The 57,671-nt window shown below is 50.2% G+C and carries 38 protein-coding genes and 3 tRNA genes (2 of these 41 cut by a window edge); 11 read left to right on the forward strand and 30 right to left on the reverse strand.

What is annotated here, in order from left to right; translation table 11 throughout:
- On the forward strand, positions 1–1,011 hold the final stretch of the coding sequence (gene gyrA, locus ABV409_RS14220) for a DNA gyrase subunit A (protein WP_353878286.1). It extends 1,521 nt beyond the left edge of the window; the window shows 1,011 of its 2,532 coding nt (coding positions 1,522–2,532); the start codon falls outside the window, past its left edge; the stop codon is at positions 1,009–1,011.
- A gap of 35 nt (positions 1,012–1,046) precedes the next feature.
- Positions 1,047–2,297 carry a tetratricopeptide repeat protein gene (locus ABV409_RS14225; protein WP_353878287.1) on the forward strand — a complete coding sequence of 417 codons (1,251 nt, stop codon included), beginning with the start codon at positions 1,047–1,049 and terminating at the stop codon, positions 2,295–2,297.
- A gap of 51 nt (positions 2,298–2,348) precedes the next feature.
- Here ABV409_RS14225 and ABV409_RS14230 read toward each other — a convergent pair whose 3' ends face one another.
- The gene (locus ABV409_RS14230; RefSeq protein WP_353878288.1) at positions 2,349–3,101 is read right to left on the reverse strand and encodes a C40 family peptidase; all 753 of its coding nucleotides are present in this window, start codon (positions 3,099–3,101) and stop codon (positions 2,349–2,351) included.
- A gap of 9 nt (positions 3,102–3,110) precedes the next feature.
- Positions 3,111–4,289, reverse strand: a complete 1,179-nt coding sequence (locus ABV409_RS14235) for an acetyl-CoA C-acyltransferase (RefSeq protein WP_353878289.1) — start codon at positions 4,287–4,289, stop codon at positions 3,111–3,113.
- 113 nt (positions 4,290–4,402) lie between these two features.
- On the opposite strand from ABV409_RS14235, the gene ABV409_RS14240 reads away from it, so the two are divergent.
- The 5 genes from ABV409_RS14240 (at position 4,403) to ABV409_RS14260 (ending at position 11,212) form a co-directional block, all read left to right on the forward strand.
- The gene (locus ABV409_RS14240; protein WP_353878290.1) at positions 4,403–6,442 is read left to right on the forward strand and encodes an HD family phosphohydrolase; all 2,040 of its coding nucleotides are present in this window, start codon (positions 4,403–4,405) and stop codon (positions 6,440–6,442) included.
- Between the two features lie 121 nt (positions 6,443–6,563).
- Positions 6,564–8,876 (forward strand): TonB-dependent receptor, encoded by a 2,313-nt coding sequence (locus ABV409_RS14245; RefSeq protein WP_353878291.1) that lies wholly within the window; start codon positions 6,564–6,566, stop codon positions 8,874–8,876.
- 160 nt (positions 8,877–9,036) lie between these two features.
- A tRNA-Ser gene (locus ABV409_RS14250) sits at positions 9,037–9,120 on the forward strand.
- Positions 9,121–9,228: 108 nt separating this feature from the next.
- Positions 9,229–9,303, forward strand: a tRNA-Pro gene (locus tag ABV409_RS14255).
- Positions 9,304–9,418: 115 nt separating this feature from the next.
- Positions 9,419–11,212, forward strand: a complete 1,794-nt coding sequence (locus ABV409_RS14260) for an arylsulfatase (protein WP_353878292.1) — start codon at positions 9,419–9,421, stop codon at positions 11,210–11,212.
- A gap of 40 nt (positions 11,213–11,252) precedes the next feature.
- Here the strand turns inward: ABV409_RS14260 and ABV409_RS14265 are convergent, their stop codons facing one another.
- Positions 11,253–12,410 (reverse strand): helix-turn-helix domain-containing protein, encoded by a 1,158-nt coding sequence (locus tag ABV409_RS14265; protein WP_353878293.1) that lies wholly within the window; start codon positions 12,408–12,410, stop codon positions 11,253–11,255.
- A gap of 132 nt (positions 12,411–12,542) precedes the next feature.
- Here ABV409_RS14265 and ABV409_RS14270 point away from each other — a divergent pair, with 132 nt between their 5' ends.
- A complete protein-coding gene (locus ABV409_RS14270; protein ID WP_353878294.1) occupies positions 12,543–13,307 on the forward strand; it encodes a CPBP family intramembrane glutamic endopeptidase in 765 nt (254 codons plus the stop codon).
- Position 13,308: 1 nt separating this feature from the next.
- On the opposite strand, the gene ABV409_RS14275 is transcribed toward ABV409_RS14270, so the two are convergent.
- The 12 genes from ABV409_RS14275 to ABV409_RS14330 form a co-directional block, all read right to left on the reverse strand.
- A complete protein-coding gene (locus tag ABV409_RS14275; protein WP_353878295.1) occupies positions 13,309–14,016 on the reverse strand; it encodes a hypothetical protein in 708 nt (235 codons plus the stop codon).
- Between the two features lie 41 nt (positions 14,017–14,057).
- On the reverse strand, positions 14,058–14,843 hold the full coding sequence (locus tag ABV409_RS14280) for a helix-turn-helix domain-containing protein (protein WP_353878296.1): 786 nt from the start codon (positions 14,841–14,843) through the stop codon (positions 14,058–14,060).
- A gap of 81 nt (positions 14,844–14,924) precedes the next feature.
- Positions 14,925–16,238, reverse strand: a complete 1,314-nt coding sequence (locus ABV409_RS14285) for a DUF8202 domain-containing protein (protein WP_353878297.1) — start codon at positions 16,236–16,238, stop codon at positions 14,925–14,927.
- A gap of 95 nt (positions 16,239–16,333) precedes the next feature.
- The gene (locus ABV409_RS14290) at positions 16,334–16,546 is read right to left on the reverse strand and encodes a hypothetical protein (protein ID WP_353878298.1); all 213 of its coding nucleotides are present in this window, start codon (positions 16,544–16,546) and stop codon (positions 16,334–16,336) included.
- A 292-nt stretch (positions 16,547–16,838) separates the two neighbouring features.
- Entirely contained in the window at positions 16,839–19,043 is a 2,205-nt protein-coding gene (locus tag ABV409_RS14295) for an OmpA family protein (protein ID WP_353878299.1), read from the reverse strand.
- 10 nt (positions 19,044–19,053) lie between these two features.
- On the reverse strand, positions 19,054–19,980 hold the full coding sequence (locus tag ABV409_RS14300; protein ID WP_353878300.1) for a PorP/SprF family type IX secretion system membrane protein: 927 nt from the start codon (positions 19,978–19,980) through the stop codon (positions 19,054–19,056).
- Between the two features lie 10 nt (positions 19,981–19,990).
- On the reverse strand, positions 19,991–21,235 hold the full coding sequence (locus ABV409_RS14305) for a T9SS type B sorting domain-containing protein (protein ID WP_353878301.1): 1,245 nt from the start codon (positions 21,233–21,235) through the stop codon (positions 19,991–19,993).
- Between the two features lie 38 nt (positions 21,236–21,273).
- A complete protein-coding gene (locus tag ABV409_RS14310) occupies positions 21,274–24,039 on the reverse strand; it encodes a beta strand repeat-containing protein (protein ID WP_353878302.1) in 2,766 nt (921 codons plus the stop codon).
- A gap of 251 nt (positions 24,040–24,290) precedes the next feature.
- The gene (locus ABV409_RS14315; protein WP_353878303.1) at positions 24,291–25,049 is read right to left on the reverse strand and encodes a LytR/AlgR family response regulator transcription factor; all 759 of its coding nucleotides are present in this window, start codon (positions 25,047–25,049) and stop codon (positions 24,291–24,293) included.
- Positions 25,015–27,183: an ATP-binding protein gene (locus ABV409_RS14320; RefSeq protein WP_353878304.1), complete on the reverse strand. Its 2,169-nt coding sequence runs from the start codon at positions 27,181–27,183 to the stop codon at positions 25,015–25,017. The genes ABV409_RS14315 and ABV409_RS14320 overlap by 35 nt, the downstream gene beginning before the upstream one ends.
- 342 nt (positions 27,184–27,525) lie before the next feature.
- Positions 27,526–29,589, reverse strand: a complete 2,064-nt coding sequence (locus ABV409_RS14325) for a DUF11 domain-containing protein (protein WP_353878305.1) — start codon at positions 29,587–29,589, stop codon at positions 27,526–27,528.
- 138 nt (positions 29,590–29,727) lie between these two features.
- The gene (locus ABV409_RS14330; RefSeq protein WP_353878306.1) at positions 29,728–42,075 is read right to left on the reverse strand and encodes a T9SS type B sorting domain-containing protein; all 12,348 of its coding nucleotides are present in this window, start codon (positions 42,073–42,075) and stop codon (positions 29,728–29,730) included.
- A gap of 275 nt (positions 42,076–42,350) precedes the next feature.
- Between ABV409_RS14330 and ABV409_RS14335 the strand changes: the two genes are divergently transcribed.
- Positions 42,351–42,424: transfer RNA gene (locus ABV409_RS14335), tRNA-Arg, on the forward strand.
- A gap of 321 nt (positions 42,425–42,745) precedes the next feature.
- Here the strand turns inward: ABV409_RS14335 and ABV409_RS14340 are convergent.
- From ABV409_RS14340 to ABV409_RS14380, 9 genes are all read right to left on the reverse strand, one after another.
- A complete protein-coding gene (locus tag ABV409_RS14340) occupies positions 42,746–43,750 on the reverse strand; it encodes a zinc-dependent alcohol dehydrogenase family protein (protein ID WP_353878307.1) in 1,005 nt (334 codons plus the stop codon).
- Positions 43,751–43,844: 94 nt separating this feature from the next.
- A complete protein-coding gene (locus ABV409_RS14345) occupies positions 43,845–44,453 on the reverse strand; it encodes a Crp/Fnr family transcriptional regulator (protein ID WP_353878308.1) in 609 nt (202 codons plus the stop codon).
- 187 nt (positions 44,454–44,640) lie between these two features.
- Positions 44,641–45,204: a DinB family protein gene (locus tag ABV409_RS14350; RefSeq protein WP_353878309.1), complete on the reverse strand. Its 564-nt coding sequence runs from the start codon at positions 45,202–45,204 to the stop codon at positions 44,641–44,643.
- Positions 45,205–45,356: 152 nt separating this feature from the next.
- Positions 45,357–46,763 (reverse strand): S41 family peptidase, encoded by a 1,407-nt coding sequence (locus ABV409_RS14355; RefSeq protein ID WP_353878310.1) that lies wholly within the window; start codon positions 46,761–46,763, stop codon positions 45,357–45,359.
- 60 nt (positions 46,764–46,823) lie between these two features.
- The gene (locus ABV409_RS14360; protein ID WP_353878311.1) at positions 46,824–47,951 is read right to left on the reverse strand and encodes a helix-turn-helix domain-containing protein; all 1,128 of its coding nucleotides are present in this window, start codon (positions 47,949–47,951) and stop codon (positions 46,824–46,826) included.
- 146 nt (positions 47,952–48,097) lie between these two features.
- Complete coding sequence (locus ABV409_RS14365) at positions 48,098–49,342, reverse strand: serine hydrolase domain-containing protein (RefSeq protein ID WP_353878312.1); 1,245 nt, start codon at positions 49,340–49,342, stop codon at positions 48,098–48,100.
- 84 nt (positions 49,343–49,426) lie between these two features.
- Positions 49,427–50,290 carry an alpha/beta hydrolase gene (locus ABV409_RS14370; protein WP_353878313.1) on the reverse strand — a complete coding sequence of 288 codons (864 nt, stop codon included), beginning with the start codon at positions 50,288–50,290 and terminating at the stop codon, positions 49,427–49,429.
- 148 nt (positions 50,291–50,438) lie between these two features.
- Complete coding sequence (locus ABV409_RS14375) at positions 50,439–50,939, reverse strand: hypothetical protein (RefSeq protein ID WP_353878314.1); 501 nt, start codon at positions 50,937–50,939, stop codon at positions 50,439–50,441.
- 66 nt (positions 50,940–51,005) lie between these two features.
- A complete protein-coding gene (locus ABV409_RS14380; RefSeq protein ID WP_353878315.1) occupies positions 51,006–51,746 on the reverse strand; it encodes a hypothetical protein in 741 nt (246 codons plus the stop codon).
- A gap of 315 nt (positions 51,747–52,061) precedes the next feature.
- Here ABV409_RS14380 and ABV409_RS14385 point away from each other — a divergent pair, with 315 nt between their 5' ends.
- The gene (locus tag ABV409_RS14385; RefSeq protein WP_353878316.1) at positions 52,062–53,291 is read left to right on the forward strand and encodes a serine hydrolase domain-containing protein; all 1,230 of its coding nucleotides are present in this window, start codon (positions 52,062–52,064) and stop codon (positions 53,289–53,291) included.
- A gap of 51 nt (positions 53,292–53,342) precedes the next feature.
- Here ABV409_RS14385 and ABV409_RS14390 read toward each other — a convergent pair whose 3' ends face one another.
- From ABV409_RS14390 to ABV409_RS14410, 5 genes are all read right to left on the reverse strand, one after another.
- Positions 53,343–54,131, reverse strand: a complete 789-nt coding sequence (locus tag ABV409_RS14390) for a CPBP family glutamic-type intramembrane protease (protein WP_353878317.1) — start codon at positions 54,129–54,131, stop codon at positions 53,343–53,345.
- A gap of 17 nt (positions 54,132–54,148) precedes the next feature.
- Positions 54,149–54,511, reverse strand: coding sequence for a nuclear transport factor 2 family protein (locus ABV409_RS14395; protein ID WP_353878318.1), 363 nt, complete (start codon positions 54,509–54,511; stop codon positions 54,149–54,151).
- 62 nt (positions 54,512–54,573) lie between these two features.
- Positions 54,574–55,269, reverse strand: coding sequence for a CPBP family intramembrane glutamic endopeptidase (locus ABV409_RS14400; RefSeq protein WP_353878319.1), 696 nt, complete (start codon positions 55,267–55,269; stop codon positions 54,574–54,576).
- A gap of 16 nt (positions 55,270–55,285) precedes the next feature.
- Entirely contained in the window at positions 55,286–55,579 is a 294-nt protein-coding gene (locus tag ABV409_RS14405; protein WP_353878320.1) for a hypothetical protein, read from the reverse strand.
- A gap of 92 nt (positions 55,580–55,671) precedes the next feature.
- The gene (locus ABV409_RS14410; protein ID WP_353878321.1) at positions 55,672–56,037 is read right to left on the reverse strand and encodes a winged helix-turn-helix transcriptional regulator; all 366 of its coding nucleotides are present in this window, start codon (positions 56,035–56,037) and stop codon (positions 55,672–55,674) included.
- Positions 56,038–56,162: 125 nt separating this feature from the next.
- Here ABV409_RS14410 and ABV409_RS14415 point away from each other — a divergent pair, with 125 nt between their 5' ends.
- Entirely contained in the window at positions 56,163–57,164 is a 1,002-nt protein-coding gene (locus tag ABV409_RS14415; RefSeq protein WP_353878322.1) for a zinc-dependent alcohol dehydrogenase family protein, read from the forward strand.
- A gap of 189 nt (positions 57,165–57,353) precedes the next feature.
- Here the strand turns inward: ABV409_RS14415 and ABV409_RS14420 are convergent, their stop codons facing one another.
- On the reverse strand, positions 57,354–57,671 hold the 3' end of the coding sequence (locus ABV409_RS14420) for a CPBP family intramembrane glutamic endopeptidase (protein WP_353878323.1). It continues 408 nt past the right edge of the window; only the last 318 of its 726 coding nucleotides appear in the window; its start codon lies off the right edge, out of view — the gene reads right to left on this strand; the stop codon is at positions 57,354–57,356.

Below are 57,671 nucleotides of genomic sequence, written 5' to 3' on the forward strand. Positions count from 1 at the left end.
CATGCCGGCTATATCAAGCGTACCCCCTTGACGGAGTACAAAACCCAAAACCGCGGTGGCGTAGGGCAAAAGGCCTCTTCAACCCGGAATGAGGATTTCTTGGAGCATTTGTTCGTGGGTACCAACCACCAGTACATGCTCTTCTTTACCCAAAAAGGAAAATGTTTCTGGATGCGGGTCTTCGAAATACCCGAAGGAAGCCGAACCTCAAAAGGACGGGCCATCCAAAACCTCATCAATATCGATAATGAAGATAAGGTCAAAGCCTTTATCTGTACCCAAGATCTTAAGGATGAGGACTACGTAAACAGCCATTACGTCATTATGGCCACCAAGAAGGGTACGGTCAAGAAAACCTCCCTGGAGCAGTATTCACGCCCCCGTCAAAATGGGATCAATGCGATTACCATCCGGGAAGAGGATGAATTGCTCGAAGCCAAACTGACTACTGGAACCAGCCAGATTTTGTTGGGTCTGAAATCAGGGAAGGCCATCCGCTTTGAAGAAGGCAAGACCCGACCTATGGGCCGAAACGCCTCCGGGGTCCGGGGAATCACCTTGGCCAGTGACGATGACGAGGTCATCGGTATGATTTCGGTACACAACTTTGAGGACAATGTCCTTGTCGTTTCGGAAAATGGCTATGGAAAAAGATCCAGCATCGATGATTATCGCGTAACTAATAGGGGAGGAAAAGGGGTGAAAACCATTTCCATCACCGAAAAGACAGGCGGTTTGGTCGCGATCAAGAACGTTTCCGATTCCGATGACCTGATGATCATCAATAAATCGGGTATCGCCATTCGCATGGGGGTCGAAGACCTCAGGGTGATGGGTCGGGCGACCCAAGGCGTCAAGGTGATCAATATCAAGAACAACGATTCGATTGCCGCCGTAGCCAAAGTCATGAAAGACGAAGAAGCCGTCGATGAGGCCGATATCCGCAATATCGAAGTGAACGGTGAAGATGGCATGGCTCTTGATAATGATACGCCGGAAACCAAAGAATGATCAGTAAACACTAAATATTTAATTACACAAAAAAGATGAAAACTAAATTGTTATTGCTAGCGGCCCTTTCGATTTCCGTGATGGGCTTTGCGCAGAAAGCAGAGATCAAGGCTGCCGATAAAGCCCTTAAAGGAGGGAATGCCGCGGAAGCGAAGATCACCTTGGAAGCTGCGGCCTCATTGATCGACGCCGCCGATCCCAAGCTTCAGGCCCAGTACTACTCGATTTTGGCGAATGCCAACATGAACTTGGCCAATTTCGAACCAGCGGTCGAGGGCTTTAAGAAGGTGATCGCCGTTGAAGAAGCCAGTGGGAAAAAGAAATTCACCGCCGACGCCCAACAAAAAATGGGGCAAATGACCTCTGAATTGGTCAATGCCGCGGTTGATGACAACAAAAACAAGGCCTACGTCGCCGGTGCTGAAAAATTGTACCTGGCCTACAAACTCAGTCCCCAAGACACCGTATACCTGTATTATGCGGCCAGTAGTGCGGTCAATGCTGGACCTGACAATTACGACCAAGCCATCAAATTCTACGAAGAATTGAAAGACTTGAATTACGATGGTAGTGAGGTCAAGTATACGGCGGTCAACACCACTACCGGTGAAGTCGAGACCATGGATAAAACCACCCGTGATCTTTACGTCAAAGCGAATACCCATAAAGACCCTAAAGAAGAGCGTACTCCATCAAAGCGTGCTGAAATCGTCAAGAACATCGCCTTGATCTACCAAGAGCAAGGAAAAAGTGACCAAGCCTTGGCCGCTTATGAAGATGCCATTGCCAGCAATCCCGGTGATGTGAATTTGGTATTGAACAAAGCCAATTTGTACTACTCCTTGGGGGAGAAGGACAAGTTCAAGGAACTGATGGCCCAAGCTTCTGAAATGGCGCCTGACAACCCGGATTTGTTGTATAACATCGGGGTCATCAATATGGAGCAAGGCAATTTGGAAGAAGCCCGTGCGGCATACCTCAAAGCCCTAGAGGTCGATCCGAATTACGTCAACGCCCAGTTGAACCTTTCGACTTCCTATGTGAACGAAGGCAACAGCCTGATCGATGAGATGAATACTTTGGGTACCTCACGTGCCGATACGCAGCGCTATGATGAGCTGAAGCAAAAGAAAGACGATTTGTTCCTTGAAGGTGCGAAAGTCTTGGAAGAAGCCCTCTTGAAGAACCCTGATAACGAAGGGATCTTGGCCCAGTTGAAAAACATCTACGGTGCTTTGGGAGACAATGAGAACTTCATGAGAATCAAGAAATTGATCGGGGAGTAAGCATCCCCTTCCCAAATAACAAAAAAACCCGGGCCATTGGTCCGGGTTTTTTTATACTACTTTTTTGATGACACGCAATTGATGCGAATACAGTTTGGCCTCGGTATTGAAGATGCCCGTATGGTCGATCCTATCGATGCGGACTTGGCCATGGGCGTGAATGATGTAGTTGTCTTTCAAAATGATGCCCACATGGTCGATGACCCCTTCCTTATTATCAAAGAAAGCCAGGTCACCGGGTTCCGATTCTTCGATAAAGCTCAATGCTTCTCCCTGATTCGCTTGCTGTTCGGTATCACGGGGTAGGGCGAAACCGCTGAGTCGGTATGCCATTTGGGTAAAACCCGGGGCGTCGATGCCAAAGGGGGTCTTTCCACCCCATAAGAAGGGGGTATTCAAATACAGGAAGGCATTTTCAATAATGGTAGGTTTGGAAGGCTTGACCGTTACCACTTCTTCGTCATAACGGGCCCCGATATGAGCAACTGTATCAATCCTAGATCCCAGAACCAAAGGCAGTAGCAATCCACCGGGCAGTTCACAATGCGATACGAGATCCGTCGTCAATGCCGGATGCGTTGCCGCCCCCAAGGCTTCGAAGTTCGCCGCATCGATTTTTTGGAGTTGTTTGTTGGGAACCCACCCTTCGCAGGCGTCGTGATGATTGCGGACTTTGCTCCAATGCTTTCGTTCTTCGGTGATCTTAAAATGATCGCCGAAAAGCAATTGGGTCACCATTTCAGCACTATGGCTGGGTTCGGTGCGAACCGCTACGACACTCAAATGGCAAAGTCCATATTGCATGGGTAATCCCTATTGGTTGCGTTCGATGACCAATGCCGAAGCACCCCCACCACCATTACAAATGGCCGCAGCTCCTAGTTTGGCGTCACGCTGTTGCAACACATGGAGCAGGGTAACCACGATCCTGGCCCCTGAACAGCCCAAAGGGTGGCCCAAAGATACGGCGCCCCCATTGACGTTCACCTTATCATCAGTGAGCCCTAAAAGTTTCATATTGGCCAAGCCGACTACGGCAAAGGCTTCGTTGAATTCAAAGAAGTCGATGGCATCCATAGTCACACCGGCCTTATCCAAGGCCTTGGGCAAGGCTTTTGCCGGGGCCGTGGTGAACCATTTCGGTTCTTGGGCGGCATCGGCATATCCTTTGATCGTGGCCAGGGGTTTGGCTCCTAATTCAGCAGCCTTTTCGGCACTCATCAAAACCAAGGCCGCCGCACCATCGTTGATGGTCGAAGCATTGGCCGCAGTGACGGTACCGTCTTTGGTAAAGGCCGGACGTAATGCCGGCACCTTTTCCATTCTTACGTTCTTGTATTCTTCATCTTCCGAAATGACCACGGGATCTCCTTTTCGCTGGGGTACGGAGACCGGTACGACTTCCGCATCGAAACGCCCCGCTTGCCAGGCTTCGGCCGAACGGTTGTAGGATTGTATCGCGAAGGCATCTTGGTCTTCCCTTGAAAAATCGTGTTCCGTAGCACAAGCATCGGCACAAACCCCCATGGCGTTTTGGTCGTATACATCGACCAATCCGTCGCGTTGCATGCCGTCGACCATGGTGGCCGGGCCGAATTTCTTACCAGCGCGCATCTGCACGTAATGGGGTATTTGGCTCATATTTTCCATTCCTCCAGCGACCACGACATCCGCGTCACCGAGGGCAATGGCCTGTGCGGCCTGCATGATGGTCTTCATCCCTGAAGCACAGACCTTATTGACCGTTGTACATGGTACCGTATCCGGAATTCCAGCGTAAATGGCCGCCTGTCGGGCAGGTGCTTGGCCTGTTCCGGCTTGGACGACATTCCCCATTAAGACCTCATCGACCATTTCAGGCCCGATGCCGGCTTTTTCAAGTGCTCCTTTGATGGCAATGGCACCCAATTTCGGGGCCGCGATTCCTGATAAGCTGCCCATAAAACTCCCAATGGGCGTACGTACGGCAGCTACGATAACTACTTCCTTCATTCATTCAATAATTAGTCCAGCGAAAATACTAAATAATCCAGCAATCCATTTGTTTCGGACGGAAGAGTCGATGCGATAAGTTTTTTCTATTTTTGAAGGGATACATCGCGACTATGGGAAACTCATTGGACAACTTCTACAAAAACCAGTCCCTTATTTACAAGTATTTCCTCTACTTCGTTTCCATAGGCCTGATCGTGTTCTTTTTCCCGAGGGAAGGCAAGTTCAAATACGAATTCCAAAAGGGGAAATCCTGGCAATACGAAAATCTGGTCGCCCCCTTCGATTTTTCGATCAAGAAAACCGAGACCGAACTGGCCGAGGAGCGCAATTCGCTTACCCAAAACCAACAACGCTATTTCGATTACGACAATGGCATGCAGCAGGCGGCTTTGGCCCGGTATGCCACGGCGTTCGAAACCAACTTCGGCAACGACCGTTTCAATCCGGCCCAACAAGAAGTACTTTACGATTTGGGCAAGGCATTGCTCGATTCGGTCTACGCCAACGGGATTTTTGCCGCTGATGTCCCCAAGCGCCGCATCACCTTGGTCAAAGATCAAGAAGCGCTTTCCCTGCGTTCACAAGAGGTTCGCGATCTCGAAGGGGCCAAAGCCTATGTAGACGCCGAATTGAGGCAACGCGGTGATTATGGGGTGTACCGTGAATTGGCCGCGCTGGTCAATAACAGCTTACAGACGAATACCGTTTTCAACAAAGACCTTTCTGACAAAGCCTTGGCCGATGAGTTATCGAGTATTTCTTTTACAAGGGGTGAGGTCGAGGCCGGCAAATTGATCATCGCCAAAGGGGCGGTGGTCGAATCGGAGGCCTTCAACATCCTGAGTTCGCTGAAAGAGGAGTACGAATCGGAACTTTGGAAGGGCAACAACCAATACTTCATTTTGTTGGGCTACGCTTTACTCGTTGCCTTGGTGTTGATCATGCTGTTGCTGTTTTTAAAGAAGTACCGGCCCTCCATCTATGCGAACAACAACAAGGTCACTTTTATTTTCGTCAACATCCTGTTGATGGTATTCATCACTACCATGGTGGTCAAGAATGACGAGAGCTATGTGTACGTCGTTCCCTTATGCGTGTTGCCGTTGATCCTCAAGAACTTTTTCGATGCCCGCTTGGGGCTGTTCGTTCACGTACTCACCATTTTGATTTTGGGTTTTGTCGTTCCGAACAGTTTCGAATACGTCTTTCTTCAGATCATTGCGGGTATCGTCACCATATTGACGGTATCGGAATTGTACAAACGGGCCAACCTCTTTATTTCGGTAGGGCAGATTACCTTGATATACATCGTAGGGTATTTTGCCTTTCATGTCATTCAGGAAGGCACCATCGAAACCATTGAGTGGACCACCTTCGGGATTTTCCTTCTGAACGGGATGATCACCTTATTCGCCCAGCCGCTAATTTATATGTATGAGAAGATCTTTGGGTTGGTATCGGATGTTTCCCTTTTGGAATTGTCGGACACCAATTCCAAATTACTGAAGGAATTGGCCAATAAGGCACCGGGTACCTTTCACCATTCCTTACAGGTATCGAACCTAGCGGAAGCGGCCGCGAACGAAATCGGGGCCAATGCCATGTTGGTCAGGGTCGGGGCCTTATACCACGACATCGGCAAGATGACCAAACCTACCTTCTTTACTGAAAACCAGATCACCAATGTGAACCCCCATGATGACCTGCCCCCAAAGGAGAGTGCCAAGATCATCATCGACCATGTTATCGAAGGCATCGAGCTGGCCCGCAAGAACGGCATCCCCGATAGGGTCATCGATTTTATCCGTACCCACCACGGGACCTCATTGGTATATTATTTTTACAAGAAACAACAAGAAGCGGATCCCGAAACCGAAGATGCCCCATTCCGCTATCCAGGACCGATCCCTTTTTCGAAGGAAACGGCCATTTTGATGATGTCCGATGCCGTTGAAGCGGCTTCGAAAAGCCTTAAAGAACCTACCTATCCGATCATTGACAACTTTGTCGAGAAAATCGTACAAGGGCAGATGCAGGCCAATCAATTTCTCAACGCCAATATCACCTTTCAAGAAATCGAAGCGGTCAAAAAAGTCTTAAAGAAGAAGTTGACGAATATTTACCATCTCCGGGTAGAGTATCCAGAATAAAGAGGGCAGGGTGGCTCTTCCTTCTTGTTAAAGTATTGAAAAAGTGTATCCTAGGCATTGATTTGAGTTGTATCTTTAAATGAGAACTGAAAGTATTACTATTAACATTATCCGTATTGCTATGAAAAATCTATCCGTTGTTTTGCTGCCTCTATGTATGCTCCTTTTCATTGCGCCAATGGCAATTGGCCAAGAATCGGGCCCCTCGGAATGGTCCGGTCCTGAAAAGAACACTGCGACCTTTCAAGTCAATGTGCAGGACTCTTTAGCGATATGGCGGGAACAGATCGTATTGCATACCGATAAGCAACAGATCTTGCCTAAAGACCATTTGTTCTTCAAGGCCTATGTATTGACGGGCCAAAAGCAACGGAGGGTCAGTGCCAGTGAGGTGTTGAAGGTGGAGTTGTTGGATACCGACGGGAAGTTGATCGCGGCCCAGCAGCATCCGATTGCCAATGGGATGTCACAGGGGTCGTTCCAAATCCCGAAACGGACCAAAAAGGGCGATTACATTTTCCGGGTCTATACCCGCTGGATGCAGAACTATGGACCAGAGCATTTCGCCATCCAATCCGTTCGCATCGGTAACCCGGAACCTGAAGCCACACCACAGACCGAAGTGAGCTATTCAATTGGGGTTTTCCCTGAAGGCGGACAGTTAGTGGCTGGTTTGGAAAACCGTGTGGCCGTTGCCATTCAAGATGATGTCCAAAGTTTGACGGTAGTCGATCAATATGATGCTGTCGTGGTGCAGGTCAAGGATTTTGAAGTAGGGTTCGGAACCTTCCTCTTGAATCCAAAAGAAAGACAGCAATACCATCTTGTCATAAATGACAGCCACCGCATAGCCTTGCCCGAAGTCCACGATGTGGGTTATACCATGCAGGTAAATACGCTCATGGATGAAGTCATCAATGCGCGGATCACTGCCAGCGAAAAACTACGCGAAAATGCGGTAAAGCTGCGGGGCGTGGTTAATGGGATACCCCAATTCGAGACGGAGATTACCTTTAAGGATGGTATCGCTGAAGTCGATATTCCGAAAAAATCCATTCCTACCGGGGTGATGAACCTCGAAGTGCAGGATGGATTCGGGCAGGTTTGGGCTAAGAGACCAGTGGTCATCGATCGGGAGGCCCTTCAGATCGTTGCGCGAAAGGAGAAAGATAACAAAGGTGGGCAAGAACTGGTATTTAAGGTACGGGATACCGAAGGTAAGCCCGTGCAGACCGAAGTCTCGGTGGCGGTTACCGCGACTGTTGAGGAGATGACAAAGCAGGCCTCTGTTTTTACCAACGAACGCAATGCGCGTTTTGCCAATGACCTGCTCTTACTGACCCAACAAGCTACACAAAGACAAGGACTCTCCGAAGTCGAAATTCCAGAGAAGATCAAGTACGATTTCCAAAATGGTTTGGAGTTTTATGGACAAGCCTTTGATTTTGATGGAAGCTTATTGACCGATACCCCCATGCAGATTTACATTTCGGACGGAAAGGATGTAGTCATTGAGGACTTGCGTACCAATGATGAAGGTTTGTTCAAACTTTCGAACCTGCAATTCAGTGGAGAAGTGGGCATGCATTTCCGCACCTCGGGTGAAGAAACCAGGGAGCGCTTGGTACGCGTAGTGCCCTATGCGTATGACGTACCACCCATATCCGAATCTACCCAGAACGATGGGCAGAAACGCACTACAAAGAACAAATTGGCCAAAAAGTCGGCCTTGGCTTTTGAGACTGAAAATGAGGAGAACCTCATCGCCTTGGAAGAGGTGACTTTAACCGAACAAAAGACCGAACGGTATTACCAACCCTCCTTTTATGGAATCCAACCAAGCCGCGTGGTATACCAGGATTTCGATCGCCCGAAGACCATTCCCCAGATGTTTTTGAACATCCCGGGTGTACGTGTATTGCGGATGGGGGATATCAACCCGGAAATCGTTTTGGGTCGTGTAGCCGGCTTGGGTCCGATCCTATGGGTCATTGACGGATTTCCATTACCACAACCTGCGGCCTTGATCGATATCATCAGTTTGGTACCGGCCACCGATGTGGAGCGTATCGAGTTGCTCTTTGGGCCGAACGCATCAATGTACGGGACCCGTGCTGCCGGAGGGGCGATTTTGATCTATACCCGCAGCGGATCGAACCAAAACTATTTGGCCCGTAAAGACGCTCAATTGACCTTTCAAGGGTATCATGAATCGCTCGGCTTCGACGAATACCGATTGCCAAAAAGCCTTCAGGCCAAAAGTGCTGAAAAGACACTGTATTGGAACCCCGTTTTGCGTACCGATGCCAATGGGGAGGCCCGCGTGGCCTTACCTGAATGGGACAGCGAAGCGACGGTAACCATTGATGCCAAGGTGATTACGGCTGAAGGGAAAACCGCCAATTTGCAGCAGACAATCGATCGCTTGGAATAGGAAGACCCACAGACGCGAGGGCGTTCTTTCCGGAGCGTATCACCATTCAAAACCATAGGGATCGGATGCCCCTCAAATATTTTCAAAAATAGTTGCATCCTTTGACGGGAAAAGGTATTTTTGCGTCCGCAATTTTTGCGAACGATCTTTACAAAAGATAGGAGAGGTGCCGGAGTGGTAACGGAGCAGATTGCTAATCTGTCGGCGGGTAACTGTCGCCTGGGTTCGAGTCCCAGTCTCTCCGCGAGGCATAAGTCAAAAGAGACTCGAGCTGCATTAGCAAATGTCAACCAGCCGTTCAGCTGGCCCTTTCGCTAAGGATGTCAATACGACATCGATGTGAAGCTCAGTCCGGGGTGTAGCGTAGCCCGGTTATCGCGCCTGCTTTGGGAGCAGGAGGTCGCAGGTTCGAATCCTGCCACCCCGACACATAAAGCCGAAAAGGTTCTCGTAGAAAGCTTACTTTCTGAAGAGGACCTTTTTTTGTTTTATATCCATCGAAGCATTGCCATGTTTCCAAAGAAGGGCTTATCTTTCGTGGTATGCGACCTTCCACCTTTAAAACCCGCTCTCACGCTTATTGGGTCTTTTTGTGCTGCACCCTGGCATTTCAATGGGCTTGCCGTGATACCCACCGAAATGAGGCCGAGCGACCCCCAAACGTCATCGTCATCCTTACCGATGATCAAGGATGGGGAGATTTGGGTATGAACGGTAATTCGAAAATCCGAACGCCGCATATCGATGCCCTGGCACAACAAGGGGCGGTGGTCGAACGCTTTTATGTGAGTCCGGTTTGCTCGCCGACCCGGGCCGAGTTCTTAACCGGACGTTACCATGTCAGAAGTGGGGTCTTTTCCACCTCAGAAGGGGGCGAACGCATCGATCTGGACGAGACCACCATCGCCGAACACTTTAAGGCCAACGGCTATGCCACCGCCGCTTTTGGAAAATGGCATAGCGGTACCCAAGGGCCGTACCATCCCAACAACCGCGGATTTGAAGAGTTTTACGGATTTACCTCGGGGCATTGGGGCAACTATTTCAGTCCGATGTTGGATCATAACGGGGAAATCGTGACCGGAAATGGCTTTTTACCCGACGACCTGACCGACCACGCCCTAGCGTTTATCGAATCGCATAAAGACGCCCCTTTCTTCGTCTACGTTCCGTACAATACGCCGCACAGTCCGATGCAGGTACCCGATCAATGGTGGGCCGGTGTTCAGGATGCCGACCTGCAAACGGCCCATAGGTATGCGCAAGAGGAGGACCTGCAGTTTACCAAGGCCGCCTATGCGCTATGTGAGAACATCGATTGGAACGTAGGACGGATCCACCAAAAAGTAAAATCCCTAGGCCTCAGTGAACGTACGATCATCGTGTTCCTGTCCGATAACGGGCCGAACAGCCACCGCTTCAATGGTGAACTCAAAGGAAAAAAAGGGGCGACCGATGAAGGGGGCGTACGGGTGCCCTTCATCATCAATTGGCAAGGAACGATCCCCGCAGCCACCCGTGTTGACCGTATCGCCGGGGCGATCGACATCCTCCCCACTTTGGCCGATCTCGCAACATTGCCAACACCAACCGAAGCTCTCGACGGCATGAGTTTGAAACCCCTATTGCTCAATACCGCTCCGGACTGGGACGATCGTTATTTGGTTACCCATTGGAAAAACAGGGTCAGCCTTAGAGACGACCGTTATCTTATGGCCGAAGATGACCGTTTGTATGATTTGGATGAAGATCCTGGGCAACGTACCGATGTCACTGCCGAGCAGCCCGAACAATGGGAGCGCATGAAGGCCTATAAAACCCAATGGATGGCCGAGGTTTTGACCGAATTACCCAAAGAAGATCTGCGCAGCCTGCCCGTGGGTTTCGGCACCCTGCCGACCCAGCTCCCCGCACGTGACGCGACCCCCCATGGTGGTATCATACGTTCAAACCGCTGGCCGAATGATTCGTTTCTAACGGCCTGGACCAGCCTTCAAGACAGCATTACATGGGAAGTTGAGGTACTTGAACCGGGCACCTATGAGGCCGTTGTCTATTACACCTGTGCCCCGCAAGCGATCGGGTCTGTGTTGCAACTCCAGTTCGGAACTCAACAACTTCAGGCGACAATCACCGAAGCCCACGACCCCCCGCTGATCGGTCATGAACAAGACCGCTACCCTAGGCAAGAATCCTATGTCAAAGCCTTTCAACCCATGGTACTGGGGAATATCGACCTGAAGGCCGATACCAACAGCCTGAGCTTGAAAGCCGTTGAAAAGACCTACGACACTATCATGGACTTTAGGTTGTTGACCCTCCGCAAACTGGAATAGACCCACCCTAACTACCGAATCCCATATTCACCGCGTTCGCTTAGAGTCCGTTATCGGCGATATACTGTTTGGGTGTGGCCCCGGTGTACTTTTTAAAGGCCCGATTGAAAGTGGTTTTTGAGTTGAACCCGCAGTCGTAAGCAATGCCGAGCAGGGTGTTTGTACCGTGGGCCTTCTTCTGGAGTTGCTCAATGACCGAGACCACCCGCTTTTCATTCACGAAGTCATTGAAGTTCATTTGAAACCCTTGGTTAATGACTTTGGATACTACACTACGGTTGGTTTCCAACTGTTGCCCCACTTCGATCAGGGTCAGGTTGGGATTTTTATGGAGTTGTTGCCGGGCGAACAAGGCGTCGATTTTGGGTTTCCATTGCTGCAAGTCGATTTCGTTTGGGTCATTGGCATTGCTATCGGGTTTTGGGGGGATGCTACCCATAGCCAAGCTTTGACCGCTTTTGAGGGTATGCGAATAGCCGGCAATGGCCATATAGAGCAGCATGATCGAAAAACAGAGGTAGTACCAGAACTTTCGGCCGAACTCCCACCATTCGGGATTCAAAATGAAGAACAGCACCCGCAAGAGCAGCATGAGCCCGAAGGCGATGGCGAAATGTTTGACCCATTGGTAGGCGATGGCATCCGCATAGCTCACTTGTTGCACGGCCAACCTACGGTAGGCTGCATGGGCTTTTAGGCTGATCATCAAATAGGCCAACATCGAAATCAATCCCGCAATCTGATACCAGGGGTCCAAGTCCTTGTCCATCCCATCCGCATAAAAATAATAGCTGTCGAAAACGAAAACGTCCCCAACGAATACGATCAGACTATAGAGCAGGTAGAGTGCAGCAGGAAGAAAGTGCAGCCACTGTGTACCGGCCACGCGGAAGTTGGTATCCAACAGCGAAAGGATGTAGCCATAGAAGACCGGTCCGATTAGGAACAATTGTTGAAACGGAACGAAAAACAGGAAGGTGCGGTATGACGATTCGCCATACCACCCGGCATAGCCGCACATAAAAGGGACGATATAGAGTGCCCCCAGAAATACAAAGCCGGCGAGCCATAGGCTACTGCTCCGGTTTTCAAGTCGGCCTTTGCGGTACAAGAGTAGGGTGAATAGCAGGGCGTTGGCAAAAAAGATCAGCAGTACCGAACTCTTCTGGTTGTAATCGAAGAAAAGCAGTTCATCCAAGTGGTGGCGGGTTGTTTGTGGATGGAAGTTAAGGAAAAGCCGATGATTTTAAGATGTCCATCCATTATTTGAGAGTATACGGTGCTTAATTCACGATCCTGAACACGAAGTGTAACCCCATAATGGACGACCATGGCTTTTCGGCTTGACGTTTATGCAAAAACACGAATGGGAATTTTGGTGGCCTTTTTGGTCGTCAACCTTGTTTTCGGGCTCTTTGCCCAAGCAATTTTCCAAGGGAATCTTCTATTTAAGATCGCTTATAAAGTCTTTTTGATTTTATGCCTGGTCGGGTTGCTTCGTGAACTTCGGATTCCCATGTTTCGAATGAATGGAAAACTTTGGATGGGTGCGGGCTGTTTTTTCGCACTACTGGTGCTATTTGTAGTCCAGGAAACAGAATATGCAACCAGTCCGGCTTGGGCCTCTGATGAACATGGGTATTTTTTTTTGAGCTGCCTTTTGGTGGGACTTTTCGAAGAACTGCTTTTCCGGGTCTTTGTTTTCGATTCGGTGTTCAAGGCCGTTGGTGCCATTCGAAATCGACTCCTGATAGCGGTGGTTTGTACAGCTTTAATTTTTGGTGTGGCCCATTTCTCCAACTTGTTTCACGCCGATACCAATCCGCTCGCAATTGTTAATCAAGCGCTATTCGCGTTTTCCATCGGTATTTTGCTGCAGTATATTTTAATCCGCACCCAACAACTGCCCGTAGTGGTCAGTATCCATGCGGGGATCAACTATTTAGGTGCATTTCAGCGCGAACTTTTGGAAACCGTAACTCCAAAGGACATGTACACATTACAGGATTTTTGGGTGTCGTCTTTATTATGCTTATGCCTGTTTATGGTTATAATCATTCCAATTAGCCGTTTTTTAGTAGACTCAAGGAAATGACTTAATTGAGATTTCCAAGGATTTTCCCATAGCTGTTGATCAAATAGATGTACAGGGCGTACATGATGATCAAGATCGGCATGGTAGTCGGCACACTGAAATCGGTGGTGATATCGATATTCATTTGATGAAGGAACTCCCTGGTCGATAAGTCGGCAATTGAAAATAGGAACAAGATGTTAAAGGTGAAGATACCGATGATCCAGTTGCGACTGCGTTTGGTTCGAGCGATTTTGGCCCGCATTTCATTGCGAAAGAACCATAGAAGAATACCAATGGTGAAGAGCAATTCCAAAAAAACGCCCAGATAGGGCATGGAATAGTAGAGACCGGTACCCACCGAAAGGGTGTCCGTTCCGAAAATATTATGCGGATAGCCCCCAACATAATCTACAAAGGCATGCACGGCGATCAAAAGAAGGGCGGTCCACCCCACTCGGTTGCTCTTAAAAATACCCTTCCCCAAGAAAAAGGCCAATACCATCCAAATCACGATAGGAAGTAGATCGTGACTGAACATCATGTTCACCGATAAATTGTCAAGCGAAACGTCCAATACATTGCGTGGTTCGGTGTGTTCCAGACCAAGAAAGTGAAAGACCAACCAAAAGAGGTCGGGGAGTTGTGACATGATCAAGTAAAAAGGCAGGCTTCCTGCCGGTGCTTTTTGTTTCGCGATCAAGGCGGTGGCGTAATGTCCTGCGAGCATGCGATTGGTTTTGGGATTGCTTTGGCCCGCAAACTAGCTAATTAATCATCACCCCTATTGTACAAAACAGCTGAATCGACAAACGCCTTCGGGGTAAAGCCCAAGTTTTCCTTAAATGCCCTACCGTAATGGGCATTGTCATAAAAACCATAATGGAAAGCCGTTTCGGAAATGCCTTGTTCCTTGAGCATTCCAATGGATTCGCATATGCGGATCCAAAGCTGAGATCTTCTAAAGGTCGATCCCGTGGTTTCCTTGAAAAAATGCAAAAACCTACTTTTTGAGAGATGGATGTGTTGTGCGCATTCTTCCGCTTTGACCCAGCGATTCCTGTGGGTGTAGAGAAAATCCAAAACTTCCAATAGGCGATCATCGGTTCGTTTTTCGAAGGTTTTGAAGTCCGTACTAGCTTCAAAATGCCTTTCGATGTGTTGTGCCAAGGTCCCCAAGGTCATTTTACCTTCGATCGTTTGTTGGGCGTAACCGATCAAATCGGCAACCAGATCTTGGTTAAAAAAGAAGTCGTGCTCCCCAATGATCGAATTCAAATACATGCCGATTCTCGACTGCGGGTTAAAGAACAAATGGAGATTATTTCCGGATGATTCCAAACGATGGGTCACGTTGGGTTTAATAAATACCGCTTTATCCAACTGCCGTTCCGTTTTACCGTTGTTCAGTGCCAAGGTTCCAGTGACAGGTATGCTGACTTGAATGGTGTAGTGTTTGTGCAGTTGGTTGTTCTCCATGGATCCTAGCAAAAACACCCAATCCTTTTTACGATACACGGTAATATTCAAAATCGCTGTAATGACGTTCTTCGCCAACGAAGATACACATGCTTTTTTTATGTGTTTAAAATGAAACGCCTACAGCACCTTGCGATCCCATATAGAGCAACTGAGGAGTTAATCCTTCCGCACCCGATAGGTAATCCTTCGATTGGTGATCACATAACGTTTGCCGATTCCGAACGTGAAACGGGCCCCGTCGACCAGCGCGGTAACTGTGTTAAAGGTATAGGTATGGATGCCCGTCTGTTGGGCATTGCCCAAAGCCAGGGCGGTTTCAAACGTTCCATCGGCATCCGTATCCACGATCAAACGGAGGTCTTGGGCACGTAAACCGGTCAGGCCATCGATGCCGTTCAGGTCGATGGTGAGATCTACAGCACCCAAATCAGTGGCATGGCCCGATAGGTCCACTTCGCTCACCCGCCAACTGCGCCCCAGTCGTATCCGAACACTATTAGGGACGTCTTCGGCCTCATGGAACGTCAATTGCCCCTGGTCGTGGCCCCAAAGCAGGAATTCACCGTCATCAAGGTCCTTGGCGTTATGGATGCGGACCCTGCCCGTACCTTGGGCGTCGGTCTGGGCGTTCAGCAAATCGAACTGCCCGATACCTGCGACCTCAAAGTCGAAATCCCCGTTTTCCGGATTGTCGGCCACATAGAGATCATCTTGGGCGAGGGGAATGGCATATTTGGCCGATAAGTAGTTGTTGATGATCAGGCGCTCGGCCTCGTTGACGTTGCGGTTGTACACCAGCAATTCGGCGATTTGCCCATCCAAGGATTCTTCCCCTTGTCGCCCGATGCCGAACTCGCTCCAAGCCTGTACCGTTCCGTCATAGGCAATGGTGCCGTTGCGCGCTAGATTTAGGTATTGTGTAGCGTATTGACCGTCCATCTGTTGGCTGATGATATGGAACGGACCGATAGGCGTGGTGACCTCGCCTTCTAGGGGCGGAATGTCCAACCAAGTTTCATCGGTCTGTACCACACGACCTAAGGAGGGCCGCTCCGGAAAGGTCCACATGCCCACCGATTTATGTCGGGCGAACCGTGAAAAGGCCAAGCCAGGTGGTGAGCCTTGGAAGATACCGTCGGAATCGTGTCGCAAGCGAAATTGTTTGACGACTACGAAGAAGCTTGCCTGGTCGCTATGCGGCAAACCGGAGACCAACATCCGATCGTGTTGCCCGTCAAATCGCAGTACACCGAATCCGTTCAGGACATTGGTTTGATAGATGGGTTGGTTGGTCCCGATCGGCTCAATAAAATGATGGCCGTTGCCCGAACGGTCGCTCCACTGGTAAATGGAGGTATTCGCAGGGGCCGGGGTAATCCCGGCATCGGTAAAGGTCTGGCCATCGGCAACGATCCATATCAGGTTATCTTCCGAAGTACCGACGCCCGCAGGGCCGGTCTGTGCAACCAAACTTATCGGAAATAAGACCGACCAAAATGCGGCCAGCAACAGTAGGACGGAAATGCTGCAACAGGGATTTGTTCGTTGTTCCTGGGTTCTTGTTTCTAAACGATCAGCAGTAAGATGATAAACTGCAAAAGGGAGGTGCTCATCAGCAGCCACATGCCGAAGTTTCCGACCATGCGGACCAGCTTGAGCTTTAACCGGTATTTTTTGGAAACGACCAGCACGCAGCTCAGCAGAATGATGATGCCGATACCCGACAAGAGCATGTTTAGAAAGAGGATGGAACTTAGATGTTCTAAGAGGACTTCCATTGGATTTCATTCGTTATCGTTGTTTGTTGTTTGCTTTCCCTTTGGTTAGGGTCGAACCGCTAGCAGTGGAACAGCGATCATCGAGCTCGTTACGGACGTTGGTATGGGGTCAAACGTCCGTATGCAATCGAAACCATGGCAAGTACTTTGGGGAAACGGTGCTGTTCGTAGCAGCAAGTTGCACAATGCCAGTATCATTTTTTGACGCTTGTTCGCGTCCATAATTCAGGTTGGTTACACCAGGCCGAAGGTCGTTCATCACACACGAGAGCAAATACAACTACCCCGTTCGCTAATGACTCGTGATGACAAAACTTGACCTTCGGTTGAATTGGTGTATGTGTTCTGGGCATTCGCGCCCATCCGTGCAATCATTGATCAATTGGGTCTCACCGTACCCTTTGTATTGTAAGCGTTCTTTTGCGATACCGTGGGCAATCAAGTACCGATAGGTAGCCAAGGCCCTTCGCTTTGAAAGTGCCGAATTCGCGGCATGGGAACCCCTGCTGTCGGTATGGGAGCCGATCTCGATCTTGATGGTGGGGTACCGCTTCAAGGCTTCGACGATCTTTTTCAATTCGCTTTCGGCATCAGCACGGATCTCGCTTTTCCCAAAATCGAAATAAATAGGGTTCAAGATACCGTTCAGGTCGCCCCCTAATTCGATGGGGATCGTCCCCTTCGTCAACAGGAAATCGACTTGTACGGCCGCGGCGATGATGGCATCGCTTTCGATCGCTTTTTCCTCGATTTGATAGTTTGGGGTGCTTGCCCGTACTCCGGTCAATTGCCGCGTTGGTAGGTCGTGGACCTGATAGGATCCATCGGTAGCGGTACGCTGACTCGCCAAGGCCTTGTTATGGATGTCGAATATGGTGACCTCGGCGTTCGCCAGCGGTTGCCCCGAATTCAGATCCTTAAGGGTCCCGAAAACGGTGATCGTATCGGCATAGCCGTCTTGTTGTGTACGTAGTTTTAAGTGGAGTTCCGAGACCTGTCCTTTCCGAATCGATTGTGGGATGGTTTTCTCGCGGATTTGATAGCCGTCTTTCTCTACCCTGATATAGGCCAGTTCACGGGCAGCGGTTTGGTCAAAACGGTAGTGGCCCTTGGCATCCGTCGTTACGGATGCGATGACTTGGTCGTCGGCGTCAAAAAGGGTCAGAAGGGCTTGCTCGATTGGCGCGGATTTTTCAAGGGCGGTGACCGAACCTTCCAAACTGACGAAGATCGGAAAACGGTATTTGGCCTGTTCGTCAACCCCATGGATATCGTCACCGCTGACATCCCCCTGGCGGTTCGAACCGAAAAACCCGATGCCGTTGGCGTTGATGGTATAGGCGAAATCATCATGCCGGCTATTGATCAGTTGCCCGGTATGGTATACGCGTTGGTAGCTGCCATCAGCTTCCAAAGGGGCCATGAATAGGTCCAGGCCGCCCATGCTTTCTTGCCGGTCTGAGGCAAAATAGAGTATCCCGTCGCTATCGACAAAGGGAAACATCTCCTTACCGAGGGTATTCAATGCGGCCATGTTCTTGGGGCTTCCGAAACTGCCGTCGTCAAAGAGGGGTACTTGGTAGAGGTCGGTCTGGCCTTTTCCGCCCGGTTTGTCGGAACTGAAATACAGGGTTTTCCCATCGGGACTTAAAGCCGGATGGCCTACGGAATATTCGGTATTGTTAAAAGGTAGGGCCGTGATCTTTTTCCAGCTACCGTTGACGTTTTCGGCCCGGTAAAGGTCGATGGTGACCACGTCGTTCTTGTTATGCCCGATACGCTCTTTCAGGTAATTGTTGCGGCTGAAATACAGGGTCATCCCATCGGCAGTGATGGCCAATGGCCCTTCGTTGTAAGGGGAGTTCACCTCGCCGGGTAAGGGTTCTAGACGTTGATCGACCGCGTCGAGGTCGACATAAAAGATATCGGAGGTCGGGGTACGGCCATGCCGGGTTTTTTTACCCGTATCGGTGCTGATGACATACAAGCGGTTGCCAACGAGCAAACCGGGGTATTCGTTGAAGTCCGAATTCAAGCCATAGGCCCGCTTCTTATAGCGGTCGCTGTTATCGGCCAAGGGGATCTCTTTTTGATCGTAGGCGGTATACCGAAGTCCTTTGTAGTCGTAATAGGTGACCAAGAGCGAATCGGCTTGTCGATAGGCTCCCAAGGCTTTCAATACCTGCCCATAGCGGTAGTTTTCGATAGGGGTGGGGCGTACGCTAGGGTTGTCGTAGTACCGCCCATACCAGGTGGCGGCTTTGCGGTACTCACCATTGTAGTAATAGGAGTTCGCCAGTCGCAGATAGAGCGCGACATTCTCGATGCCATTTTGCATGTCTTGTTCGGCGACATTGGCATAGATCTCCAAGGCATCGATAAAACCCAGATCCTCGTAAGACTTGCTCGAAGCCTCCCCGATCTGGGCACACACAGAAAGGGTGAAGATCTGGGAAAGCAGTACGAACAAAACGATAAACGGTAGCTGACTTTTCATGGTGTCCGGTTTAGAAAAAGCGTGGTGTTAACAACTTGAGGTCCCGTTTTTTGGCAAAATCATAGCGGAGGAAAATTTCGTGACTCCCTTGGTTGTAGCGCCCCAATTGGGTGGTGCCCGCATCGTATGAATAGCCTAGCAATAGGCTTTTGGTCACTTGGATCCCGACCAGGCCACTCACGGCATCGGTCACCCGATACGACGCACCGAGGGTCAAGCGGTTGTTGAAGAGGAAATTCGCGGAAACATCGGCTATAGCTGGTGCCCCACGGGTATAACGCACCAAAAAGGTCGGTTTGAATTTCAATAAGGAGTTCAAATAGAAGACGTAGCCCCCCATCAGGTTGAAGGTCATGCGTTCGCGGGCGTTCGACACCGTAGTATCGTCGTAATGGGTGGTGGTCAGAAAATTGGGTACCGAGAGTCCGGCATACCAAAAATCACTATAGGCATAGACCCCGGATCCCACGACCGGACTGAGGCGGTTGTCGACATCGAAGCGGAATAAGGTCTCGGTGGTATCGTAGACCGTCAGTTTCGAATAATCGATGTTCAAGAGGTTGAGCCCCCCTTTGATGCCGAAGGACAAGGAGGTATACTGCCCTAGGGGAATCTGGTAGGCGAAATCACCGGCTAGGGTCTGTTCGCTCAGCGGACCGATTTGATCGCTGATAAAGGTAAGGCCAAGGGCCATGCGTTCGTATTTCAAGGGTCCGTTCGAGGTAAAGTTCACCGTTTGCGGGGCCCCATCAAGCCCGGCCCACTGTTGTCGGTACTGGGTGGTCATGCTTAAGACGCCACGGGTACCGGCATAGGCCGGGTTGATCACACTGGGGGTGTACATGTACTGGGTGTATTGCCCGTCTTGTTGGGCCTGGGCCAGGCTGCCGATAAGCAGCAGGGCCAAGGCTAGGGTATGTCGTAGGGTTGCGTTCATGATCGTCATATTAATCGGTGTTGAGGTAGAGGTAACCCGCTTGCTCCAATCGTTGGGTTTGCGCGTTGGAATCTTGGTAATCATAGCGAAGGATGTAGAAGTAGGTACCCGAAGGCAACAAGTGTTTTTCTTGGGTATTGGCATACCCTCGAAACACATTGTTGTTGCGGTCGTAATCGGTTGTCTCGAAGACTTTGGTACCCCATCGGTTGTAGACCTGTACGCTGTTGTTCGCGAGGCCGTTGATGTTTTCGATCAAGAGGTAGTCGTTTTTGCCGTTTTGGTTGGGCGAAACCGCGTTGTAGACCACTACATCAGGGGGCAAGATGACTTCTTCGTTCACCCGGGCCAGCGTAAAGACCCCACCTTCGGGCCCCACGGCCACTTCGGCCGTCACCGTTCGGCTATTGGGGTCAGCAACACCCCCTGCATCGCGCCATGCACCGGCAATGGGATCCCAGCGCGCGATACGCAATGCGGAATGTGGGGGTGTGACCACCTCACTGGGTGTGGTGGTCGTCTCATCCCAACCAAGGGTGAGTTGCAGTTGTCGTGTGCCCGAGGCACAGTTGACGACCCAATATTCATTGCCATCGACCAACGGAATGTTGCCGATCCGCAGGTCATTGGGGTAGGGGCGTTCAGGATCTTGATAAGCGTAGCGCACACTGACCTCGCCGGCCCCACCATCTAAGGGGGTGATATGGGCCTGTCGGTAGTACTGTACATCGCCGATGGGAAAGCTAAAGGCGACTTCACCGGTCTTGCCCACAAAGCCATCAACAAAGCTGGCATCGCTGGTATGGGCCACGGTGGCTTCCGGCTCCAAAAGCAAGCTTGCCCCTGGGTTCAAGGTATTCACGATGCCTTGGATCAGTTCGAGCCCCCCTGCGATGCGAATGGGCGCCATGACGTTCAAAGCGTGTTCACCACTACTGTTGTTGTTGATTTGCAGCTGCTTGAAATAGCTGGGTTGGCTGCCCGCGATTTGTTGCTCACTGCTGCCTTCAAAACGGGTGCTGCCGTTCGATCCGTCGGAAAAGTCGACCATACCGTTGTTGGTAAAGTCATGGTAGGCGAAAAGTTCACCGTCGTTGATCAAGGTACCGCTTTCGCTGTTTTCAAAATCGGAAAGCAGGCTTAGGGTGGTCTGATCACTAATGACCAGCTCGCCATGGTTTACGGTCTGTGCCGATAGGGCCAAGGGGCCGATCAGGACAAGCAAGGATATGATCATATTGTGAAAGGGTTTCATAGGCTTGTATTTGGGACGTTTGTTAGATGCTTCCTGAACTATTGTAAGCGTAAGGCGGTCCAATAGGCCGTCGTTACCCCGTTTATCCTTGTTGGCAAATACGTAATCTGATACCAACCCCCACCTTCGATGATGATCTGAGAGATTACCATCTCAGATCGGAAACTCTCTGAAGCGCTGATTTGTCCGTTACCATCGATAATAAAACTGATAGCTTGGGGTGCAATTTCCGTATCGGAGCCGGCAGCATAGTTATCATCCGTTGTTATGGCCACAATGGTATAGTTGATGACTTCATTGGTTGTATTCACCAAAACCGGAGTTACCAAATCGTTGTTATGATATAGCAAATCCATCCGTAAGCCGTCAAAAACGATCGCATTCGATTCTTGTCCGGAAGTTTCTATCAACAAGGCATTGGTGTTGTTCGAAAATTGCGTCGCCAATTTGCCGGTCATTCTCGGGCGAACACTGGTGTCACTGGCGAAATCCGCTGTGGAAGCTGAAGCCCGAAAGGCCCGTAATTCCCCGATGGCTATGTCCCCGAGACCGTTCGTTCCAGGGGTGGGAATGCTAATAACCGCCACGTCACCCGCCTCATCGGTATAGGTAATCGTACCGTCGCCATTGTCGACCAAACTGGTCACGGTTTCTTGGGCGGCTACGGTCGAAAGGTCGATGGCATGGGTCGTACCGTTTTCATCTTGGTAGGTCAATTGATCGAAATCGTCAGCGGGGTCGCTGCCGGTACCGTTGTCGTTGGTGGTGACGCTCAACACGGTCAGGGTCTCTTCTGACCGCACAATGTTGGCGATATCGATATCGGTGCCACTATGGTCCTCATCGGTATAGGTGATCGTGCCGTCCCCATTATCGACCAAGCTGGTCAGGGTTTCTTGTGCTTGGATGAAGGGTGCAAGATCCAAGGTCTGCTCCGTGCCTTCTTCGTTGGTGTAGGTGATGCTGCCGTCACCATTGTCGATCAGCTTGGTCACCGTTTCTTCGCCGGCAATGGTCGCGATATCAAGTTGGTGCACGACCAAATCTTCATCGGTATAGCTGATCGTGCCATCCCCATTATCGACCAAGCTGGTCAGGGTTTCTTGTGCTTGAATGAAGGGTGCAAGATCCAAGGTCTGCTCCGTGCCTTCTTCGTTGGTGTAGGTGATGCTGCCATCGCCGTTGTCAATCAGGTTGGTGACCGTTTCTTCGCCGGCAATGGTCGCGATATCAAGTTGGTGCACGACCGAATCTTCATCGGTATAGCTGACCGTGCCGTCCCCATTGTCGACCAAGGAGGTCAGGGTTTCTTGCGCTTGGATGAAGGGTGCAAGATCCAAGGTTTGGTCGGTCCCTTCTTCGTTGGTGTAGGTGATGCTGCCATCGCCGTTATCGATCAGGTTGGTTACGGTTTCGGCACCTCCGATGACCGCGATGTTCAATAAGGTCTCTACCCCATCTTCGTCGGTATAGGTAATCGTGCCGTCCCCATTGTCGACCAATGTGGTCAGGGTTTCTTGCGCTTGGATGAAGGGTAACAGGTCCAAGGTCTGGTCCGTCCCCTCTTCGTTGGTATAGGTGATGCTGCCATCACCGTTGTCGATCAGGTTGGTTACGGTTTCGGCACCTCCGATGACCGCGATGTTCAATAAGGTCTCTACCCCATCTTCGTCGGTATAGGTAATCGTGCCGTCCCCATTGTCGACCAAGGAGGTCAGGGTTTCTTGGGCTTGAATGAAAGGTAACAGGTCCAAGGTTTGGTCGGTCCCTTCTTCGTTGGTATAGGTGATGCTGCCATCGCCGTTATCGATCAGGTTGGTTACGGTTTCGGCACCTCCGATGACCGCGATATTCAATAAGGTCTCTACCCCATCTTCATCAGTATAGGTGATCGTGCCATCCCCATTGTCGACCAATGTGGTCAGGGTTTCTTGGGCTTGGATGAAGGGTAACAGGTCCAAGGTCTGGTCCGTCCCTTCTTCGTTGGTGTAGGTGATGCTGCCATCGCCGTTATCGATCAGGTTGGTTACGGTTTCGGTTCCTGCGATGGTCGAAATATCGAGTTGATGTTCGACCGAATCTTCATCCGTGTAGGAAATGGTACCATCACCGTTGTCGACCAAGGAGGTCAGGGTCTCCTGAGCATCGACGATCGAGGCGATATTTACGGTCTGGGCCGTAGCGTCCTCATTGGTGTATGTGATGGTACCATCCCCGTTCCCCACTAAATTGGTGACGGTTTCGGTTCCGGCAATGGATGAGATGTCCAGCTGGTGTACTACTTGATCTTCATCGGTATAGCTGATGGTACCATCGCCGTTATCGACTAGGGCCGTCAGTGTTTCGTTGGCTGCCAAGACGTTGATGATCTCGTCATGGATATCGCCCTGGTTTACGATATCCAGGGCAATGATATCCACAACATCCACTGATTGCGTGGTCCCTTCCTCGTTGGTGTAGGTGATCGTGCCATCACCATGGTCAACGAGATGGGTTATGGCTTCCGTAAAATTGGGATCGTTCCCGTTTTGGAACCGCTGCCAAAGGGCACCGTCCCAATAGTAATAGCCCGGGCGTATGTCGGCGGTTTCGGCCGTATTGAAGACCAACAATCCGACCACATTACCGCTGGTTATCGTGGCAAGATCATTAGTGCCCGTCAGGGCTACCCGGGGCAGCAACACCCCTTTGTCACCCGCAACTACGTCCAATTGGGCAGAAGGGTCGGGTAGTGCGGTGCCTATACCGACCTGGGCATAGGACCAATAACATGTCAATAGCAAAAAAAGATAGAAATATCTCATATCGAAAGAAATTAGGTTAATGCATTACTGCATGGATTTGGGTTTCGAAAAAGACCACGTAACCGTTTTTGGGGTAGGAATAGCGAGGCTACAATTGGCGGTCAACCGCCGCTCGGTCCTTGTCGGATTCTGGGGTAAAATAACGACTGGAGGGTCGCAGCGACAAAAGGAAAGTAGTATGTGGGTAATTTATGGCGTAAGTGGTCAGAAAGCCCTTCAATAAAATTTTTAAATAGCTGGTAAACAGTAATTTATTTCAACTTTAAGAAGAAGGCAAGGGCATGTTTTCGCCGCTTGGCTACGGGCAGGGTGGTCTCTGAATCGCGAAGCTGGCAGTAGTTCCCCTTCTTGCGCTCGATGCTCTCCACCTTGGTCAGATTGACCAAATATTTGTGGTGGATCCTAAAGAATTTCGGAGGGAGCAACAATTCGTATTCGCCCAAGTTTCGTGAAGAAAGTACACTTTTACCATCGTCGGTATAGAAACGGGTGTATTTACCATCGGCCGCGCAATATAAGATGCCCTCGATATCGATAAATGTCATGCCGTCGGTGGTGGGCAAGGCCAATACGGGGATGTCGAGATTGCCCAGGTTGGCATTGCTTTGGTTCACCCCATCGATTTCCCTTTCGTGCAGGTTGATCTGCCGAATGGCACGGTTGACCGCAATGACTAAATCAGGTAGGGCAATGGGTTTTACGAGGTAATCACGGGCATCGTAGCGGTAGGCTTTTGAGGCATATTCGTGATACGAAGTGATGAAGATCAGTTCAAAGGCGAAGTCTTCCAATTGATCGATCAGTTCGAATGAGGATCGGTCTTTGAGGTTGACATCCAAGAACAAGAGGTTGGGTTGTGTGGTATTGATGGCCGGGATGGCCTTTTTGACCGAATCGGCCGTGCCGACGATCTTCAAATCAGGAAAACACTGCTTCAAGTTCAATTCGAGCAGACGCAGATCGTCAAGGTTGTCCTCAACTAGAAAGGCGGTATAGTTTCGTTTCGACATGATCGTTAGTTTTAAGCGGCGTACCGCGTTCGAGGTCCGATACCCCATCGGGAATGATCAGGGTAACCCGCGTACCTTGTAGGGTACCACTTTTGAAATGAAGGCTTCCCTGCAATAATTTGGCAAAGTCCCTACAGAGGGTAAGCCCCAAGGCATTGCCTATTTCACCCTGGGTACCCTTTCGCGAGTCGTTTCCCAGGCGTAATTCACCCGCCTCCAAATGCGCTGCTGGAATGCCGATGCCATAGTCACGTACGATGATCAGCAAATTGCCTTGATGGTTTCCGACCCGCAGGGTGATCTGGGATCCCTTGTTCGAAAACTTGATCGCGTTGGTCAAAAGGTTGATCACAATGGTGCGTAGCATTTGGTAATCGGTATGGACGGTTTGTTCACTTCGGATGAAAGATTCGATAGTAAGTTGTTTCAAGCGTGCCTGCATGGTGACCACCTCCAGGCTTTCATCGACCAGCTTTTGCAACCCAATGCGCTCTTTGTTCAGGTGGATGAGGTTTTGCTGTAGTTTGGCCCAGTCCAACAACTGGTTGGTCAATTGAAAGTTATTCTGTGAGGCACGATAGATGGCATCGATGTAATCGGACCGCTCTTGCACGTTGAGGTCACCATAGCGGTGTTTCAACATTTGGGTATAGCCGAAGAGGGCATTGAAGGGGTTCAAGAGATCGTGCGCCAAGATGCCGAACAGCTTTGATTTGGTCGCATTGGCCTGCTGCAGTTCTTCATTCAGATTCGAGATTTCGCTTAGGTGGCGCTCCAGCACGGCGTTTTGACCTAAAATCGTGCGGTTTTTGGTCCGTAATTGGGCAGCTACCTTCTTTTTTCTTTGGAATCGGGCAATGAAATACAGTCCGATGAGGAACAAAAGGGCCCCGACACCCCAGGCAATGGTATTTTGAACCTGCTTTTCTCGAACGGTCAGCGCTTGGATCTGCAGGTCTTTCTTTAGGAGTTCGTTTTCTTGGGCCTTTTTTTCGGCCCCGAATTTGATCCCCGCTTCGATGTAGGCGTTTTCCTTTTCGACCAGTCGGAGCGAATCGAGGTAGCGGTTGCTGCGTTGGGTATGGGCCAAGGCACGCTCGAAATCGCCCTTTCCGGCGAATAGCACAGCGTAGAGGCTATCGCTCGCATGCCGTAGTTCGGGTCGGTTACGGAACCCTTGGTCGCCACCTGCGCGATCCAAATGGGTAAGCGCCTGATCGTAGGCGTGCTTTTTCAAGAATTGGGCGGCTAACATATAATGGGCGGTCTGTTCGTACCATTTGTACCCGATGGCCCTGGCCTGATCGAGTAAGGCCCGGTATTGTGAAATGGCTTCCTCGGTACGATCAAGGCCCATCAAATGGTTGCCTAGGGCGTAGCGCACGCGCAATTGCCCCTGTACATCTTCTGAAGTTAGGGCAAGGTGCAAGGCTTGTTGGTAGAGCGAATCTTGAACGGCGCTATTGGTGGTAAGCCCCGCTTGGTGTACGTTCAGATCGATCAATAGGTTGCGGTCGAAGGCTTGGGGATCCGTCGCATAAATCGCTTTGCAATCTTCCAAATAGCCCAGGGCGGCTTGGGTGTCGCCCACATTCCGGTAGGTGAGAAAGAGGTTGAGGGTGGCATAAAAGCGATCCTCCGGGCCCAGGGCCACGTCTTTGGCCGCTTGGTAGTAGGCGATGGCCCCATCGTAGTCGTGTTGGGCAAAGCGAATGCCCCCTAAGAGGTTGAGGACCTTGGTATGGTATACGGGTAAGGGTTCGGTTTCGGCCATATCCAACAAGTCCGTAAAAACGGCTTCGGCCGTTTCGAAGGCCAACAGTTCTTTATGGTTGTATCCAATGGTGTACAGTAGAAAGGGTTCCAATGCTTTGGCCTCGTTTTCGGGTAATGCGAGGATTTCTTGGGCCGTTTCGATTTTTAACGCACGGTCTTTGCTCGTGCTGAGTGTTTTGGCCAAGCGTCCGATAGGGGTACAGCTGTCTTGCCGGATGTGGGTCCAATAGGCTTTGGCCTGTTCATGATCGAGCCGTTTCCCCGATGGGGTCTCCTGGGCCGAAACCACCCCCGAAAGGGAGATGATGGCCAGGGACCAACCGAGGATATCGCAATACAATTTACAGGGAACGGTCATGGGTCAAACGGGTATCATATTAACATACAGCAAGTTACGTATAGGGATCGGTATATTTCGGTAAAGATTAAACAAAGTAATAAGTGGGATTTAAGGGAAATAAGTGGGTGTTAATAGGGAACAAAAGATCGTCGATTTTGTCGTTTTTAACCGATTTCACTCGATTGCACGGTCTTGGTTCATCAAACTTTAAACAAAGTAATAAACGGTTCGTTATGGAAACAGCATTACCGAAAAGGGAACAAGTGGTCAATTTGTGGGGGATGTATTGGTTATTACATCCATTGGTCGGAGCGAAAGCCGTAACATTTCAGGTCAAGACCTTATCAAAAAAGTTCGGGATTATAACTTGTTGACACGCACCGTGATCCTGCGGTTGGTGATGACCGTGGTCGGGGGGATGAAATTCACCTGTACCGTTTCCGAAGGATCGTCGGTGGTGATGTTGGTATCCGTCTGGTCTTGCGAATTCGTGATGGTATTCACATACGACATCGAACTCATATAAATATTCGTCATTTTCGCCCGTGCGACCAATGTCATCGTGACTAATTCGCCGCTTGTAATGGTGCCGATGGTCCAATTCGGATAGGTGAAACTCCCCTTCGAGACCGTGGCCGAAACGAAATCCAATCCCGTAGGCAAGACATCGGCCACCTGTAGGTTGGTTACGGGATCGGCGCCCATGCTTTGAACGGTGATGTCAAAGGAGACCAAATCCCCATCATTGACAACCAGATCAGTTGTCGATTTGTTCAAGACGATGTCGGGGTTGCAGTAGTACACCTCGATGTTGTTCGAATCATACGTACAGGGTCCGCGGGTTACGCGCAAGAAATAATCACCGGCCATGCTGGCCGTGTAGGTCGATGAGGTCGCCCCGGGAATTAATGCCCCATCACCATACCATTGGTAGGCGTCAAAGGTTTCGCCACTGGCGATTTCCAAGACCGCTCCGGGTAGGCAATTGCTTCCGGTGATCTGCAGATTCACGTTCGGTAAGGTATCGAAGCCCGAGTAATATCCTGCGAGACCCCGGGCACCGTTGAAACCGAAAAACCCAACGGCGATGGGTCCTGAGGATTGTACACTGACTTCTCCGGTGAGGTTGGGAATGTAAAAGGTCTTCCAGTCGGTGGTGCCGGCTACGGTCATAGCTGCGGGTAAGGTCACCGTGCCCCCTGAATCGGTCACGATGATGTTACTGTCAGGGGTCACTGTCGAGGCGATGATGGTCACTCCACCTGAAATGGTCACCCCGGCGGCATCGGTGATGCTGGGGATGTTGTCCATCGTATCGGGCAGTAAACAGTTCACGGGGGCCACAAAGTTCAATCCTTGGGTATAAGCTTGGGTCGAGCCTCCCATACATTGGTAGGCATAAACATCCTTAGAGGTTTCGATGTACATGTTCGCCCCAACGGAGTTGGAGGAATAGTTCGTACTCGGTACTTCGAAAAAATCGCCGTTGTTGATGGTCGCTATAGGTGTGGCCGAACCGTTAACGTAGATTTCCGTATTGTTCTGGGTACCGATGATCAGGGGAAATTCCGTCCATCCGTTCGAATTCCCATTCCCACGAATGAACACGTATTCTTTCCCCAAACGGTTTTCGGGTACAGGTTGGTCGATCCCGGCATCACGGTTGCTCGAACCGGCCTGGCGCCCATAGTTGAGAGATCCGTTGCTAATGACAATGTCTTTATCGGCAACAACTGAAGCCCCAATCCAGCCACGTTCATGGGCCGTGGTGGGTGCGGTACCGATATAGGTTTCGAAGACAAAAGACTCGTTGGCATCCAAGGTAATCTGGTAGGAGTCGGCGGTAATGCCCGCACGATCGGTGCCGACGCGGAATTCGCAATCGGGGTCGTACCCGAAAAGATCGATGGTCGTATCGTCTTCGGTGGCCATGATGCCCAAGGTATTCGATTTGGAAACGTGACTCCCCAAGTTCGGTACACCTCCCCATTTGAAATTCGTGCCCAAGGCCACGCGACCTTTGGAGGTCAGCGAAGCGGCCTGCGAGTTCGACCGGCCACGGTAGTTGACGTAAAAGTTGTTGCCGCCCGGGGCTTCGAACCGTAATCCGCTGTTGGTCAAAACCACGCCAGTATTCGAATCATCGACCAAGGTGACGTTATTGTTTCCATTCGCCAAGTTGTAGATGGCCGGCGCGGTATTCGAAATGGTAAAGGAGGTGATGGGGGTCGGGTTGGTCCCCTGATAAACGTTGACGGTAAAGGCGGTAGTTTCCGGGGTAGACAAATACACGGCCTGCTGTTGGATGGCCCCGTTATTCTGGCCTTGTCGCAATGGGGGTAGGTAATGGAGGTCGCTGAGCTGGCCGTAGGATAGATATCCCACCAACCCGACAATGATCACAAGCCATTTTTTGAAGTCCATCCCCAAACCGTTACAACTACCAAAATAGGACAACAGGGCAGTTCGTTACAAGCTTTCGTTGTCAAACGAAATGCCCTTGTTGTGAAACTCTCAAAATATGATATTCAATTCCCTTCCTTATTCTTAAACACCAGTATTTTAGCGGTATAAGGTGAAATGCCCGATGAATTCCCTTTGGTCTTCAATGCCGTTCAATTTGATGATGTACCAGTAATCCCCTGACGGAAGGTCGTTCAGTTGGTATTGACCGTCCCAGCCGTCTTGGTTGCCGATGAATTGGTAGAGCGTACGGCCGTATCGATCGTAGATCTTGATAAAGATATTCGGATACTGGTCGATATTCTCTGGGCGCCACACATCGTTTTGACCATCCCCATCAGGGGTAAAGAAATTCGGGATTTCCACATCGATGAATTCGATGAAGATCTCTTCGGTGACACTACAACCGTTCTCATCGGTCACGGTGATGGCATAGGTGGCCGTTTCGGTGATATAGAATTCCGATTCGGTGGTCACGCCCTCCCCATTGATCATGTAGGTATACGTGCCCGATCCGCCTAGGGCCAAAGCCGAAATGGTATTGATGTTGCTTTCGGTCAATTGCAGCTGCAAAGGTTCGAATTCGGTTACGGTGAAATCAAAGGTATTGGCGCAGCCGTTGCTGTGCAATACCGTGATGTAATGATCACCGCCACTAAGGCCCTCGAAGGTGGCTTCCAAGACCATTTCGGTCGGATCCGTCGTATCAAGACCGTACAAGACGTCGGCCAAGATGCTTTGATCCTCAAGATCCACGCTGACACGGTTCGAGGTAATGCCATTATCACAGAGGTATTCGACATTGGCCGCACCGGCAAGGTTGACCCCTGGATTGATTTCAAAGATCTCGGTAGTCTCACAGCCATTCGCATCCCTAATAAATACCACATGGGTACCCGCGGGCAGGTCTTGGTAATCGAATCGGTCTTGTACGAAGTCCGCATCGTTATTGCTGTTCAAGGCCGTGCTGTATGGTGCGGTTCCTCCGTTTACGGTCAAGCTCACGGTTCCGTCGCTGCTTTCGAAACAAATCTCATCGGTGGTCGTTGAGTTGGCTTGCAACGCATCTGGAGCGGTCAAGGTAAACTCGACCAGCTCGAAACAGCCGTTGCCATCTTGAACGATAATCCTATAGGTGCCTGGAGATAGGCCTACGAAACTGTTTTCGGTATCGAATTGGTTCAGGTTGGGTGAAATCGCGAATTGGTAATCGCCCACACCTCCTTGAACGTCCAAGAAAATACTTCCGTCATCGGCATCGGAACAACTGATTTCCGAAATGGTCGGGGTGACCACCAATGGGGTCGGCTCATCGATCACGACTTCGGCAGAAACCACTTCACAGTCCCCACTCTGTACGCGTACGTAGTAGGTGCCGATCGGTAAGTCGGTAAAGCGACCGTCGGCCTGGTTCGGACGTAATTCGTTCGTCAAAGCCATATCGGAGAACAAAGCATATTGGTAGTTGCCCAATCCGCCATCAGCGAAGGCTTCTATAAGTGCCGTACTTTCACCGGTACAGTTGACGCGTGCCGCGTCGGTATCCAAGGCTACCGTAAGCGGTGCCACAGGTTCTACGGTAATTTCATTCGATTGGATGGAAACGCAGTTAAAGCTGTCCCTGATGTAATAGCGGTAGCTACCGGCCACGACATTACCGAACAAATGGGTATCGGCGGCCACGGTTTCATTCATCGGACTATAGGTAACCCCATCGACACTCCAGCTGTATGGGCCGGTACCTCCGGTTGCCATCAATAACAACTCGGCATCGGTTTGACAACTCAAAAGGGTTTGGGTCACCAAGGTACCTTGTACTTCATCAGGACTCGGAATTTCAACTAGGGTCGACTCGAAGGTACAATCCATCGCATCGATGACCGTGATGCTATAGAAACCTGCCCCTAGGTTGTCGAAATTCGGGGCCGTTTGCGAAATGGAGCTACTCAACAAAGTGCTTCCTGCCGCATCGTTATAGGTATTCAAGATATAGCGGTAATCGGTCGTCACGTTTCTTGGATCAAGAACGATGGAAACCGAGGCATCGGTGTCACCATCACAGACCAAGGTGGTAGTCGAAATGGTTCCGGTAATCGGATCCGGCAACAACAACTCAAAAGCATTGTTGAACGGAACCGCACAGCCCAAAGCGTCCGTTACGGTTACGGTATACTGGCCGGCGATCAAATTCTGGAACAGATGTCCGTTCACATTGGTAACCGTAGTGGTAGTTGCCGAGGCATTGTGGGTCAAATCGATGGTATAGGGTGCTTGGCCGCCCGTTGGGTTAACCAAGGCACTTCCTTGATCGTTCGTACATCCGACATCGACCAAAGCGATCGGATCCAAGCCTATCGCGGCCGAAGGGGTCGTAATATTGAACGAACGCACCTGACTACATTCCGGGAAGGCGTCTTGTGTAATTTCTACGAGATAGTCGCCAGCAGGAACGGCGATGGCGGCTGTTGGTCCTACATTGGCCGAAGTACCGGTCAACACGGCCGCCCCATCATCCGATCGGTCGGTCGGGGTTCCGTTGGTATTGTAAATCGCCCAGTTGAAACCGCCGGTATAGGTGGCATCGGTAATCGTGAATTGCACGCTTCCGTCATCACCGAAACAGACCGCATCGGCCAATTTGGTGACGATGACATCGAACGTATTCGGTTCTTCGACAAGATGTGCCACGGTAATCTCACAACCGGTGTTCACATTTCGGATACCGAAGGTATGGTTGCCTGCCGGAAGATCCAAGAATTGGTTGGACGCTTGATAGGTCGTCGCCGGAAGCAGTCTGAATTCGTAATTCGCAGGGTTAGCCGTATAGTTCGATAGGCTTCCGATAACATCGATGTTGATATCCTCCCCGCCGTTCGCACAGCTAATGGCGTCGTCGATATGGACGCTCGCACTCAAGAGTTCATCGAACGCGGGTATGTTTACGACGGCATCGGTCGAACAACCGTTATCATCCACTACGGTAACCGTGATGGCCGCCCCTGCGTAATCGGTATGGATGTACACGGGGTCGGTGCCTGATTGCAAGACCGTGGTAGTGGCATTGTCGACGAATTCGTAACGCACATAGGTGCCACTACCACCGGCGATACTGGCCACATCGATGCTGATCGCGGCGTTGTCGGCAGCGTTGTCGGCAGCACATCCGAATGGGGTGACCGTCGGTGCGTTAAAGCTGATTACGGCCGGTTCGTCAATAACGATATTGGTGACCACCGTGGTACAACCGTTTTGGCCGGTCGCGGTGACGTCATAGGTACCCTGGGGCAAGTTTTCAAAACTGTTGGTCGCCGCATTGAAGGTGGCGATGTTCGGACTTAGCGTATAGGTTAACGGGTTGATACCGTTGTTCACTTCAGTAATGGCAATGCGCCCATCAGAGGCCCCATTACAAGTGATATCGGTATGATCTGCCGTAAAGTCCGGTTGGGTTGCCGCAGGAATGACCACGGTAAAGCTTCGTGAACATTCGGGACCGGCAGTACCGGTATCGAATACATTGACCGTATAGGTGTCGGCCACTGTGGCGAGCACTGTGGTCGGATTCGTTGCTAGGGCCTGACGGGCGACCAAAGTCGATGCCGTGCCCAGCACTTCATAATCGTAAGTGCCCGAACCGCTCAATACCTCGATCAAGATCTCGGCCTCATTGCCAGCACCACAACCCAAAGTCTCTGCCAGGGTAGCATTGGCCTGTAATTGGGGATGTACGGTAATGGAGCTGCTATCGCTACATCCGTTGCTATCGATGATACTCACCGCATAGGTGCCTGGACCAACATTGTTGAATACCCCACCGTTATTCAGGTAGTTCGCACCACCGTCGATCGAGTAGAAGATTTGTGCCGCTCCTGATGAAGCGGTGATGGTCACATCGGCCAGGGCATCGCAGTTGTCGATCGCAATGGCATCAATGGTAGGATTGGGGGCCAAGTTGAGGTTGACACTGCCCAAGTTCGTACTACATCCGTATTGGTCGGTCACAGTGACCGTATACGATCCGGATGGTGAATTGGCCGGTATTTCAATAGGGTTGTCCAAGGTTCCTGAAATCGTTGTGAAAGGCGCAGGACCGGTCACATCATAGAAGTAGGTACCCCCACCTCCAGCGATATCCGGGATTTCGATCAATCCAGGACGATCACAGGCGATATGTTGTGTTACGGCCGGCGTGCCGGTCAAGGCATCCAACTCCAACAAGATCTCATTTTCAGAAGCACTGACACAGCTGGCGACCACACCATCCATTTTGGTGACTTCGACGAAGTAGGTGCCGGCTCCCAAGCCCGTAAAGGTCAAGGTCTGCGGATCTGAGAAGGGAACGTTTCCGCCACTATCGCTGACCAAAACCGGTGTGCCCGAAGCAATGTCATAGAACGACCATTGCATTTCGGATCCCGGCGAAACCGTATTTTCCGTGATGGTATATTCGATGCTTCCGTTCGCACTTCCATTACAAGAAGGGGTCACCGTTGAGGTAATGCCCAGCGGACGGGTAATCAGGTTGTTCACGTTTACATTACTCTGACGTACACATCCTGCGGCATCACGCACGTAGAAGGTGTACGTACGACCGGGTACCAAACCGTTGAACACATAGGGGGTCACGGCATCTTGGGCCGGAGTCGTCCATGGTACGGTCGGGGTCACCTGGTCGAAATTGGCGGGATCTTCCGAATAGGTATATTGGTAGTTCGGGGTACCTTCGGCACCCTGAACGGTCACTTGAAGTTCGTTACAGTTGACGATCAAGGCCGAAATGGTAATGTCAAGATCATCCAATGGGAACGGAATGATGAATTGCGGTAGGTCGGTCTGGCAAATGGTGTTTCCGAAACCGTCTACGGTACGCAAGGACGGAAAGACCGTCTGCCCTGAAACATACCCCCTGAACTGGTCGGAGGTCTGCCAGGTCATCCCCGCATCATCACTGAATTCGACCGTGCCAACGGTCAATGGATAGCCGGTCACATCAAAACCGAAATCGGTGCTGACACCAGTACAGGTCGATGGGGTGATACCGACGATGGTCGCCGTCAATTCATCCGGATTGCCAATGGTTATCGGCGTGTCGACCAAGTTACATCCATAACTATCGGTGATGGTCACGGTATAATCACCGGGCATCAGGTTAAAGAAATCGTAAGTCGTGGTGAGTACATCGTTCACGGTTTGATCCGATGCCCCCCCATTGTCCAAATCGACCAAGTCGATGGTAAAGGGTCCGTCCCCTGCGGTGATATTAATGGCTATCGATCCCAAACCATCGTGGCATTCGGGGTCGGTCGGTGTTGCGGTATACGCCAAAGCCGGGGCACTGGCTACGCTGACCGTCTCCATATACTGGCAATAAGGTGCGGTCCCTGAATTGTCCCTGACATAGACGTCAAAATCGCCTGCTGAAGCCGCATTGACGGTGAAGGTATTGCTAGCTCCGAAATCGGAGTCGGCCACAGTTGTTCCGTTGGTCAAAAAGGCGTACACGAAATTGCTATCACCTCCTGAGGCGGTCACGGTAATGCTACCGTCTGCACAGCTGGTTACATCCACCACATCGACGATCGCGGTCAATACCGGTGCGATGGTCACGGTCTCCGCGGCCGAAATACAACCGAAGGCATCCGATACCTCTAGGTTATAGGTGCCATTGGCCAAACCGGTGAAGGTATAGCTTGTTGCCGTTGATGGGGTAGGGGTCAACCAGGCCCCACCGTTGATCCTAAAGGTGTAATCCCCGTTTCCGGCGGTTACGTTCGCGGTGATGGTGGCGTTATTGAGTCCGTCGTAACAGGCGGTCGCCGTCGTAGTAAAGGTCACCGTTTCGGGGGCGCTTACCGTGATCGGCGTTGTCGACAAGGCTTCACAACCGTTGTCATCCATGACCCGCACCAAATACGTGCCGGCCGCGATATTATTAAAGGTCGTCGCTGTTTGATAGGCAACGATCACACCACCGACCGTATCCTCGATCTGGTATTCGTAGCCAGGAGTGCCTCCTGTTGCGGAAGCTTCCAAAGTGGCACCGGTATTGAAACAGGTGAAATCGGCCGTTAAGGCCAAACTGGCATTGACTACGGTGGGTTCGGTCAAGGTCACCGGGAAGCTCACGGCACAACTGGTATCATCAAGCTTGCGTACTTGAACCGTATAGCTACCATCGCCCAAGTTTTGCGGCGTGGTCACCAAAGCTGAAGTCGATGGGGTCCAAATCACCCCATCGAAGGAGTATTCGAATCCGATGGCGGCGGTAAAGTTGGATACTTCAAAGACGATGAAGCCGTCAGTATCCCCATTACAGCTTGGGTCAAAGGTGGTGATCAATTGGGCATCGAAGGCGCGATCGCTTTCGATGACCACTGAAAGGTCTTGGGTTTGCGGACACACATCGGGCTGTTGGAATGCCGTGATGTCGTCCAAAATCAGATCGTTACCATCGTTGCTGTTCACATTCGTACGGAACACGATGTCGATATCGGTATTGGCGCCGGGATCGAAGGTGATCGTGCGCTCATGCCAATCGGTGTCTGAAGTATTTTTTGGGATTTCCGGGGCTACGGCACTGTAGATGATCGTACCGGTATTGTCCAAAATTTCGACCAAAACCTCCGGGTTGTTGCCCGCGCCTGACAAATTCATCAGGTTGTAGGCCCAGAAATTCAAGGTAATCTCTTCGTTCGGCAAGACTTCAAGGTCGCGTCTGGCCCAAAGGATGTTGTTCAATTGGGGGTTTCCGGTATCGGAGAAGGTACTGACATCGATTGCCAAGAAACGGCCATCGACCAAACCGGTATGATCTTGCGGACTGGTCCAGAAAGTCACGGGATTGGTCACGAAATTCGTTACGGTGTATTCCCCATTTACCAAAATACCAGCTGGCCCACGGTTACACGTGGTCAGGGATCCATCTTGGGGTTCGTAGCAATAGTCGGCCCCGATTTCACCGATCTGGGTGGTTACCCCGGCTCCGAAGTCCTCAAAGAACAAGGTGCTCTGGGCGGCGGCGATCGAGCTCGAATACCCGACACTCACCGTGTAGGTGCCTGCGGTGATATTGGTGAACACATTGTTATCGGCCGGTGTGTTTTCGGTCCCATTCAAGCTATAGGTATAGTCGAAATCGCTTGTGTTGGTGGTTGAAATGGTGATGGTGCCTTCGCCATTACAATCGTAATCGACCGCATAAGATAGGTTGGGGTCGGCAACTTCGGTCGGTACCGTAAGGTCCATGGCAAAGGTACAACCCAAGGCATCACGTACCGAAAGCTGGTAGGTGCCCGCGGCCAGGTTGCGTTCGTAATTCGTATCGTAGTTGGTGCCTCCGTCGAAACTATATTCATACGGGGCTTGCCCGCCATTGGCGTTTAAGATGCGCACCAAGGCCCCACTGGGGTTGCATGACGCGTCCTCCACAATGGCCGCCGAAGCGGTCAATCGGAACGGCTGTACGATTTCGTAGTCGAAATTTTCCACACAACCAGATCCCACGCTTCCGCTGGAGTCCATGACCGTGATGGTATAGAACCCGGCAGCAAGGTTGGTGAAGGTATCGCTGGTCTGGTAATTGGCACCTCCATCCAAACTGTATTGATACGGAGCGGTTCCTCCGGTTACGTTGACCGTTAGCGATGCTGTAGATGAATCAGCGCATACAATGCCTGAATCGGAGGCCGATACGGTCAAGCCGCCCAATTCTTCGACGGTTACCGTATTCGAAATGGCATAGCAGCCATTGTCGTCAAAAACGATGAATTCGTAATCCCCATCTTCGTTCGGGAAATAGGTCGCTGGGGTACCACGGTATCCGAACAAGAAATTCTGGGTGGTCTGTAGGTCGGCGGCCGTGATGTCGGAAGGATCGGTATATAGATCTACACCGTCTTTGCTCCAAATTGCCATTTGGTAATCCGGATTTGGGGTGCCACCGCTCGGGGTCAAGGTGACGATACCCGCGGTACAGGTAATATTTTCGGTGGTGACGGCCACAACGGTCAATTGTGGAATTTCGGCCACCGTAATCTGTTGGGTGTCGGAACAGCCGTCTTCGGTCGTGGTGATTACGATATAATCGCCAGGGTTCAAATCAGCGAACGTATGGGTGTTGTCGGTGGTCGCAAGGTTGCTATCCACAAAGGTGCCTTGGCCGGCATTGCTGCCGTCGTCGAGACGTAGTTCATAGCTGTAATTCGGTAGTACGTTCAACGCCTGGATCGAAATGGAACCGAGTTGGTTACAATCGGCAGGGGTGGTATCAAGGGTCACTTGGAAATCGCGTTCCAAAATCCCGATATCCTCGGTTTCGAAGATACAGCTGCCCACAATGGGGTCGCCACTGACGGGATCCAATTGGGTGACTTGTACTTTGTAGGTACCGCTAGTGGTAATGTCGAAGTTCGGCCCGTTGTCGTTTGCAAAAGGAACGATGATGTTATCGTTCGAAGCATCGACCAATTGGAAGCCGTAATTCGATCCGATATTGGTAATCCGGATGTTCCCCGGGGTGCTACACAAGATATCGGAAGCGGTATGCAAGATATCCAAAGTGTTTTTGAACACATTGAAATAGAAACGGCTAAAACAACCGTTCTGGTAGTTGATGACCACGCGATAGCGTCCTGCATCGGTGATGGTATAATTGTCTTGTACGGCAAGGTCGTTCCAGGTACAGCTGCCGTTTTTGTTGGCGCAGTCGTCGCCGGTATCGGCACAACTGGCTTCATCCAATTGCTGCCAAACGATGCTATCGGCATCGGTGATGCCCAATTGAATGGTCGCCTCGTCGTTATCCCCACATAAAAAGATCTTGGGTAAAAGGTCGCCATCGATCGAACAGGTTACGATTTCACCTTGCAAGTCGTTGTCGGCATTGGCGTCACTATTGACTTGGTTGAAGTACTCGATGACCGGATTGGTCTGGGTGGTGCCGAAGCGTTCTACCGTGATCAGTTCGGTCAGGTCAGGGCAGCTTCCGCCGCCAGACTTTTCAACGATGTAGTTGCCGATGTTGGTCACGATGATCGTGCTGGGATCTCCATCGGGATCGCCGTCGTTCAATACGGTGTCACCGGCATCGATCTGTCCGTTGCCGTTGTTGTCCAAAGCCCAGGTATAGGTCGTAAAGCCAGATCCGGCCGTTAAGATGACATCATCACCGCATAACTGTACGGTACGGGCTACCCCACAATTCGTCAAATCATCCAAAATGTTGTTTTGGGCAACGGTGGGCGTGGTGGCACATGGGAAGTTGGAGCTTCCGGGTTCGTCGGTAAAGACCGTCGGGTTCACCACACCTTGGAAGGTGATGTAGGCATTATTTTCGAGTTGTGCGGAACAGGCGTTCACGAAATCGGAACAATTGCCCGAAAGGGTGACCGTAATCCGGATGCTGTATACGGGATCTCCGATCTGTACTAGGTTGTCCGGAATAGTGAAATTCAGGGTGTTGGTCCCCACATCGTGGGTATAGGTCGTACCCAAGGCATCGGACACATCCACATTATCCAAAGTGACATTGGCGGGTAAGACGTTACGGATGGTCACATTCGTCGCGTCGTCATCACCGGTATTTTGGAAGCGTAAGACGTATTGGTAGGTCTGGCCTAGGTTGACCCCTTGACCATTGATATCGGTACCCCCCAAATCTTCAGAGGTATTGCCCAAGATGATCTCTGGGGCGAACACCTGCACGTAAGAGGCATCGTTTACGGTACCGTCGGCCGGATCGACCACAGGTACCCCTGAGCCGTATTCGCCGCCATCGCCACCATCGGCATTGTCGTCTTTGTACCATTCATTGGCATCGCTACAACCGTCATCATCGCTATCGAGATCCAAATGATCCGGATAACCGTCACTATCGGTATCACAGCCAGCGGTCAACAAGACCCCTTGTAGGTTGGTCGGGCCGACTACGGCCTGGCCGATGGAAATGGTGTTGCTTCCGGAAGGATTCCACGTGATGGTCGCGGGAGGGGTATCCAAGAACATGGGTTCAAGTGGACCGTTCGAAGAACGGGTCCCAAAAATCTCGAATTCCCCGGCTTGGTTGATGACCACCCGAATAGCGGGCGTTCCATTGGTTCCGGTGACCGTCCAAATGTCCGGATTGCCCCCTTCCCCGTAAGTCGTGCCGTCTGCAAATCGTGCAAAATTGCCCGCCGCCCCGAGTTGGAACTGAATTTCTCCTGCCACATCATTCCCGTTTAGGGACAGGTTGAAGGAGTTGTCGATACTGAAGATGTCGACGATCAAATAGTTATCGACACTGACCAGCGCACTATTATGTGAGTTTCCATTGGCGATGTTGAAAGCCAAGGTATCGCATTCGTCCTCATCATAGATCCCGTCGTTATCGTCATCCAAATCGGTAATATCACGTACCCCATCATTGTCAAAATCGTTGTGCACCGTAATCAGGGCGCTAGGGTTGTCAGGGGTCGTATTCGTATCGGTCTGGTCTTGGGTATTGGTGACCGTATTGGTCAAACTCAATAGGGGAAGGATATCGATTTCATCGGCCTGGACTTCCAATTCGAGTTCAGCGACCTCACCACCGTTCAAGGTGCCGATGTTCCAAACGTTGCCGCTAAAGCTTCCAGAAATGGTGAAGGCATTGAGCAGCGTCAAACCGGTCGGGATGTCATCGGTGATCTGGAGGTTGGTCACAGGACCTACCCCAAGGTTGCGCACACGAATGGTAAAGGTGGCCGTTTCACCTTCCATGATCTCGTCTTTATCGACGGTTTTATCGAGGATGATATCGGGATCACAGTATAAGGCTTGGATCGAGTTACTATCATAGGTACAAGGCCCTTTGGTACCCCGTACGAAGTAGTCACCGGCAACGGTCGGGGCAAAACTCGGCCCGTTCGCACCTGGGATCATGACCCCATCGCCAAACCATTGGTAGGCATCGAAGTTGGCCGTAGCCTCAAAGATCTCGGAGCCAACGAAACAACCGGTACCCCCACGGATCTGCAGGATTACTTCAGGTACGGTATCGAAACCGGAGAAATACCCGGCTACCCCACGGGCACCGTTATAACCAAAGAAACCCACGGCCATTGGACCTGTGGATTGTACACTAACCGCTCCGTTGAGGTTGGGTATGAAAAAGGTTTTCCAATCGGCCGATCCCGCAACGGGATTCGAAGCTGGCAAGGTCACCGCACCGTTGCCATCGGTCACGATGATGTTGGCATCGGGCGTATTGACGGCGGCGATGATTGTCAGTCCACCGGTCACGTCCAAGCCGGCCATATTCCGGATGTCGGGGATGTTGTCCATCACATCGGGCAACAAACAGTTGACCGGGGCGACGAAGTTGAGTCCTTGTGTGTACACTTGGCTGGCCCCTGCCATACATTGGTAGGCATAAACGTCCTTGGAGGTCTGTACCAGCATGTTGGCCCCAACGGTATTGGCCGAGAAATACGAACTAGGGATTTCGAAGAAGTCCCCTTCGTTCAAGGTCGCGATCGGCGTTGCGTTGCCATTGACGAACACCTGGGTGTTGTCAGCAGTGGCGATGACGAGCGGAAATTCCGTCCAGCCATTGGTGTTTCCGTTACCACGGATGAACACGTATTCTTTTCCCAATCGGTTTTCAGGTACCGGTTGGTCGATACCGGCATCCCGGTTGCTAGCGCCTGCCTGTCGTCCGAAGTTGATCGAACCGTTGCTGATGACGATGTCTTTGTCCGATTCGATATTCGCCCCGATCCAACCGTCTTGATGGGCCGGAGTGGGGTTGTTACCGATGTAGGTTTCGAACACGAAGGATTCGTTGGCATCGAGGGTCACGGTGTAGGTATCGGAAGTGATGCCGGCAATATCGTTTCCGACGCGGAATTGGCAATCGGGGTCGTAGCCGAACAGTTGAATGGTCGTATTGTCTTCGGTCGCCATGATCCCTAGGGTATTCGATTTGGAGGGATGGGATCCAAGGTTGGGCACACCGCCCCATTTGAAACTGGTTCCTAAGGCCTGCCGTCCTTTGGCCGTCAATGAGGCCGCCTGGGCACTGGAGTTTCCACGGTAGTTGACGTAGAAGCGATTGCCACTGGGCGACTCGAATCGGAGGCCGCTATTGGTCAATACCACACCGGTGTTGGAGTTGTTGACCAGGGTAATGTTGTTATCACCGTCTGCTAGGGTCCACACTGCCGGGGTCACATTCGAGATGTTGAAGGTGGCGACCGGTGTCGGGTTGGTCCCCTGGTACGCGTTCACCGTGAAGGTGGTCGGCTCGGGGGTCGACAGGTAGATGGCCTGATCACGGATCCCCGCATTGTTCTGCCCTTGTTTCAAAGGCGGCAGGTAATGCAGATCACTGAGCTGTGAAAAGACGTTTTGGTTGGTGAGGATAAGCAGTAGGAAAAGCAGTCCTTTTACGAAAAAAGAAGTGCTGAACAGTTTGGTGGTACGGCCCATGTTAGACGGTAGTTGTTGATGTTTTTAACAAAAAAAACAGCTTTACCCATGATTACCAGATAATTGTTGTGAACGGAGGAAAAGCGATGTTAAAGCCCTATGATGCTGTTGTCTCGTATTTTAAAAAGGGGCTTAAACCTTAGTAGACAGGCTTTTCTAGAGAAAAAACGGAGGTATTGTTTTTTCCTTGCGGGATGCTTTTTATATTTGCACCCGCAAAAAGGGCAACGGACTTGTTTGAAAGGGACGTTGTTTTTGAGCAAAACACCACACCGGGTCGCGTAGCTCAGCTGGATAGAGCATCTGCCTTCTAAGCAGACGGTCGCAGGTTCGAATCCTGCCGCGATCACGAATGAATGACCCAAAAAAGAAAAAACGCCAAGCTTGCTTGAGCGTTTTTTTGTTTGGGGCATTCTCAGCACGGAGTGCTGCAGGAAGATCGCCATGGGCGATCAATCCTTTTCCCTGTTCAAGAATATTCGTTGACTTCATTGTCTTGGGAAGACAGGAAGATCGCCAGGGGCGATCAATCCTTTTTCTTTTTAAAGGCTTTATCAGTTGCTTTTTTGACTCTGGAAGAACTGAGTTTAATGAGGTTAATCCTTACTTCATGTGAGTTGACATTTGGGTGCTGCAGGAAGATCGCCATAGCGATCCATCCTTAGTAAAATCAAGCATCAATATCAAGGACTATTTTACCCACCTGTTGCCCACTCTCCATTCGTTGATATGCCTTAACCACCTCGTGCAATGAAAAAATGGAATCGATCTTGCATTTGTAATTTCCATTTTCAATGTTCTCGACAATATGTTTTCGAGCCATTTCTAAACGTTCCGGATTTCCAAAAAGGTGGTGGCCGGTATCGATTCCAGTTAGTTTTAGGCCTTTCATCAACATCGGGAAAAGGGGAAGTGGTGTTTCGCCCATCGATAGCGTACCATAAGAAACCAGGGTCGCCCCAAAACCAGCCACTTCGGCGAGTTGCATTGTGAATGGTCCGGTTAGGGGATCGAATATCAGATCGACACCCTTGCCCAAGGTGATATCGGTTACGAATTCTTGCCAATGGGCATCATTCGTTGCTACCACATAATCGGCCCCCATTTCTTTCAAGCTTAGTTCCTTTTCCAAGGTCCTGCTCGTCGCGATGACCTGGGCACCGTGCAATTTCGCAACTTGAATTGCAGGAAGGCCTACCGAAGAACTAGCGGCCGTAATCAGTACGTTTTGCCCCTCCTTTTGATTTAAGCCGCCGGCGTGTACCAATCCTTGATAAGCCGTGCCAAATCCCATCCAAAGAGAAGAAGCTTCCAACCAGTTTATACTGGAAGGTTTTGGAATTATGGATGTGCTCGGGACTATCGCATATTCACCGATCACACCGTATTTATCGAAAGGCATATTGGGAATAATGCAGACTTCGTCTCCTTGTTGTAGCCCCTCGACTTCAGCACCAAGTTCTTCGATGATTCCGGCTCCTTCGAAACCGATATTGGCCGCTAATTCGGGCCTGACCGGAAAGTGGCCGTACATGATCATCTTTTCAACATGGTTCAATCCGGCACTTTTCATTTTTACCAAAACCTCACCAAATCCGGGAAAAGGAATCCCTTCTTCGTTGACACTAAGTCCCGTGGGACCTATAAATTCATTAAGTCGTGCTACTTTGTTCATAACCGTATCTTTTTAGTTTTTGTGATGGGACAAAGCTTGAAAAAGACGAGGGTTCGGACTTTTAAAGTAGTTTAAGAAAGTGTATTAAAGTAGTTTAAGCCGTAGTGATCTTTTTGCGGATCATGCTTAGGAAAACAGGGGTTACTCCCAAATAAGAGGCAATTTGAACGTTAGAGATCCGATTTATTAGATCTGGGCGTTGCGTCATGAAATCTCGGTATCTTTCTTCAGCGGTAGCGCTGATATTTTGTAAAATCCGGTCTTGAAAGGCAACGATATGATGTTCCTTCATGATCCTGAAAATCGTGTTGAACTTTGGGAACTCCTCATAGAGTCGATAAAGGCTTTCTTTGGTGATTTGAAGAATCGTTGAATTTTCCAATGCTTCGACATAGAGTCTACTTGGCACACCCGAATGGAAACTACCTAAATCACCGATCCATTCATTTTCTACGGCAAACTGTAAGGTATGTTCTTTGGCATCAGGGGTGACCATATACATCTTGAGGCAGCCCTGAACCACAAAATTCGCATGCTTGCAAACATCGCCTTCATGATGTATGAATTGTCTTCTTTTTACCCTTTTTGGAACAAAAAGCTTTTGTATAGCGGCTTTCTCCTCTGGATCCAGGGCTAGTATCCTGTTTAATTGATCAACTAAAGCGGAGGTTTCGGCCTTAAGGTTGTTGGTTTCATGGAGCATACTACAAAATAGGCAATTTTAACCACTTCAATCAAAATCGTAATCGTCAACATCTCCATCCCCTCCCGATTTGTTCCGGTATCGATATCCTAAAACCAATACTACAATGAGGGTGATGACGATAGGGAAGAACTCCATGCCTTTTTTAAATGTTTCGGTACCCTTTTAGAGGATCGTTCATAAAAGCCTATTTCGGCAACCGATTCTTTATGGTAGCGATTTGCCCCATATGGTTGGCCGAATGCTCCATCACATGATACCAGATGTAGTGGTAGTTCAAACCTTCTTCGATATTCGAGGCGAACCAGGCATCGTCTTTGGTGCGGAGTTTGGCGAGGGATTTTTCACGAACCTCGTCCCATAGCTCCAAATAGTAGCTGATGGGCTGGCCCTTAACGATGCTTTTCACTTTTGCATTGATCTCACCCGCAACACCCAATCGTGTGCGCTCGGCATCGGTCCAATCGCGGCCTTCAAGGGTGGCCACCTGGTAGTAGGATTCCGTAGACACCAAGTGCATGAGCAGGGCCCCTATGCTATTGGCATCGGCATCGTATTCGAAATCGGTCTGGGCTTGGTCCAAATCCTTTACTTGTTCGGTGATCCGGTCCTTCAAATCCTCCAGCATATAGACCATCTGGCCGATTTTGGGGGAATAGCCTTCTACCGATTTGAGTTCCCCTTGGGCATGCAGAAATAGCATGGGTAGGAGTACAAGGGTCAGGCAGCTGGTGATTTTGGAGCATTTCATGGTATGTGGTGTTTCGATTGTTTTGGTTCTTGGAAACCCTCCATTCGGAGCTCATTTCCACAGCAAAAGATACTCCTTTACCTCAAAATACAGGGGGTTGCCGACTCCTTTGACATGGATTTAACACACCAAAAAGACAGCGGAAGCAGGTGCTACTCCCTTGTGATTAGTTGCATTAGCCCATCGAGGATCTCATCCTTCCCCTCCAACAAATGGTCTTTGATTTCGATGTCGGGAAGGACGCCCTGCCCGGTATCGATGCCACTGACCCGTTCGATTTTTCCTTTGGATACATCCACCGCAATCCCGGTGTTGGGTAAGGAATAGGTGAAGATGGATGCAAAAAGGTTGGGGTATTCCGCGGTTTCCTCACCCACGATTTCCCCGAAACCATAATCCTGTATTTGGGCGGCCGTGACCGTGGCTTGGGAATAGGATTGCCGGTTGACCAAAACATGCACCTTGCCCGTAAACCGTTTGCCCTTTGGTTGGGGCTCGTAATATCCAAAATCAAAGGGGTAAATCGTACCATCCGTATGGGTCAAAAACGAGTTCCAATAAGCTTGGGTACTGTCTTTGGTCTGTCGTACGTTTTCCTTGACCAAGGCACTGGATTTCAATTGGAATTTGGACGCCCATTTGAAGGGTTGGTCGGCGATATATGACACCATATAGTCACCAAAGCTATCGTCACCACCGGGATTGTTCCTGAGGTCGATGAGGAGCGTTTTGGCTTTTTGGATTTTGGTTTGGATAAAGGCCGAATCGATGAAGGCCCGGTATCGCGCTTCGTCACCCCCCAGTTCCCCAGGACGCAGGTAGGCCACCGATTCCGAAAGGAAGCGAAACTCACGATCCTTTTGCAAAATATCGTCCCGCTTAAATTCATAATCCTCCATCACCCGGACGCCTTTCAAAACATGGGTTGCCAATTGGCCATTGTACGCCACTTGAACCTCATAGTTATTTTTCCCACCGAATACCTGCCAATAGTATCGGGGCAAGCTAAAACCCTCTAATTGCGCTTGGGCGAAATACGGGCGTTCTGCCGGTATTTGGAGGTATATCCGTTCGAGCACTTTTGCAATGGGTACACCGTTGATCGATTTCAGTTCTGCCCCTATGGGTATAGCTGTTACATCCGACCAGTTTTTTCGAATCAGGGCTTTGCCGTTTTCGATGGCGATTTCCAAGGGGATTATTCGGCCGTCCGATTCGGCATAATCGCGGTAGGCCTGGGCCGGAAAGCTGATCCGTGTATGGGCATTGTGGGCCTTTGCTACCAGTTGTTGGAAAAGGGTGGTGGTCTCCAACATACTGAAGCTGTCTTTTACGATTTGGTTTTGGATCTGGAGATAGTGCGCCTTAAAGGCTTGCTTGGAGGTGTAGGCGTACAGGTCGAAATGTGTAGCCTCCAAGGAGGCCATGAGTTCCTCCAAATCCGATAGAACCTCCTCCTTTGAAAAACGTTGGGCCGACAGCGATAGACTGTACAGAAAAGTCAAGGGGACTATGATTGCCAGCGCAGTTCTTTTCAGAAAGGGTTGTATTTGATGCATTCGTTCGTTTTTGCGGCAAACCTAGGCTGAAAAAGGGTTTTAGGCGTCCGACTGCTTCCGTTAGGACCCTTTTTTCAGTTGTTTCAGGTATTCGCTAGGGGTCTGCTGGGTCATTTTTTTGAAGACATGGTTGAAGGTGGACTTGGAATAAAATCCACATTCATACGCATGGCCGAGCAAGGACAGTGTATCGCGATCAGGGGATCGCAATCGCTCTTTAAAGGCCCCGATCCGATAGGCATTCACCAGGTCATAAAAATTACGATCGCAGTTTTGATTGATTTTTGAAGACAATGCTTTCGGCTTCATCTGCATGGCATCGGCCAACAGCGAAAGGTTGAGGTCGGGGTTGAGATAGGGCCGCTCGGTTTCCATCAATTGCTCCAGTTTTTCGAGAAACGCAGTGTCTTTTTGCCCTTCTTCATGGGGTACTCTTTTAGGATCCGGTTTGAAATGGACGATGTCCCGTTCTTTTTGCACATAGCCTTTGAACCCGATCCAACAGGTGATGATGGCCAAGATCACGAAATTGGGCAGAAAGTAGTAGGTCCGTAATTCATGATCAAACGCGAAGCGATCGATTTCAGTCAAGATGTTCCATAGGATCTGATGGCCGGCATAGATGAAGATCGGGGTTTGCAACCAGTGCAGGGAACGGTTGTCGATTTTCGAGTAATAGTCCTTGAGCCGGTTTTGGTATTTGATCAAAAGGGATAAGGCAATAAAACTATATCCCAAAATGGAGAGCACCCCGATCCATTGTTGGGTCAAATACACATAGGATTGGAAGGGCATTTCGTCGAGGTACAGCCCATCGGAGCCCAACCGATAGATAGCGGTGCGGTAGAATAGGAATTCGAGTACCAAGGGTACAAAGTGCACATAGTGTTTCCTTGTAAATCGGAACTCCGGGTCCGTGATGCATCGGGTATAGAAGTAGAGGGCCGGACCGATACCGTACAGCATCTCCATTTGGATATAGCGGAATACATACAGCAGCCCCTGGTCTTTGAGCACGTTGACCACCACGATGTTCAATGCCATCAAGGCGTAAAAGAAGACCAACAACGCCAAGAAGGTGTTGGCCGTTCGTCTCGGGCGTTTGAAGAGGAGCAACCCACTGAGCACCATGGCCTGTAGGGCGAACACGCAGATGATGGTAAATAGGATGGGGTTGGAGGTAATCATGCCCGGAGGTCGTATTTCAATCTGCCGGCCAAGGTAGGATTTTGCAAGTTGCCATTAAAATATTTGGTGGGTGAAAGGTCGTTTGAAGGTACGAAACCGGGTTTCGATTAAAAATTTAGCCGGTCATTACCTAGATGCAGCGCTAGCTATGGTATCAAGGCCGCTTCGATATAATCTTGGATCAATTGCCGAAGCCCCAGGTGTCGGTGGGGTGCCAATTGGATCATCATCACATAGGCCATATCGTGCTCCAAATCTATTTTGAAGTAGGTGCCGACCGCGCCCCCCCAACCGTAAACCCGTTCCAAATGGTTTGCATCACTGCCCCGAATCGCGAAACCCAAACCAAAACCCGATTCGCCCATGGGGAGACGAAGGCGTTCTTGATACGGCCGCACTTCTTGTAGTTGGTCTTGCAACATCAAAGCCACCGTAGCTTCCTTGAGGATGCGCTGTCCGTTGCCTTCCCCTTTGTTCAACAACATCTGGCAAAAGCGGAGGTAATCATTGGTCGTCGAAACCATGCCACCACCACCATTGAACAAGGTGACCTTTCGGGTATAGCGGTTGTTCCGTTGGGCTTCACTTTGCTGCAAGCCCGAGCCTTCTTGCCAGCGGTAGCCTACGGTAAACCGATCGACTTTGTCTCGGGGCACCTGAAAATGGGTGTCGTGCATATTCAAGGGTGTCAGGATATGCTCTTTCAGATAGCGATCCAAGTCCTTGCCTGAAAGTACCTCGATCAAATACCCACAGATGTTGGTCGAAAAACCATAGCGCCAGTCGGTCCCGGGTTCGAAATATAGGGGCAGTCGGCTCAACTTCAGCACGAACTCCCGGTTCGAAGTGGAGGCGTGCACATGCGCCTCGCGGTACATGCGGTCCATTTCAGGAAATGCGCTCCGTCCATAGGTATAGCCCGAACTGTGGCGGAGCAGATCGATGATCCGGATCGGGTTTTTGGCTTTGACCAGGCCTTTTTCGGTAAATACCTTCATCTCCTGGAACTCGGGAATGAACTTGTAGAGCGGGTCGTCCAGTTTGAATTTCCCTTGTTCGTACAATTGCATCAGGGCCACCGATACGATCGGTTTGGTCATGGAAAAAATCCGGAACAAGCTTCCTTCGTCGAGCGGTGTGGCTTCCGCAAGGTTGGCATACCCATAGCTGTCGAACTGGGCGAGTTGGCCATGACGCAAGATCGCGGTTTGTATCCCCGCCAGCTTGCCGTCGTCGACCAGTCGGTGGAAATGCGCGTTCATTTTTTGCAGGCTGTCCGTTGATAGTCCCACCATTTCCGGCTTGACCTTGCTGAACACGTCGGATTGTGCGTTGGTGAACGCCACACAAAGAAAGACCAACAAGAAGAGTAGATACTTGTTACACAGCATTCGAGATTGTTTTCAATGGGCAATGGTCCATGGCCCTTGATCGACTGTGTTCAAGCTAGCATTTCTTCTGAAGATACACAACCGTTAGGGTTGCAGGAATTTCATGAATTCGGCGACATAGGGGGCTTCATGATCCAGGATACCGCGAATGTGCTTGCCTTCGATCGCCCAAAACCGGGTGGTGTTGGGGTCAGCCGCTTCGAACAGTTTCCTGCCCAAGGCATAGGGTACTTCCTTGTCGGTGGAGCTATGGATGATGGTGGTGGGTACGGTCACCTTTTGTATTTCTTCCATGGCCGGAAAATCATTGTTCATGATCAGGGGTACCGCCCATTTCACCTTTTCGAGGTTCAAGGCATTGGCATAAACCTTTCCGATGTCGGGGAAGGAGCTAAAGGTTCCTTCCAACAACAACCCTTCGATCCGATCTACCCGATGGCCCGCGGTCATGGTGGCAAAGGCACCACCCAAGGATTGGCCCCAAATGATGATGGGGGTATCCGCAACGCCTTTCATGTCGACCACTTCATCAAAAACGGCCAGGGCGTCGCTTTGAAGCGTTTTGGAATTGGTCGCTTCGCCATTCGATTGCCCAAAATCGCGGCGCTCGTAACAAAAGACCTGAAACCCGGCTTCCAATAAGGGTCTGTAGGTGGTTTGAACGGCCGACATCAAGTGCATCCCTTTCCCTGAAAAGTGGAAAATGGTGGCTATAGGGGGGATGGAATCCGGTTTGAAAAGGACACCGTGGAGGGCGACTTCCCCATCCCTTTTGAAATAATGTTCTTCATGGTTCCATTCAGAGCTGAATTCGGCATATTGACTGCCGTTGGTCTGATAGATCATCTTATCGGAAAATCGCGAAAACCGTAGGTAGAGCACTAGGATTACCAATAGGGTAAACAGGGCGACAAGGAGCCACTTCAACACTTTTAGGAACTTTCGCATAGGTTGGTCGTTTGGTTTTTAGACGTTATGGGTATCGGTTTGGTTACGGCAATCCCTGCTTTCTGACGAAGATACGCCTTAAAGGGTGTTACTACGTATTTCATAGAATACTATCTAAGTCTTATTATCAAGGAAATTGTGCGTACCCTCATCGACCACAAATCGCCGAGATAAAGAGAAAGTGTCCGTTTTTCAGGGCTTTGTACAGGCTTCCCCTTTTGGTAAAACCGACGTTCATTTTGTTGGTTCCGGTCAACCGCAAGGTTTCCCCCGGCATTTCATACACAAGATCCACCTCGAGTACGGCGCTTGAAAAGCCCGCTATCAGGCGGATATCCTCGATCCACACTTCGGCAAAGGTTTCGTTCTTGGCCGGTAGGCGATCGGACTCCACATAATGCAAAACCATTGGGGTGTCTTTGTCCAATTCCTCCACCGATCGGATAAAACGTTCGTTGAAATCAGGAAACTTGGAATCCCCGAAGGTCGGCAATCCCAGGTATTCGAATTTTTCGAAATCCCCTCGCGGATCATAAGCGAAATAGAAGGTTTGGGCACAGTCGATTTCAGCGGCCATTTTGTTGGTTTTTTTGTGGGAAGCGCAACCCATCAACAAGCAAAGAAGGAGATAGGGGAAGCAGTTTTTCATGCTTGGAGGTTTTGGATCGCAAACAACAGTTGCTTCTTGTTCAATCGAAATTTGGAAGATCTTGTTTTATCCATCGTATCCCATGGTTAGCAGGTGTTGCCCTTCGAATTCCATATCCAATAAATGGTCGGGCAAGAAGGTGTCGCCCGCTGTTATTTCTGCAAACAGTTTTCCTTTTTTACCCAAGATCAGTTCCACCCGGATCACCTCCAAACCGTCGTACCAATCGGCATCGGCAGGAGTATCCACATAGTCGTCCATATGTGTGTTGTAAAAGGCGATCAATTCCTTTTTACAGTCCCCAAGCCAATCGATATAGCCGATGATCCGTTCGGCCTCTTCCTCGAAGCGATGCGTTCCCAAAAATTCGATGCTGACCCTATCCGGGGGGGTCGGTTGGTTGAAGATCACGATATCCTTCAGGGGGAGGTAACTGTGCTCCCCGGCATCCCCTTGTTGGAAATCAACGGCTGAAAGTGGGGGCCTTTTTTTGGAATGGCGTTTGCGAAAATCTTTGGTAGCGAAAAAGTCGCCATGGGATTTGGCCATGTCCTGCAACTTGTACAGTTTCTTCAGCTCCTTTCGGTCGTTGGTAGCTACGGTCGGTTTAAAGGTGTCATAGGCTGATTTATGATACCCCAAGAGGCTTTGTACGTTCGACAAGATCCGGTCTTCATTGCGGCTACGCGCTTTGGTCTCTAGGTGGTACAGAAGGTCATACAAGTTCGCAAGGCTTTCTTTAGACCCCTTCGAACGTCTAAATTCGTTGGAGTAGTTGATATAGGTCTGTTGTAGGTTTTCGGTCATGGGTTCGGGTCTGGCATATTTTTTAAAGGGTGAAGGGTTGGGGTTCCGCCGATTTGATTTTTATTCCACATCTTCCAAAATCGAAATGCTTTATGTACAATCGATTGGTTCTTAAAGCTCTTAGCTATGTTAGCATTATAGTCCCTAACAAGATAAGGGAGTTCTTACCCAAAACTCGGATTCCCATGTACTTTTTTAGATGGCGAAATACCAAAAAAGTACTTCCTGTAAAAGATGTGCCCGTGCCGATAGCGGTATCCGAACACTATTTCTTAAATTGGAGAGCCCCCAAGCTAGGATACGATCAGAAGCGGTATGAGAATCTTGAAGAAGATTTTTTTGATTTTAATAGGAGTTGTTATCGGTGTATTGGTTCTCAAATGGAATACGGTTACACAATCGTATCATTGGCTCCAATACGCCAACTATGATGAACGCACCTTTTATTTTCAGAACCAAGAGCGGGTTTTCGATCATAGGGTAGTCAGAAAATCTTCCAAACCTTTTGCCTTTCCCAAACGTTCCCAGCATTTTCATATACCGGAGTATTTTGTTTATAAAGATTCCACGATCCATACCTCTTCCTTTATCGATCAAATGGGTTATGAAGGCCTCATCGTAATCAAAGAAGGGCGTGTAGCTTATGAGGCGTATTGGCGTGGCATGGAAAGCGAAACGACACATTCGGCCATGTCAATGAGTAAATCGATCCTATCGATGTTGGTCGGTTTTGCCATTGATGACGGATTTATACATAGCATTGACGACAACATCGTCACCTACTTGCCGGAGTTACGAGGAACGGCCCTCGATGGGATAAAGGTCACCGATTGTCTGGATATGCTATCGGGTATCGCGTTTTGCGACTTTTGTGAAGCCGATGCGACCCAGGCGACCTTAACGCAATTTTTCTGGCATTTTTCTTTTGACCGTCCCCTTATCGAGTTTGTATCGAAGCTGCAGGCAAGCAGCGAACCAGGTGTCTCATGGAATTATCAAACCATGGACGCCATAATTATCGGTTTGGTTTTGGATCGGGCCCTTTTGGATAAGACCATTACGGAATACACCCAAGCTAAACTTTGGGAACCCCTTGGTGCCGAACATGATGCCCAATGGATTATGGGAGGTAAGGAATTGGAATTGGTCGGGAGTAATTTCACGGCCAGCTTGCGGGATTTCGCAAAGTTGGGCCAGTTCTATTTGCAAAAAGGGACTTGGCAAGGCAAGCAGCTCTTAAGCAAAGACTGGATAATGACTTCGACCATACCCGATAAAGAGGTCTTGCGCTCTGGTATGCACAGCAGCGATACCTTGGGTCATTGGGGATATAAACACTTTTGGTGGACCCCTGAGCGTACCAGTGGACACGAGTTTATGGCAGCTGGTAGGTTTGGGCAAATACTTTACATTAATGTGGATAAGGAGGTTGTCATCGTCGGTTTAAGAATCGGACCGGATCCTAGCGAGGTCACCAATGAAAGTGAATTCAATTTGAACAGTAAAGTCTATTTGTTCCAGCAAATCGCCGAATCGTTGGATTGATCATTAACCGGTCTACCACGGCTTGTCATGCTCCTTTTTTCTTGCAGCTTGTTAGAGTGATGAGGATGCCTTTAAGTGCCGTTTTCCAAAAACCCCAACCAAGATTACACTGGTCCCTAGGCTTAGGGTAACGAAAATCAAATTATGGTACAGGGCGTCCGATGTCGCAAAAGTCATAGCCCCGATCGTAGCATTGAAACTGGCATGGCACAGCGTGGTCATCAAAATGCTTTGTCGGGTGTTGTTGTAGATCCAGGTGAGGATGATCGCCATGGCAATGGCCCCTAGTGAACCGGTGATGTAAAAGATGTAAAACGGTTCGGGAGCGCCTGCAATGGGGGAAATCGTCCAGAAGGGAAAATGCCAAAGGGCCCAAACCCCTCCAAGGATCAGCGAGGCTTCAAGGGCATTGCGTGACTTTTGAAGGCGGGGTAGGGCATACCCCCGCCATCCCACTTCTTCCAAGATCAAGAAAATGGAAATGATAAGGAAGTTGATCGCGATCACACCGGGATTCGCGAGCGCATCGTACTTGAAAAAGAGCGCAAAGATACCATGGGTCATCAACGTCAGCAAGGCGGGTGTGAACAGGGCCAAATACCAGATCGGCCTCACTTTGGATCGGATCAAACCGCTGTACAAGGTCCGTAATCCTTGCTTTCCTGAATTTCGATAGGTAAGGAAAGTCGCGGCAGCAATGGGGCCCACAAAACCAAGGGGGATCAAGGTATTGGGGAGCATCTCAAAATAAATCGGAACCCAAACGCCCCAGGCGATAAGAAAGCTCAGCAACAGGTAGTGGAGGAGTTCTTGGTATGACCTTTCTGTTGGTTGTTCCATAAGGCTCTCAATGTCTTTTAGGCGTAATTTTCAATGGCGCGATCAGTTCGGATGTCCCCGATGTGGTAGTGTGCGACAATCTCGTCGATTTGCCCGTTTTTGATATAATACCATTCACTGACCTCGAGGGTGAAATCATCCCCTTGTTGGGCGGTGTAGCGTACGCAGGCTTTGTCTTTACCATAGATGGTATCGTGCACGGTAAACGTCTTCCCTAGGAATTTGTCCTCGTTGGCGGCCACCAATTCCATATAGGCTTTTCTACCTTTGATTATGCCAAAGGGACTGTGGTGTTTGAACTGTTCGCTAATGGGTAGCTTTGTGTATTCTCCTGTTTCCCATTTGGCGAACCAAAGGGCTACCAATTTGCTTACTTCCATAGTATTCCAAAATAGTATCGTTAAGATACATCATTTCGAGCGGGTTGGCTACTGATCAGCGCTCAGAGATACCCCAAATACAACAAGGTCATGACCGTGGTATTGTACACCCCATGGCATATGATAGCGTACCAAAGGTTTCTTTTGAAATAGATGAAAAGTCCTAAGTATACCGCCCCGACGACCAAGGCGTTTACAACGCCCAAGGCCCCCAGTTGGATATGATACCCGCCAAAAAGGAGGGCCGTTATCGCAAAACCGATAAGGGTGGCGTACCGACCTTGGATCAGTTGCTCCAAGCGGGTAAAGATAAAACCGTGGAAAACGATTTCTTCGTACAAGCCGCCAATCAGCCAACCCATGATAACCATAATAAAGAACTGTACTTTGCTCTCTTGGAGGGTCTCCGTCAATCCGCTATCATGATACTCCAGGGGTATCAATGACTCCAGCAACGGATGGAAGACCAGCAGCATAAAGGCCACGGTGAGCAAGGCGACACCCCCGCCGACCAGCACCGCTTTTAGGGTACATTGCTTCCAACGGAAACCGATGTTAGCGAAGCCTTCATTGGACTTCCTCAAGGCGAAGTACGTCAGTAGGAGTATGGGAATGGCGTAGGTAAAAAAGGGGAACAGTCCCGCATGGGGCAACAAGACGATAACACCAATGGCGATGAGGTTCAGTATTATTTTGAAGTCCATACCCCAAGATCGGGCTTTTTCCTTGATCTGAGGTGGGTCTGCAATGGATTTCAAAAGATGCTGCATTGGTTCATCCCAACCGCCAGAGTTCCAAAAAGACCAACAGTATTTGTACGACACCGAGCAGTATGGGGATCCAAAGGGCTTTCCAAGGGGCACCCCCTAAGCGTCCGAGTCCTGCCAACAATATCGTAAGCACGCCCAAGCCCGCCCAGGGGAGTAGGTCGAGGTGCCGTAGGCCAAAAAGCGCCCGTTCCTTACCGGTCAGCTCGGCATAGTCCAACGCCAGATCGTACTGCAGTTTTAAGGCCGTTATTATACCGAGTATACCTAGAAAATAGGCGATGGGTACTGGTTTTAGCATGTTTTACGTTCTTGAAATCCAACAGTCTTTCGCGGGTCGCGTTCCCGTAAAGATATCGTCGGTTTTAAAGATACTGTTTCGAGATGGATTCGCTAACAGTGTATTGATTCCGGAGTTTGCAGCCGGTCTCCGTTTTTGAGCCCCCAATCATTGAGTTCATGGATGATCTTGTGTAGACTTTCACCCAGTTCCGTTAGGCTGTATTCGACCCTTGGGGGCACTTCGGCGAATACCTCCCTATGGATGATGCCATCCGCTTCCAGTTCCCGTAGGCTATCGGTCAACATTTTCTTGCTGATGTTTTGGATGTGGCGGTGCATGACCCCAAAGCGGTTGATCTCCGAATACAGAGCATAAATGATCCGGATTTTCCATTTTCCCCCGATAACGGACATGGTGGTTTTGACCCCGCAGGGCGTTTCGGCAGCAAGTTGCTCGTTTTCCGAACTTTTTTTCATTATTCAACTATTTGATAAACAGCAATAGTAACTTTTTCGTGACTAGCTTACAAAAATATAACTACTTGACAAAAGTAAACCATTGGGATAATTTTGTGGCGAATTAATGATAAAAACGTACCATCATGATTACTAATAACGCCAAAATCGTCCGTTTCCACCAAACTGGAAACGCCGATGTTTTGCAAATCGAAGAAGCGTCCATCCCGAGTCCGATCAAGGATGAAGTGACGATCAAAGTAGCCGCTATCGGACTCAACCGTGCCGAAGTGATGTTCCGCGAAGGCCAGTATTTGGAGACCCCGGTATTTCCTTCCCGCATCGGCTATGAGGTCAGTGGGGTCATTGAAGCGGTGGGCGAAGAAGTAAGCTCGGTCAAGGTAGGAGATCGGGTAAGTACCATTCCCGCTTTTTCCATCGGGCAGTATGGGGTGTATGGCGAATACGCCACGGTACCGGAACATGCGGTCACTGCCTATCCGGATACCCTGAGCCCAGAAGAAGGCACCTCCATTTGGATGGCCTACCTCACCGCCTATGGCGCCTTAATCGAGTTGGCCCAAACGAAACCAGGTGACCATGTCTTGATTACCGCCGCGAGCAGCAGCGTGGGTCTGGCGTCCATTCAAATCGCCAAAACCGAAGGGGCCGTGGTCATCGCTACCACCCGAACCGCTACTAAAAAACAGTTCCTGCTCGATGCAGGAGCGGATCATGTCATCGTTACGAATGATGAGGACTTGGAGGAACGGGTGCATAACATCACCAATGCCGCTGGAATGAACGTGGTCTTCGATCCGGTCGGGGGACCTTCGGTCGAAACTTTGGCCAAGGCATCGGCAAACCAAGGCATTCTTATCGAGTATGGAGCTTTGTCTCCTGAACCGACGCCGTACCCCTTGTTTACGTCCTTACAAAAAGGCCTTAGCATACGCGGCTATACCCTCTTTGAAATCACTAAAGATCCGGAACGCCTTGCCCGCGGGAAAGCCTATCTGTACGACAAGTTCGCAACTTCAGCCCTGCAACCCATCATTGACCGCACCTTTGTGTTCGATGAGATCGTAGATGCCCATAAGTATATGGAATCCAATGTGCAGCGCGGTAAGATCGTGGTCACGGTTTAAGACTGCCTTCGCAGGCAACTTAAAAGACAGAAAGCATTCGAACGAATGCTTTTTGTTTTTATGCAAGATAAAATAGGATTATCACCATAGGGGTAACCAAATCTTGCTCAAAGATTTGCAAGAATCAAGGCTGTAGTGAAGGGGCTGTTCTGCCCCTTGGCAGGTTAGGGCTGGTCAGTACATGAGTCCCTACTTGCACATACTGATCAAGGCATCCGCGACATTGCCAAGGTTATGCGAAATCAAGGCCAGCAAAATGCTGCCCGTCTTCATGGTGATCCATGCCCATATCATGCCTAAGGCAAAGGTGCCGAAAAAGGGCGCCGCGTTGAAGACCACCTCCCAATTGCCGTCTAAAAAGAAACCATGCCCCAATCCAAAGAGTATGGCGGTGATGATGATGGCGGGATGCAGGAATTTATTCGCCTTGAGGATTTTGGCCAGCAAGCCGAGCATGATGCCCCGGTAGGCGATTTCCTCATTGATGCCCGGCATACTGAGTTGGAA

This window comes from Flagellimonas algarum, assembly GCF_040513375.1.
GTDB lineage: Bacteria > Bacteroidota > Bacteroidia > Flavobacteriales > Flavobacteriaceae > Flagellimonas_B > Flagellimonas_B algarum.

Bases quoted from the DNA above. Each gene is read 5' to 3' on its own strand.
- ABV409_RS14310 (WP_353878302.1), bottom strand. From the start codon at position 24,039: ATGAGATATTTCTATCTTTTTTTGCTATTGACATGTTATTGGTCCTAT.
- ABV409_RS14325 (WP_353878305.1), bottom strand. From the start codon at position 29,589: ATGGACTTCAAAAAATGGCTTGTGATCATTGTCGGGTTGGTGGGATAT.
- ABV409_RS14345 (WP_353878308.1), bottom strand. From the start codon at position 44,453: ATGCTCCATGAAACCAACAACCTTAAGGCCGAAACCTCCGCTTTAGTT.
- ABV409_RS14340 (WP_353878307.1), bottom strand. From the start codon at position 43,750: ATGAACAAAGTAGCACGACTTAATGAATTTATAGGTCCCACGGGACTT.
- ABV409_RS14230 (WP_353878288.1), bottom strand. From the start codon at position 3,101: ATGCAATATGGACTTTGCCATTTGAGTGTCGTAGCGGTTCGCACCGAA.
- ABV409_RS14275 (WP_353878295.1), bottom strand. From the start codon at position 14,016: ATGCTCGCAGGACATTACGCCACCGCCTTGATCGCGAAACAAAAAGCA.
- ABV409_RS14380 (WP_353878315.1), bottom strand. From the start codon at position 51,746: ATGACCGAAAACCTACAACAGACCTATATCAACTACTCCAACGAATTT.
- ABV409_RS14245 (WP_353878291.1), top strand. From the start codon at position 6,564: ATGAAAAATCTATCCGTTGTTTTGCTGCCTCTATGTATGCTCCTTTTC.
- ABV409_RS14390 (WP_353878317.1), bottom strand. From the start codon at position 54,131: ATGGAACAACCAACAGAAAGGTCATACCAAGAACTCCTCCACTACCTG.
- ABV409_RS14385 (WP_353878316.1), top strand. From the start codon at position 52,062: ATGAGAATCTTGAAGAAGATTTTTTTGATTTTAATAGGAGTTGTTATC.
- ABV409_RS14290 (WP_353878298.1), bottom strand. From the start codon at position 16,546: ATGGAAGTCCTCTTAGAACATCTAAGTTCCATCCTCTTTCTAAACATG.
- ABV409_RS14260 (WP_353878292.1), top strand. From the start codon at position 9,419: ATGCGACCTTCCACCTTTAAAACCCGCTCTCACGCTTATTGGGTCTTT.
- ABV409_RS14370 (WP_353878313.1), bottom strand. From the start codon at position 50,290: ATGCGAAAGTTCCTAAAAGTGTTGAAGTGGCTCCTTGTCGCCCTGTTT.
- ABV409_RS14305 (WP_353878301.1), bottom strand. From the start codon at position 21,235: ATGAAACCCTTTCACAATATGATCATATCCTTGCTTGTCCTGATCGGC.
- ABV409_RS14355 (WP_353878310.1), bottom strand. From the start codon at position 46,763: ATGCATCAAATACAACCCTTTCTGAAAAGAACTGCGCTGGCAATCATA.
- ABV409_RS14405 (WP_353878320.1), bottom strand. From the start codon at position 55,579: ATGCTAAAACCAGTACCCATCGCCTATTTTCTAGGTATACTCGGTATA.
- ABV409_RS14295 (WP_353878299.1), bottom strand. From the start codon at position 19,043: ATGAAAAGTCAGCTACCGTTTATCGTTTTGTTCGTACTGCTTTCCCAG.
- ABV409_RS14365 (WP_353878312.1), bottom strand. From the start codon at position 49,342: ATGCTGTGTAACAAGTATCTACTCTTCTTGTTGGTCTTTCTTTGTGTG.
- ABV409_RS14300 (WP_353878300.1), bottom strand. From the start codon at position 19,980: ATGAACGCAACCCTACGACATACCCTAGCCTTGGCCCTGCTGCTTATC.
- ABV409_RS14360 (WP_353878311.1), bottom strand. From the start codon at position 47,951: ATGATTACCTCCAACCCCATCCTATTTACCATCATCTGCGTGTTCGCC.
- ABV409_RS14395 (WP_353878318.1), bottom strand. From the start codon at position 54,511: ATGGAAGTAAGCAAATTGGTAGCCCTTTGGTTCGCCAAATGGGAAACA.
- ABV409_RS14320 (WP_353878304.1), bottom strand. From the start codon at position 27,183: ATGACCGTTCCCTGTAAATTGTATTGCGATATCCTCGGTTGGTCCCTG.
- ABV409_RS14410 (WP_353878321.1), bottom strand. From the start codon at position 56,037: ATGAAAAAAAGTTCGGAAAACGAGCAACTTGCTGCCGAAACGCCCTGC.
- ABV409_RS14330 (WP_353878306.1), bottom strand. From the start codon at position 42,075: ATGGGCCGTACCACCAAACTGTTCAGCACTTCTTTTTTCGTAAAAGGA.
- ABV409_RS14350 (WP_353878309.1), bottom strand. From the start codon at position 45,204: ATGAAATGCTCCAAAATCACCAGCTGCCTGACCCTTGTACTCCTACCC.
- ABV409_RS14375 (WP_353878314.1), bottom strand. From the start codon at position 50,939: ATGAAAAACTGCTTCCCCTATCTCCTTCTTTGCTTGTTGATGGGTTGC.
- ABV409_RS14270 (WP_353878294.1), top strand. From the start codon at position 12,543: ATGGCTTTTCGGCTTGACGTTTATGCAAAAACACGAATGGGAATTTTG.
- ABV409_RS14415 (WP_353878322.1), top strand. From the start codon at position 56,163: ATGATTACTAATAACGCCAAAATCGTCCGTTTCCACCAAACTGGAAAC.
- ABV409_RS14315 (WP_353878303.1), bottom strand. From the start codon at position 25,049: ATGTCGAAACGAAACTATACCGCCTTTCTAGTTGAGGACAACCTTGAC.
- ABV409_RS14235 (WP_353878289.1), bottom strand. From the start codon at position 4,289: ATGAAGGAAGTAGTTATCGTAGCTGCCGTACGTACGCCCATTGGGAGT.
- ABV409_RS14225 (WP_353878287.1), top strand. From the start codon at position 1,047: ATGAAAACTAAATTGTTATTGCTAGCGGCCCTTTCGATTTCCGTGATG.
- ABV409_RS14240 (WP_353878290.1), top strand. From the start codon at position 4,403: ATGGGAAACTCATTGGACAACTTCTACAAAAACCAGTCCCTTATTTAC.